Origin of the sequence: Methylothermaceae bacteria B42, assembly GCA_001566965.1 — a bacterium.
GTDB lineage: Bacteria > Pseudomonadota > Gammaproteobacteria > Methylococcales > Methylothermaceae > Methylohalobius.
Genome location: LSNW01000005.1, coordinates 57508 through 110156, shown reverse-complemented (window position 1 = coordinate 110156; position 52649 = coordinate 57508). Strand labels below are relative to the sequence as shown.

At 53.0% G+C, this 52649-nt stretch carries 39 protein-coding genes, 2 tRNA genes and 3 pseudogenes (1 of these 44 running past the window's edge); 25 read left to right on the top strand and 19 right to left on the bottom strand.

Annotated features, from left to right (window positions below):
- Positions 1-699, bottom strand: a 699-nt coding sequence (locus AXA67_03715) for a 5-methyltetrahydropteroyltriglutamate--homocysteine methyltransferase (protein ID KXJ41904.1), incomplete at its 3' end; no start/stop codon positions are given.
- Positions 700-842: 143 nt separating this feature from the next.
- Between AXA67_03715 and AXA67_03710 the strand changes: the two genes are divergently transcribed.
- Positions 843-1682, top strand: coding sequence for a hypothetical protein (locus AXA67_03710; GenBank protein KXJ41903.1), 840 nt, complete (start codon positions 843-845; stop codon positions 1680-1682).
- Positions 1683-1699: 17 nt separating this feature from the next.
- On the opposite strand, the gene AXA67_03705 is transcribed toward AXA67_03710, so the two are convergent.
- A complete protein-coding gene (locus tag AXA67_03705; GenBank protein KXJ41902.1) occupies positions 1700-3889 on the bottom strand; it encodes a hypothetical protein in 2190 nt (729 codons plus the stop codon).
- Between the two features lie 671 nt (positions 3890-4560).
- Between AXA67_03705 and AXA67_03700 the strand changes: the two genes are divergently transcribed.
- Positions 4561-4636: transfer RNA gene (locus AXA67_03700), tRNA-Gly, on the top strand.
- A 204-nt stretch (positions 4637-4840) separates the two neighbouring features.
- Positions 4841-4914: transfer RNA gene (locus AXA67_03695), tRNA-Cys, on the top strand.
- A 100-nt stretch (positions 4915-5014) separates the two neighbouring features.
- On the opposite strand, the gene glnA is transcribed toward AXA67_03695, so the two are convergent.
- The 5 genes from glnA to AXA67_03670 all read right to left on the bottom strand — a co-directional run bounded on the left by glnA (position 5015) and on the right by AXA67_03670 (position 10604).
- Positions 5015-6424 carry a glutamine synthetase gene (gene glnA, locus AXA67_03690; protein ID KXJ41901.1) on the bottom strand — a complete coding sequence of 470 codons (1410 nt, stop codon included), beginning with the start codon at positions 6422-6424 and terminating at the stop codon, positions 5015-5017.
- 103 nt (positions 6425-6527) lie between these two features.
- Positions 6528-7733, bottom strand: coding sequence for a hypothetical protein (locus tag AXA67_03685; protein ID KXJ41900.1), 1206 nt, complete (start codon positions 7731-7733; stop codon positions 6528-6530).
- Positions 7730-7957, bottom strand: coding sequence for a SirA family protein (locus tag AXA67_03680; GenBank protein ID KXJ41917.1), 228 nt, complete (start codon positions 7955-7957; stop codon positions 7730-7732). Before AXA67_03680 ends, AXA67_03685 begins: the two co-directional genes overlap by 4 nt.
- The gene (locus AXA67_03675; GenBank protein KXJ41899.1) at positions 7954-8997 is read right to left on the bottom strand and encodes a tRNA (5-methylaminomethyl-2-thiouridylate)-methyltransferase; all 1044 of its coding nucleotides are present in this window, start codon (positions 8995-8997) and stop codon (positions 7954-7956) included. The genes AXA67_03680 and AXA67_03675 overlap by 4 nt, the downstream gene beginning before the upstream one ends.
- A 59-nt stretch (positions 8998-9056) precedes the next feature.
- On the bottom strand, positions 9057-10604 hold the full coding sequence (locus AXA67_03670) for a hypothetical protein (GenBank protein KXJ41898.1): 1548 nt from the start codon (positions 10602-10604) through the stop codon (positions 9057-9059).
- A 418-nt stretch (positions 10605-11022) separates the two neighbouring features.
- Between AXA67_03670 and AXA67_03665 the strand changes: the two genes are divergently transcribed.
- The 4 genes from AXA67_03665 to AXA67_03650 all read left to right on the top strand — a co-directional run bounded on the left by AXA67_03665 (position 11023) and on the right by AXA67_03650 (position 13991).
- A complete protein-coding gene (locus AXA67_03665; GenBank protein KXJ41897.1) occupies positions 11023-12843 on the top strand; it encodes an ATP-dependent DNA helicase RecQ in 1821 nt (606 codons plus the stop codon).
- The gene (locus AXA67_03660) at positions 12840-13085 is read left to right on the top strand and encodes a hypothetical protein (protein KXJ41896.1); all 246 of its coding nucleotides are present in this window, start codon (positions 12840-12842) and stop codon (positions 13083-13085) included. Before AXA67_03665 ends, AXA67_03660 begins: the two co-directional genes overlap by 4 nt.
- A gap of 15 nt (positions 13086-13100) precedes the next feature.
- Complete coding sequence (locus AXA67_03655; GenBank protein ID KXJ41895.1) at positions 13101-13376, top strand: cupin domain-containing protein; 276 nt, start codon at positions 13101-13103, stop codon at positions 13374-13376.
- A gap of 135 nt (positions 13377-13511) precedes the next feature.
- Positions 13512-13991: a hypothetical protein gene (locus AXA67_03650; protein KXJ41894.1), complete on the top strand. Its 480-nt coding sequence runs from the start codon at positions 13512-13514 to the stop codon at positions 13989-13991.
- A 9-nt stretch (positions 13992-14000) separates the two neighbouring features.
- On the opposite strand, the gene AXA67_03645 is transcribed toward AXA67_03650, so the two are convergent.
- The 3 genes from AXA67_03645 to AXA67_03635 all read right to left on the bottom strand — a co-directional run bounded on the left by AXA67_03645 (position 14001) and on the right by AXA67_03635 (position 17305).
- The gene (locus tag AXA67_03645; GenBank protein KXJ41893.1) at positions 14001-14903 is read right to left on the bottom strand and encodes an epimerase; all 903 of its coding nucleotides are present in this window, start codon (positions 14901-14903) and stop codon (positions 14001-14003) included.
- A 151-nt stretch (positions 14904-15054) separates the two neighbouring features.
- Entirely contained in the window at positions 15055-15693 is a 639-nt protein-coding gene (locus tag AXA67_03640; GenBank protein KXJ41892.1) for a carbonic anhydrase, read from the bottom strand.
- A complete protein-coding gene (locus AXA67_03635; GenBank protein ID KXJ41891.1) occupies positions 15668-17305 on the bottom strand; it encodes a hypothetical protein in 1638 nt (545 codons plus the stop codon). The genes AXA67_03640 and AXA67_03635 overlap by 26 nt, the downstream gene beginning before the upstream one ends.
- A gap of 101 nt (positions 17306-17406) precedes the next feature.
- Between AXA67_03635 and AXA67_03630 the strand changes: the two genes are divergently transcribed.
- The 3 genes from AXA67_03630 to AXA67_03620 all read left to right on the top strand — a co-directional run bounded on the left by AXA67_03630 (position 17407) and on the right by AXA67_03620 (position 23221).
- The gene (locus AXA67_03630; protein KXJ41890.1) at positions 17407-18333 is read left to right on the top strand and encodes a LysR family transcriptional regulator; all 927 of its coding nucleotides are present in this window, start codon (positions 17407-17409) and stop codon (positions 18331-18333) included.
- Between the two features lie 95 nt (positions 18334-18428).
- A complete protein-coding gene (locus AXA67_03625) occupies positions 18429-18857 on the top strand; it encodes a hypothetical protein (protein KXJ41916.1) in 429 nt (142 codons plus the stop codon).
- Positions 18858-20524: 1667 nt separating this feature from the next.
- Positions 20525-23221: a metal-transporting ATPase gene (locus AXA67_03620; protein KXJ41915.1), complete on the top strand. Its 2697-nt coding sequence runs from the start codon at positions 20525-20527 to the stop codon at positions 23219-23221.
- Between the two features lie 149 nt (positions 23222-23370).
- On the opposite strand, the gene AXA67_03615 is transcribed toward AXA67_03620, so the two are convergent.
- The 3 genes from AXA67_03615 to AXA67_03605 are packed head-to-tail and all read right to left on the bottom strand — an operon-like array spanning position 23371 to position 25891.
- A complete protein-coding gene (locus AXA67_03615; protein ID KXJ41914.1) occupies positions 23371-24192 on the bottom strand; it encodes an oxidoreductase in 822 nt (273 codons plus the stop codon).
- A 39-nt stretch (positions 24193-24231) separates the two neighbouring features.
- The gene (dcd, locus tag AXA67_03610; GenBank protein ID KXJ41889.1) at positions 24232-24798 is read right to left on the bottom strand and encodes a dCTP deaminase; all 567 of its coding nucleotides are present in this window, start codon (positions 24796-24798) and stop codon (positions 24232-24234) included.
- Between the two features lies 1 nt (position 24799).
- The gene (locus tag AXA67_03605; GenBank protein KXJ41888.1) at positions 24800-25891 is read right to left on the bottom strand and encodes an ATPase; all 1092 of its coding nucleotides are present in this window, start codon (positions 25889-25891) and stop codon (positions 24800-24802) included.
- Positions 25892-26044: 153 nt separating this feature from the next.
- Here AXA67_03605 and AXA67_03600 point away from each other — a divergent pair, with 153 nt between their 5' ends.
- Together AXA67_03600 and AXA67_03595 are read left to right on the top strand one after the other, a co-directional pair.
- On the top strand, positions 26045-27031 hold the full coding sequence (locus AXA67_03600) for a hypothetical protein (GenBank protein ID KXJ41887.1): 987 nt from the start codon (positions 26045-26047) through the stop codon (positions 27029-27031).
- A 72-nt stretch (positions 27032-27103) separates the two neighbouring features.
- Positions 27104-27346: a hypothetical protein gene (locus AXA67_03595; GenBank protein KXJ41886.1), complete on the top strand. Its 243-nt coding sequence runs from the start codon at positions 27104-27106 to the stop codon at positions 27344-27346.
- 9 nt (positions 27347-27355) lie between these two features.
- Here AXA67_03595 and AXA67_03590 read toward each other — a convergent pair whose 3' ends face one another.
- Both AXA67_03590 and AXA67_03585 read right to left on the bottom strand, forming a co-directional pair.
- A complete protein-coding gene (locus AXA67_03590) occupies positions 27356-27877 on the bottom strand; it encodes a hypothetical protein (GenBank protein ID KXJ41885.1) in 522 nt (173 codons plus the stop codon).
- 319 nt (positions 27878-28196) lie between these two features.
- Complete coding sequence (locus tag AXA67_03585; protein ID KXJ41884.1) at positions 28197-29531, bottom strand: hypothetical protein; 1335 nt, start codon at positions 29529-29531, stop codon at positions 28197-28199.
- Positions 29532-29814: 283 nt separating this feature from the next.
- Here AXA67_03585 and AXA67_03580 point away from each other — a divergent pair, with 283 nt between their 5' ends.
- From AXA67_03580 to AXA67_03545, 8 genes are all read left to right on the top strand, one after another.
- Positions 29815-31176 carry a hypothetical protein gene (locus AXA67_03580; GenBank protein ID KXJ41883.1) on the top strand — a complete coding sequence of 454 codons (1362 nt, stop codon included), beginning with the start codon at positions 29815-29817 and terminating at the stop codon, positions 31174-31176.
- A gap of 14 nt (positions 31177-31190) precedes the next feature.
- Positions 31191-32204: a cyclic pyranopterin phosphate synthase MoaA gene (locus AXA67_03575; protein ID KXJ41882.1), complete on the top strand. Its 1014-nt coding sequence runs from the start codon at positions 31191-31193 to the stop codon at positions 32202-32204.
- A gap of 186 nt (positions 32205-32390) precedes the next feature.
- The gene (aceE, locus tag AXA67_03570; protein KXJ41913.1) at positions 32391-34997 is read left to right on the top strand and encodes a pyruvate dehydrogenase; all 2607 of its coding nucleotides are present in this window, start codon (positions 32391-32393) and stop codon (positions 34995-34997) included.
- 147 nt (positions 34998-35144) lie between these two features.
- Positions 35145-35417, top strand: coding sequence for a hypothetical protein (locus AXA67_03565; GenBank protein KXJ41881.1), 273 nt, complete (start codon positions 35145-35147; stop codon positions 35415-35417).
- Between the two features lie 40 nt (positions 35418-35457).
- A complete protein-coding gene (locus AXA67_03560) occupies positions 35458-36756 on the top strand; it encodes a branched-chain alpha-keto acid dehydrogenase subunit E2 (protein ID KXJ41880.1) in 1299 nt (432 codons plus the stop codon).
- 16 nt (positions 36757-36772) lie between these two features.
- Positions 36773-38179: a dihydrolipoamide dehydrogenase gene (locus AXA67_03555; protein ID KXJ41879.1), complete on the top strand. Its 1407-nt coding sequence runs from the start codon at positions 36773-36775 to the stop codon at positions 38177-38179.
- 48 nt (positions 38180-38227) lie between these two features.
- Positions 38228-39031 (top strand): hypothetical protein, encoded by an 804-nt coding sequence (locus AXA67_03550; protein ID KXJ41878.1) that lies wholly within the window; start codon positions 38228-38230, stop codon positions 39029-39031.
- 273 nt (positions 39032-39304) lie between these two features.
- On the top strand, positions 39305-40507 hold the full coding sequence (locus tag AXA67_03545; protein KXJ41877.1) for a hypothetical protein: 1203 nt from the start codon (positions 39305-39307) through the stop codon (positions 40505-40507).
- Here the strand turns inward: AXA67_03545 and AXA67_03540 are convergent.
- Together AXA67_03540 and AXA67_03535 are read right to left on the bottom strand one after the other, a co-directional pair.
- On the bottom strand, positions 40490-41278 hold the full coding sequence (locus AXA67_03540; protein KXJ41876.1) for a hypothetical protein: 789 nt from the start codon (positions 41276-41278) through the stop codon (positions 40490-40492). The two genes, AXA67_03545 and AXA67_03540, sit on opposite strands and share 18 nt — an antisense overlap.
- A gap of 10 nt (positions 41279-41288) precedes the next feature.
- Entirely contained in the window at positions 41289-42452 is a 1164-nt protein-coding gene (locus AXA67_03535) for a DNA-binding protein (protein ID KXJ41875.1), read from the bottom strand.
- A 369-nt stretch (positions 42453-42821) separates the two neighbouring features.
- Between AXA67_03535 and AXA67_03530 the strand changes: the two are divergent.
- From AXA67_03530 to AXA67_03510, 5 genes and pseudogenes are all read left to right on the top strand, one after another.
- Positions 42822-44525, top strand: a pseudogene (locus tag AXA67_03530) (acyl-CoA synthetase).
- Positions 44526-44592: 67 nt separating this feature from the next.
- Positions 44593-45531: a hypothetical protein gene (locus AXA67_03525; protein KXJ41874.1), complete on the top strand. Its 939-nt coding sequence runs from the start codon at positions 44593-44595 to the stop codon at positions 45529-45531.
- Positions 45532-45674: 143 nt separating this feature from the next.
- Positions 45675-45923: an acyl carrier protein gene (locus AXA67_03520; GenBank protein KXJ41912.1), complete on the top strand. Its 249-nt coding sequence runs from the start codon at positions 45675-45677 to the stop codon at positions 45921-45923.
- Positions 45920-47125 (top strand): 8-amino-7-oxononanoate synthase, encoded by a 1206-nt coding sequence (locus tag AXA67_03515; GenBank protein ID KXJ41873.1) that lies wholly within the window; start codon positions 45920-45922, stop codon positions 47123-47125. The genes AXA67_03520 and AXA67_03515 overlap by 4 nt, the downstream gene beginning before the upstream one ends.
- A 9-nt stretch (positions 47126-47134) precedes the next feature.
- Positions 47135-48811: pseudogene (locus tag AXA67_03510) on the top strand (hypothetical protein).
- A 70-nt stretch (positions 48812-48881) separates the two neighbouring features.
- On the opposite strand, the gene AXA67_03505 reads toward AXA67_03510, so the two are convergent.
- Both AXA67_03505 and AXA67_03500 read right to left on the bottom strand, forming a co-directional pair.
- Entirely contained in the window at positions 48882-51674 is a 2793-nt protein-coding gene (locus AXA67_03505; GenBank protein ID KXJ41872.1) for a molecular chaperone DnaK, read from the bottom strand.
- 335 nt (positions 51675-52009) lie between these two features.
- A pseudogene (locus AXA67_03500) lies at positions 52010-52649 on the bottom strand (molecular chaperone DnaK) (it continues 1202 nt past the right edge of the window).

Sequence of the window (52649 nt, the reverse complement as noted above, 5' to 3'; positions counted from 1 at the left end):
GTCGGCACTGTGGGTAGAGTCCTGATCGCCCCCCGGGCAGGTGTGGACGCCGATGCGGTGACGTTCCTCGGCAGAGAACCGGGCCAGCACCCGGTTGTTCAGATCAATGAATGCCCGCAGCAACTGCCCGGAGGGATCTAACTTGACCGCCAGCCGCCCCTCGGTGAAATCAAGCTGCACCCGGTGAGCCCCAGCCTGCAGACAGCCGCGGATGTCCTCCACAGCTTCCCGGACCAGATCTTCCAGAAAAGCCTCTCTCGGATAACCTTCGATGCCTTCCTCAGGATAGAGGAGGCTCAGGGCAGAGGGTGCAATAACCGCCTGCTTGACCGGTACGTGGGCGAATCGCTGGGCGGCGCGCAGATAATTTTCAGCGTGGGTTCCATAACGGAAAGGACCCTCGGTCAGGCGTGGCAAACGGCGGCTATGGCCGTCTGCAAAGACGATCTTCACCCCGTCTGGGGCGATGTTGTCGAGGCCGTCGAGAGGGTAAGTGGCGAAACTGGGCTTGGCCTGCTCACCGTCGCTGATCACCGGTGATCCGGTGGCCTCGAAGCGACGGATAGTATCTCGAAGCGCCTCGATCTGGATGCATTCCAGTTCCTCCCGAGACAGGTCGCCTGCACGAAAAGCCTGCAGGGCGTCCAGAAGCTGTGGTGGTCTTGGGATGCTGCCGATGGGTTCAGTGGGGATTTGCATGACGGGTTCTCTAGTGCTGTCAGATCAAAAAGCCTTGACTTCGTACCCTGCTACGGCCTTTAGCCTGTCAAAGTCGGAGAGATTGCATTATGCCCCTCATTACCATCTTCGACAATCCCAAATCATTACGAAAGGAGAGCGCCATGAATATACATACCCGTTTCATCAAAATTCTGGTGATAATCCTGTCACTGTGCCTACTATCGGTCCAGCCTGCCGTTTCCCATGAAAAGAACCTGCATCGCCTGGATACCAATCCCCACGTCAGAACTCCCATCACCCACGGGTTCTGGTTCCCCAAACTGGTCACCCTAGGTGAAGAATGGTATCGGGGACGACTGATCCAACAGGACGGACATGGCGAAACCGGGGAACTGCCAGACAAAAACGACACTGATGGCCATCTGGGGTTCACAGCGGTCAACGCCACCCGCTGGCTGATCACCCATCACTGGTTCAACGGCGACGATGTTCTGGCAGATGATCAGCTCTATTCCCGCAATCCTAACTGGTTCTTCAATGCTGCAGATCCTGCCGATTCGGTCATGGGGGTCTTCGCCTTGTTTCGCTGGGGAATCATTGATGAAATGACGGCCCGGCTGATGATCCACAGGATGATCAATCGTTATACGGACCAGACCTATTCCATTCTCGGCAATGGTGCCTGGCTTCAGGCGATGGCTGATCTGTCGCAAACAGACTTCACGGACAATAATGGTATAAGGGATGTACCCAATCCTTTGGATCTGCCTCCCGCAGAAGCCATCCGCAACGAAGTCGCCGTGATCATCACCCACCATTTCTTTGGCCGCAATCGCAACAACACCGACCGTGTCATGACCAGAATCTACCCTGATCTGGTTGAAATCCTCATGAAATTCAATAGTCATAAGATCAGTGAGCGGGAAGCAAGGTTGAAGATTGCTGTGCTGGCAACCCGGATGGGTCGAGGAAAACGCCATGGAGATGTAGACAATCGATAGAAAACTCAAGGGCCCAGTCAATCCACCGCTTCCAGCTCCCGCCGACGCTCGGCGGCCCAATGCAGGAACTCGGTTTCGGTCAAGGGAGGACTAAAAAAATAGCCTTGAAAATAATCACATCCCAGGGCGCTCAGAGTTGCATACTGCTCCGGCGTCTCCACTCCCTCGACCACCACTTTCAAACCCAGACCGTGCGCCATATCGACGATTGACCGGATCAAGGTGACGTGCGAATCAGCCAACGCCATGTTGGTCACGAAACTGCGGTCGATCTTGAGCACGTGCAGGGGGAACTGCTGCAGACGGGCCAGGGATGAATGGCCGGTGCCGAAATCGTCGATGGCGATCTTGAAACCACCGGCCGCCAGTTGGCGGACTTGTCGCACCATGAGATCGAAATAATGCTCCATGCTGGATTCGGTCACCTCCAACTCGATCGAATCGGCCGGTTCCCCGCACAGCCGGCAGGTCTCGATGAAGTGCCGGACCACATGCGGCGACATCAGTTGCAAGGGGGACAGATTGATCGCCACGCGCGGAAAGGCGTCATATGCGAAAACCTGTCTTTCGTGCCAGCAGTGCAGATGACGTAAGGTTTCCTCGAACACCCAGGTGCCGATTTCGATGATCTGGCCCCCTTCCTCCGCCAGAGGGATGAACAGATCCGGTGGCACGGCGCCATACTCGCCATTCTCCCAGCGCAGCAACACCTCCGCCCCGACCAGCCGGCCATGAACGTCCACCTGCGGTTGGAAACGCAACGACAGTTCCCGTCGTTCGACAGCGTGAATTAACAGGCCGGCCAGATGCTGTCGTTGGCGAACCTTTTCTCCTAGCGCTTCGCTGTAGATCAAATAACCAGAATCGCTCGTCTGCCGCTTACAAGCGGCCAGTGCCGTTGAAGCCTGCTTCAGCAGGATTTCGACATCCAAGTCCCCGCTCCGGCACCAACCCGCCCCCATGCGGCAGCGAAGGTCCAACGACTGATAGGCATGCTGGAAAGGCACCGCTAAACACCTTTCCAGCCGATGGATCTGCCGCAGAATCGCGGACTCGGGCGCATCCGAACCATGCCAGACCACCGCGAATTCATCGGTACCTGTGCGGACGATTTTTCCGCTCCTGACCGCCTCGCTCAGACGCCGGGTGATCTCCCGCAACACGGCATCCCCGACGTTGTGTCCCAAGACCCCGTTGATTTCCTGAAAATGCGTCGCACTCAACAACAACAGAAACAAATGTCCGCCGTCGCCAAGGCTCTCCAGCTGGCCCGGCAGCAACCCCTTGAGCCAGTTCAGGTTGGGCAGGCCAGTCACTTCGTCGAAGTAGGCCAGGTGATGGATTCTCTCCTGGGCAGCCTTGATCTCCGACAGATCCACGTACAGACCGGCATATTGCAGCGTTTTTCCATCCTGATCCTTGAGAGAAAGAACGCTCAGCCAGTGGGGATGGATGTCGCCGGCCCGGTTTCGGTTCCAGATCTCTCCTTCCCAACGGCCCTCAGCTTCGATCCGGTGCCACATCGCTTTGTAAAACGCCGAATCGTGGCGGCCGGAAGCGAAGATCCCTGGGGTCATGCCGACAAGCTCCTCGAGGCGATAGCCGGAGATGTGCTCCAGTGCCCGGTTGACCCATTGGATCCGCAACCGGTCATCGGTAATCAAAATGCCGTGGCTGCTGTGTATCAGGATCCGGTCTGCTAGTGCCATATCCTGACGGATCCGCCAAGTATGGATCAGCAGCCCGATTAGATCCGCAAAGTCCTCGAGAACCTTGACTTCGTCCTCATCGCAGGGATGATGAACCGCCACGTATAGAACCATGATGCCGACCACCTCGTCCTCCCAGCGGATCGGCACCACATAATGGCCATGATTGGACATCCCCTCATACTGGGTCTCGTGACGCTCGTCCACACAGTCCACATGCAGCAACCGCCCTGTCTGGGCGACCCGGCCGCACAGACAATGTCCATGACGGACCTGGCTGCAGGTGCCGGCGATGTAAGGCGTGAAATTGATTTGGGTCAGCAGCTCCAAACGCTTTTCCCGGGGATGATTGAGGAAGATCCCGCCGGCATCCATCGCCAACCAGGGTAATTGCAGAATGGTTTCCAGAATACTTCGCAGAACCTCCGCCAGACTGTGGTTCCCTAGCTGGGTGTCGATCCCGCCCAAACGCGGCCAGATTTCTTGTTCTGCTTTCATTTCAGACGCTACGCGTTCGCTGCCGGTGTTCCTGATAACGCGGAGCTGAGAGACTTCCGTTCTGGCGGCTCTGAACGGGCCGGCAGAACGGAGATTCGACTCCAGCGTCTTGATAGGCGGCGCCCCGTTTATTCCGTAGACGTTCGTAGATTGTCATGTTATCTAGCCTTCATACCCTTCGGTTAGCCTAAGCGCTGCCGGAATTGTGACTCATCTCTTGCCGGTCTGGCTTGGTTGCTTTCCTTCCCCGTCGCTCAGCTCCGCGATCTGTACCGTTTGTTGGACAAGCCTGGCCCGGATGGATTTGATTATAGACCACATTACCCGGAACGGAACTGTACAAAGGGATGCCATCGAGTATCAATTGACCCTGACCGGCGTTCACTCCGCGCAGCGCTAAGGCACTCAAGCCCCCTCGGATAATGCGCTGTGGACGGCCGTTCATTTTCGCAAGGCGGCCCCGGTCTCTTGTGAAAGGTTGCTGGTTTTTGGATCCTTAGACTGCTGCCTCGATGATCTGCCGCCAGTTCCTTTACCGGCTTCCACCCTATTCATGCTTTCTGGCATGGGTTTGACCGGGCTGCTGTTTGGACAGCATAAAAAAACAGACCGTTAGAAAAGCTTCTGCTTGACAGTAACGGGGAAATAGTTAAAATAACGGATCAATCAACGCGGGAATAGCTCAGTTGGTAGAGCACAACCTTGCCAAGGTTGGGGTCGCGGGTTCGAATCCCGTTTCCCGCTCCAAGTTTTCGATACCGGCCGCGTTGGATGCGGCTTTTTTCATCTTAGGAATCTCTTATTCATTACGAGATTCCTTCGGTACAGGGATGTGCCGACAAAATCATTTGCGCCAAGCAAATGATTTTGTATAAAAAACGAAAATCGCACTTTTTGTTTTTTATATTCTAAGAATTCATGGATGAATTTCTTAGATTCCAAAAAAGAAATGGCTGCGTGGCAGAGTGGTTATGCAGCGGCCTGCAAAGCCGTGTACGCCGGTTCGATTCCGACCGCAGCCTCCAATTCTTGCTCTCCTTTGTTTAAATCAAGAACTTTTGCTTCCAGGCATATGAAAAAGCCCCGGTTTCCCGGGGCTTTTTCTTGGTGATAGTCTTGAGAAAATTACAGGCTGTAGTACATATCTAATTCCACCGGATGGGTGCTCATCCGCAGACGGGTGATTTCTTCGTTGCGAAGGTCGATGTACGCATCAATCATGTCGTCGGTGAAGACGCCGCCGGCTTTGAGGAAGTCGCGGTCATCGCTCAAAGCCTGTAAGGCTTCATCGAAGGAAAAGCATACTTTGGGGATGGCCTTTTCTTCTTCCGGCGGCAGGTCGTAAAGGTCTTTGTCCATGGCGTCGCCCGGATGGATCTTGTTCTGAATGCCGTCCAGCCCCGCCATCAACATGGCTGCGAAAGCGAAATAAGGGTTGGCGGTGGAATCGGGGAAGCGGACTTCAATCCGACGCGCTTTGGGGTTGGCGATAAAGGGCACGCGGATGGAAGCGGAACGGTTCCGGGCTGAATAAGCCAGCATCACTGGTGCTTCAAAGCCGGGCACCAACCGCTTGTAACTGTTGGTGGAAGCATTGGTGAAAGCATTCAGGGCCTTGGCGTGCTTAAGGATGCCGCCGATATAAAAAAGCGCGGTTTCAGACAGGCCGCCGTACAAATCGCCAGTAAAGATATTGGTGCCGTCTTTGGACAGGGATTGATGGACGTGCATGCCGTTTCCGTTATCCCCCACCAGCGGTTTGGGCATGAAGGTGGCGGTTTTGCCGAAAGCGTGGGCCACGTTCATGACCACGTATTTTAGGATCAATACTTCGTCGGCCTTTTTGACCAGGGTATTGAATTTACAGCCGATCTCGCACTGACCTGCGGTGGCTACTTCGTGGTGGTGGACTTCAGTGGTGACGCCCATTTCTTGCAAGGTTTCGCACATGGCCGAACGCATGTCCTGCAAAGAATCAACCGGAGGCACCGGGAAATAACCGCCTTTCAGGCCGGGACGGTGACCGATGTTGCCTTCTTCATAGACTTTTTCGGTATTCCAGGTGGCTTCGGATGAATCCACTTCATAGAAGCAGCGGTGAATGTCAGCGGCCCAACGCACGTCGTCGAAGACGAAAAATTCGTTTTCCGGACCAAAATAAGCGGTATCGGCGATACCGGTGGATCGCATATAAGCTTCGGCGCGTTTGGCCAAGGAGCGTGGGCAGCGCTCGTAACCTTCCATGGTGGAGGGTTCGACGATGTCGCAGCGGATGATCAGGGTCGGCGCTTCGTAGAAGGGGTCCACCACGGCGGTTTCCGCCTCCGGCATCAAGATCATGTCCGATTCGTTGATGCTTTTCCAGCCGGCAATGGATGAACCATCGAACATTTTGCCGTTTTCAAAGAAGTCTTCGTCGATGGTGTGGGCCGGGACGGTGACATGTTGTTCTTTGCCCCGGGTGTCGGCAAAGCGTAAATCGACGAATTCGATTTCCTTGTCTTTTATTATTTCAAAAACTTTGTCAACGGACATAGGTTATCTCCTCATTGTTAAAGTCAATCGTTCCCATTATCGGGGTTTATAGCAATTATTGTGCCGCGGGCGGCTTGTCTTTTTCGATCGGTTCATGGGTGCTTTATTGAGTGCGAGCGAAAGTTTCCGGTGCATTCTGCACTTTTGTGGTGCGATTTTGCTCTTCAGCCATAAAGTAAACTTGAACCAAATCGATAAATTTATACTGTTTCACAGCGTCGCGCAATTGCCGGATGATTTCTGCCGCCGATCTTTCCGGGGTAATGACGGACAAAGGCAGATAAACCTCTACCCGAATGCGCCCTTCCAGATAATGTAAATTGATTTTTGAGATTTGTTTGACGTAAGGCAGATGTGACCAGGCCTGACAAAGTGCCTTAAGCACCTCGTTCCGTAAAGGCAGTTTGCTGGAAGGGCTTTGCTCCAGGTCAAGCTCGGCGTCGATGTGGACCGTCACATCGCTGATTTCTTCGAACTCTTCCAATAGTTTGTCCCGAACCCGGTCGGCAATGGCATGTCCCTCGGAGACGGAAATCTCCGGGGGCACCTGGATATGAACATCCACCAGAGCTTCCCCCGCCATTTGCCGGGTGCGCAGGGAATGCAAGGATTCCACGCCTTCCGATTCCAAGATAGCCTGGTGAATTTGCTTGACGCGGCGGGCGGGCAGGGCGGTATCCACCAATTCCCGGGCGCTTTCGATGACCAGGCCAAGACCGATTTTGGCAATCATCAATCCCACAATAATGGCAGCTACCGCATCAGCAAATTGATAACCATACAGCGTGCCCGCAACCCCAATGAGCACGACAATGGAAGAGACGGCATCGCTTCGATGATGCCAGGCATTGGCGCGCAGTAATTTAGAGCGGGTCCGGTGGGCGATATGAACGGTGTAATGATACAGTCCTTCCTTAATCAAAATGGAAACGCCAGCGGCAATCAAGGCCCAGGGATGAGGATGCCAGAGGGGCGCTTCTCCCTGGAGCCGCCTGGCGGCATCCCAAATAATGCCTCCCGCCAGTGCGGCGAGAAAAAGACCGAGAATGACGGTGGCAATGGTTTCGAAGCGGCCGTGGCCATAAGGGTGAGACTCATCGGCGCTTTGGCCGGAGATTTTGAAGGTGATCAGTATCAAAGCGTCGGTGGCCAGATCGGAAAAAGAGTGAATGCCATCGACAATCAAGGATTGGGAATGGCCGTAATAGCCCGCGATGATTTTTCCTACGGCCAAAAACAGATTAGCGATACCGCCGATCAGGGTAACGCGTTGTTTGGCTTTGAGTAATTCGGCCCGGTTGTTGCTCATTCGCCTAGTTTCAGCAGGATATGAAATTCGCCGTTTTCCTCGCGGCTTTCGAGTATCTGGTGGCCACTGATTCTGCACCAGGCCGGCACATCATTCAAAATCCCGGGATCGGTGCCAATCAGTTCCACCAAAGTATCGGGCGGCAGGCTTTTGGCGGCATCCTGGAGGCGGATGACCGGCAAAGGGCAGAGCAGTCCGCGGGCATCAATCCGATGGGGAGTTATAGCATCCATTCCGCGGGAATTTCGTGGGGTTTCATGGGAGGGACTCTGAAGGAGCGGGTCTGGCCGGCTTGGGTGGCTGCCACTTCCACCATGTCTGCATCGCGCCCTTGGCTGTAGCGGGCGAGAATACGGGCGGCCAATTCCAAATCCTGGTCCGAAGGATTGCCGTCAATCAAAGTCAAAGGACCGCCATGGCTAATGGGTTGCAGATGGGTAAAGCGGTTTTTGTAGCCTTGCAGAAATCGGCCTTCCCCTTCTTCCCGGGCGACAATCAGCTTGAAGTGCGGCGCCGGGCGGATATGGCGGCCGACTTTCAAGAGCATGATATCGTCCAGTTCGTATTGCTTGTTACCGCGTGCTTGCCACAGATCGGACAATTTGCGGGAATAGTTTTCATCGGTTAAAAAGCAGCAGCCGCCGGCGGGCTGGGCATAATCCACAAAGCCGAATTGCTTGGCCAGTTCCATTTGTGGCTTGCGGGTGCGGCCGGAAAAACCGTAGAGCTTTTCCCGATCCACCCAGCCTTCCCGCTCCGGCAGTGTGGGCGGCAGATTTTTTGCGCAAAGCGGCCGGAGCAGCCGGTCGTCGGCCCCCGATTCCCGGGCCACGATGGGCATGGTTTCCTTGCGTTGGGATTTGGGGCGTTGGCCAATGACCTCGCCGGTGATGATGAAGTCAAAGCCATTTTCTTGAATCCATTGTTTGGCTTTGCCCACCATGAAAATCTTGCAGTCCAGGCAGGGATTCAGGTTGGCGCCGTAACCGTGCTTGGGGTTGGTCAATACGTCTTTGTATTCTTCAATGACATCGACGATATGAAGCTTGATGCCCAGTTGCTCCGCTACCCACAGGGCGTTGTTGCGTTTGGGCTTGGTCCGGTCTTTTTTGCGGATGGCGTGGGTATGGCCCTCGACGCAAAAGCCGGTGAAAAAATTAATGCCTTCCACGTGAACGCCCTGTTCCATCACTACCTTGGCTGCCAGCATGGAATCCAGGCCGCCAGAGATCAGCGCCACCGCTTTGGGTTGGGGTTTGGTCATGGGATCAACTGCTGCTGGGTAAATTGATGAAATTATATCGGAAAAAGAGGAAGGCGGTTTTACAAAACTTTGGCCGCACCGCCCCGGCGCGGATCCCCAAAACCATGAAAGCCATCGGTTTGGGTTTGCACGGCATGGACGCCGCCGAAGAACAGGTTTTTACCCGGCCAAATTTTATAGTTGGGAAAATGCTGGGTAAGTTCCTGAAGAGATGCTTCGGAAAAGCCGTTTTCTAGATTCAGCAGGCCATTTTCAAAATGAAGCCGCGGAGCCTGGATGGCATGATCGAGGGGCATTTCGAAGTCGATGAGGTTGATGAGCGTTTGCAAAATGGCAGTGCGCAAGCGGTTGGAACCACCCGAACCCAAAGCGATGGTGCTGTTTGGCAATAAAGCCAAGGTGGGTGCCATCATGGAAGTCATCCGGCAATTCGGTTGCCACTGATGAAAACCATGGGGGTTGAGATCCTCCTCCCCCAGCATATTATTGAGAATCACCCCGGTGCCCGGGATCATGTAGCCACAGCCTTCGCCATTGCTGGTGGTCAAGCTGGCGATATTGCCCTCTTTATCCATAATGCTAATGTGCGTAGTACCTCGGCGGCATAAAGGGTGTGAGCTTAAGGGTGCCAGATATTGGGCAATTGTATTCGGGTTGAGCAGAGGCGGGCCAGCAGCCTCGGCGTGGGTCTCGTCCAGGTCATAATCGCGACGCGCCCTTTGAGTGACGTCTTGTACCCGGGTCAACAGGTCGAGATAGCGGTATTCGCCAAATTGGCTGCGATTCACATCAAAGTGTTCCAATAACTTCAAGGCAAAAGCGATTAATATTCCGCCGGAACTGGGGGGCGGGTTGGTCAAAATCCGGGCATGGCGATAACAAAATTCCAAAGGCTGCCGCTTGACCACTTCATAGGCGGCCAAATCTTGGCGAGCGGGCCATCCGCCTTTCTGTTGGCAAAGGTTGACGATTCTGTCGGCAATTTCGCCCTGGTAAAACCAGTTATCCCCTTCTTTGGCCAATTGTTCCATAAAATCCGCCAATTGAGGCAGCGCCAATACATCCCCTTCCTGGACAAGTTTTGATGGATGGCGCGGGCTTTGGAAAGCAGCGAAGGTTTTCGGGCAGACCTGATAAATGGGCGCGACGACTTCGAAAATGTAGGCATGAAAAGCATTGATGACAACGCCTTGGCGCGCCAGCGAAATTGCCGGCTCGGCGACCACGGTCATGGGCAGCTTTCCCAGTTCCCTTTGAATGGTAAACAACCCCTTCACCACGCCAGGGACGGCGATGGAAGCCGCGCCGATATGAAATTCCTGATGGGTAGTGCCGAAGTCGGCGGTTATCGGGAAAAAATCCAGAGGATCAGGCGGGTTGGCTCGCTTTGGGGTTTGGACGAAGAAATCATAAAGCGTGGTATTTTCGCCTCTGCGCGCCAGTAAATATCCCCCGCCGCCTAAGGAGGCCAAAACCGGCTCACTCACACAGGCGGCCAGATGAGCGGCGACCACCGCATCAAAAGCATTGCCGCCTGCTTCCAAAATAATTGCCGCGGCTTCGACCGTTTGAGGATGGCCGGCAGCGATGACGCCTGTGTGAATCATGTGTTGTTGTTTGCTCTTCTAGGTTAAAAATTAAAAAGCTTAGAATGTAGCGGACATGGTAAAACGTGAAAAGTCGGAGTGCTCACCATCTATCAATTTGCTTTTTCGGAGGTGGGGAAGGGGTTGCCGGACCGAAATACGTCCATGAATTTGGGGCCGGAGCGGCCATCCATGGCCGCCCCCACCCCCTTCTCCGCCAACTGATAGGTGGTAAGGCTTGGAGTGTTTCTGGCTTGATAAATTAAGCGAGCCTCCATTGTTGATGGGCAAGATAAAAACTCTATATACTCCATGTTTCTAAAGCTGCTTCGCAAAAATGTTTTCATTCTATTGGTTTCCCGACGTCTAATAAACCAATTCCATCATTGTTACTGACACTGTCAAGAAATTTTTAGGCTCGAATCATATTTCCCTGGTTATGGTAGAAAGCGCCGAAAATCATCACACAATCCTCCAATCGGTCTTCGGTTATGAAAATTACCGGGGTCAGCAGCAAGCGATCATTGAACACCTGATCTCGGGTGGGGATGCGTTGGTGTTGATGCCAACGGGGGGTGGGAAAAGCCTTTGTTATCAAATTCCGGCACTGCAGAGGCCGGGCACTGGCGTGGTGGTGTCTCCCCTGATTGCGTTGATGCAAGACCAAGTCAGTGCCTTGCGTCAAGCAGGGATAGCGGCGGCGTTCATCAATTCCAGCTTGCCGGTGGAGGAAATCCGGCAGCGGGAAGCGGCATTGGCGCGCGGTGAATATCAATTGGTGTATGTGGCGCCGGAACGCTTGTGCCAGGAAGGGTTTTTGAGCCTGCTGGAGCAGGCGCCTCTGTCTTTGTTCGCGATTGACGAAGCCCACTGCGTTTCCCAATGGGGACACGACTTCCGCCCCGAATACCAGCGGCTTTCTGTCATTGCCGAAAGATTTCCCGGCGTGCCCCGGGTGGCGTTGACGGCCACTGCCGATGTGCCGACCCGCCAGGATATACTTAAGCACCTGAAGCTTGAGACCGCCAAAGTCTTTATTGCCAGTTTCGACCGTCCCAATATCCGCTACCAGGTGACGCCCAAGAATAATGTCCGCCGTCAATTGCTGGCGTTTATCCAAAACCAGCACGCCAATCATGCCGGCATCGTCTATTGCATGTCCCGGCGCAAGGTGGAATCAACCGCCGCTTTTTTGATGCAGCAAGGTATTCCGGCCCTGGCCTATCATGCCGGTTTGCCCCCTGAAGAGCGCGCGGCCAATCAGGAGCGGTTTCTGCGGGAAGACGCCATCGTGATGGTGGCTACCATCGCCTTCGGCATGGGAATCGACAAGCCCGATGTGCGTTTCGTGGCCCATCTGGACCTGCCCAAAAGCATGGAAGCCTATTATCAGGAGACTGGCCGGGCGGGTCGTGATGGCTTGCCGGCAGACGCCTGGATGGCCTATGGCCTTGGTGATGTGGTCAGCATGCGCCAACTGCTGGACCAATCCGAGGCTGATGAACGGATTAAGCGCATCGAGCGACACAAGCTGGAAGCCCTGCTCGGTTACTGTGAAACCATCCGGTGCCGCCGTCAGGTTTTGCTGGGGTATTTTGGCGAGGTGTTATCCCAACCGTGTGGTAACTGTGATAACTGCCTGTCGCCAGTGGATACCTGGGATGGCACCCGCGAGGCGCAAATGGCGCTCTCCTGTGTTTACCGCAGCGGTCAGCGTTTTGGGGTGAATTACCTGGTGGATTTGCTGCGGGGTAAGAATAATGCGCGGATTGAATCCTTTGGCCATCAGCAGTTGACAACTTTTGGCATCGGGGCCCATTTAAACGAACAACAATGGAAATCAGTGTACAGACAATTGATTGCCGCCGGTTACTTATATGTAGACATGGAAGGCTATGGTGGATTACGGCTGACACAGAAATGCCGCCCCTTGCTGCGGGGAGAGGAAACCATTGCATTCCGCAAGGAAGTGGCAATGGCACAGACCAAGGCCAAACGAGTCCCGGCTGGCACGCCGGAAGAACCGGCCGATCAGCGTTTGTGGGAATCTTTGCGGCACATGCGAAGGCGGCTGGCGGATGAGCAAAATGTTCCCCCATATATTATTTTCAACGATGCGACCTTGGCGGAAATCGTTGCCCATAAACCCAGGGATATGGAGGAGCTGGCGCAAATTCATGGCATTGGCAGCGCCAAGCTTGCCCGTTACGGAGAAAAGATTCTTGCTAAACTGTGGGATCTGCCGGAGTCGGCCGCATGACCTGTCAATGGCAACTGTATGGCACTTACGCCTGCCACTTATGTGAACAGGCGCAGGCGATCTTGCAACAACTGGGGCTTCGTTATGAAGCGATTGATATTGCGTTGGATGATCTTTTGAATGAACAATATGGCGTGCGCATCCCGGTGCTTCGGTGCCGGTATTGCGGTTGGGAATTGGATTGGCCTTTTGATGAGGCCGGCGTGCGCAGCCAAATAAATAAATGCCTGCAAGAGGGTTGAAGGAAGGAACGAACGATGCAAGAAATCGATCAAGTTACCCAGGATTGGCACGAACGGGGGTTTAGCTGTAGTTTGTGGACGGATCCCCCGGGCCAGCGATGGGAAGATTTTGTTCACGGTGTGGATGAGTTGGTAATGGTTCTGGAAGGGGATATGGAATTTGAGGTGGACGGCAAGGTTTATCATCCCAAGCCGGGGGAAGAATTGTTTATCCCCGCCGGGGCCGTGCATTCGGCCAGAAATATTGGCGCCACCACTGCCAGATGGCTGTATGGCTATCGCAGGAATTAGAATGAACCCCAAAATAGATTGCTATTTAGTAAAGGAACCTGGATTGGCTTTTGGGAATGTTGGCGGCCTGGATGGCCGCGTTTACGCGTTCCCCAAAAGCCGATTCAGGTCCCTTGCGAGACGGGATTTTAAAGGGTGAGTGTTCCTCCAGTACCTGCCATTGGCGTCAGCGCCTTGGTGTTTGATGCCCACAATCGGGTGCTTTTGATCCGCCGCGCCCGTCCCCCCGCGCAGGGAAAATGGCATGCGCCTGGTGGGCGTTTGGAACCGGGAGAATCGCTGTGTCATGCCGTGGTGCGGGAAGTGAAGGAGGAAACAGGCATAGAAAATATCCAGTTGGGTCCTGTGATTGCCGTGGTTGAAAGGAGAATAGAAGGTTTTCACTATTTGATTGTGGATTTTCTTGCCGTTTTGGCACACGGCCCGGCGCCTTTGCCCATCCCAGGCGATGATGCGCTGGAAGCTGAATGGGTGGCAGAATCCGAATGGAAAAGCTACGCCCTGGCGGAAGGGTTATTGCCTATTTTGAATGCCGCCGTTAACCTGCGGCGCAGCGGCAAGGGCGGACTGCTCGACGTTGATGGGCGGGGAACAGACTTTGTCGCTGCGGTTTAAGCGGTTTTCTTATTTTGCCAACACGTCGCTAAGCGCCGATTCCAGCGTATCAAAGTGGAATTTGAAATGAATTTCCTGAAACCGCCTTGGAATCACCCGCTGACTGCCAAGCAATAATGCCGCCATTTCTCCCATTAACAGCTTCAAAACCGGCGCGGGCACCGGCAGCAAAGCGGTCCGCCGCAGCAAACGCGCCAAGGTGGCGGTGAATTCGGCATTGGTGACTGGATTGGGCGCCGTCAGGTTAAAAGGTCCAGTGAGGGTGGCGTCATTGAGCAGCCGATCCATCATGCGAATATGATCCTCGATATGTATCCACGACATCCACTGGCGGCCGTCGCCAATTCTGCCCCCCAGTCCCAGGCGGAAGGCCGGCAGCATTCTGGCCAGGAATCCGCCGTCCTTGCCAATCACCAAACCGGTGCGAATCCGGCAAACCCGCACGCCGTATTTCTCGCTTTTTTGGGCGGCTTCTTCCCAAGCAGCGCATAGACGCTGGCCAAACCCCTCTGCAACCGGCTGCGAGTCTTCGTCGAGAATTTTATCGCCTTGATCACCGTAATAGCCAACGGCCGAGCCCGAAACCAGCGCTTCCGGTTTTACATTGGCTTTTTCGATCCATGCCACCAGCTTTTCCGTCAGGGTGACCCGGCTATCCCACAAAACCTGCTTGCGTTTTTCCGTCCATCTGGGCCCGATAATCGGCTCGCCCGCAAGATTAACAATAGCGTCAAAACGATGTTCGGGCGTTAAATCCTCAAGCTGGTGCAGTACTGCCACATCTCCGCAAATCGCCTGGACTTTTGCATCTTGCTGGCGGCTTAACACCGTTAACTTGTGATTGTTTTCCAGCAATAAACGACACAAATGTCTGCCGATAAAGCCCGTCCCGCCGGTGATAAAAACATGCATGTTCCTCCTCCCCCACAAGGTGATTCTGTCAACCTATAACTACTTGAAAGGAGGAGATTTTGTCAATCTTGAATATTCACTTGTCAAATTGTGAATTTAATGTTCCAGACACCCCCGGTGCTCGAATCACTGGCAAAATTTAGGTTGGAGCTCAATCTATCCGCGCATCCATGCGATAAACTTCATTCAATTGTTCCGGCGCGCTGATGCAGACGTTCAGATCCCGCAATTTGCCGTCTTTGATATCATAAATCCAACCGTGGACGGCAAGATTCTGTCCTCGCTGCCAGGCGTCTTGGACAATGGTGGTATGGACAAGATTGGCTACCTGTTGAATCACATTGAGTTCACAAAGCCGGTCCGCCCTTTGCTGTTCGTGCATGGAATCTAGTATTTCTTCGTTGCGGTGGTATATGTCCTTGATGAAACGGAGCCAGTTGTCAATCAATCCTAACGATTCACCCTTCATCGCCCCAATCACGCCACCGCAGCCATAATGGCCACAGACGATCACGTGTTTTACTTGCAGTACTTCCACCGCATACTGGAGTACCGAAAGCAGGCTCATATCCGTATGAATGACCAGGTTGGCCACATTCCGATGAACGAATAGCTCCCCCGGCATGAGTCCAACAACTTCATTGGCGGGAATACGGCTGTCCGAACAACCAATCCACAAATATTCCGGCGATTGGCCCTTGGCAAGACGGTGAAAGAAACCCGGGTTTTCCTTTTCAACTTCCTCGACCCAGCGGCGATTGTTTTCAAACAGATGTTGTAATAGCTTCATGACGGTCTTTCTCCTGAGATTGATACATAACAGCGTAGCTACCAGCAGGCAGGCTTCCTTCAATAGGAAGTCCAATAAGTGTTAATTTAATATGTTTCGCGGCCGCCTCGGCCCGGAAGTTATCGATGATTTCCAAGACGTCGTGATCGATGTAGCGGGTCTGAGAGCCGTCAATGATTACCTCCGAGTGGGGCGGAATACGATCGAGGGTTCGCAGCAGGTTGGCCTTGTTCAAAAAAGTCACTTGTTCCGCCAAGCGTAGAATGAGCTTGTTGTCTTCATGAGATTCGTGCAGATAAAGGCCGTTTTTGTAATGTTCCAGCAGAATAAAAAACAGAGCGACCGCCATGCCGATGGCGACACCGGTTAAAAGATCGGTAAGAACCAAGCCAATTATGGTCACCATGAAGGGAATAAATTGATACCAGCCTTGCCGGTACATGCGCACAAACAGCTCCGGCTTGGCCAGTTTGTAGCCCACCACAAACAAAATGGCTGCCAGGGTGGCCAACGGAATCATGTTGAGTAAATGGGGAAACAGTAACGCGGCAATTAGCAGCAATAACCCATGGATAAACGCCGAGGCTTTGGTGCGGCCGCCCGCAAGTATATTGGTGGAGCTGCGTACGATGACTTGGGTAATGGGCAATCCACCAATTAAGCCAGAAACCGAATTGGCTACGCCTTGAGCAATCAATTCCCGATTGGTGGGCGTGACCCGCTTAAAAGGATCGAGTTTGTCAGTCGCCTCGACACACAACAAAGTTTCCAGACTGGCGACGATGGCAATGGTCAGCGCCACAGTGTAGATGGCCTTGTTGGAATATGCGGAAAAATCTGGCAAGGTAAAAAATTCCCGTAAGCCATTCAAACCGTCCGCCAAGGGGAGTTGAACCAGATGGTCTACAGTCAGTGCCAGGTTGGGAAAAAACTGCTGGAAACCAAGATTTAGAAGCGCGCCCGTCAGCACGGCTACCAATGGCCCCTGGACTAGCTGGAAGATCCGCTGCCGTTTCATGACAGGCTGTTCCCAGAAGATCAGTATGGCCAACGAAACAGCAGCAATCACAATCGCCCCGGGGTGGAGGGCATTCAGCATGTCGAGCAAGGCCGAGAAAGTCGTTTCATCGCCCGGTTCGCGGAAGGCTAAATCCCCCTCCCAGTCGGCGTCATAGCCTACGGCATGGGGGATTTGTTTGAGGAAGATAATAATCCCAATACCCGACAGCATCCCGGTGATGACCGCCGAAGGAAAGTAATAGGCGATAATCCCGGCGCGCAAATAGCCCAGCGCGACTTGAAACAGCCCGGCAAATACTACCGCCAGAAGAAATGGCTGAAACCCCAGTTGCTGAATAGCTTCATAGACGATGACCGCCAGTCCCGCCGCGGGCCCGGAAACCCCCAAAGGGGAGCGGCTGATTAGCGGAACAAGCAATCCCCCCACAATGCCGGCGATGATCCCCGATGACAATGGCGCGCCCGAGGCCAAGGCAATCCCTAAACATAGGGGGACGGCTACCAGGAAAACCACTATCCCGGCTGGGATATCAAATTTAAGATTCTTCCAGATGCTCAACGCATCATCACTGTGATGCCTGCCAGAGTTCATGACGATTATCCTTTGTTTTTGCAATACCTATAAAGATAATGGATTGTTGGTCAGATGTTATTCGAATTATAATCAACTAATTTTCGGAAAAACGGAAAATTATGGCGAGCTTACTCAATTACAAACACCTGTACTACTTTTGGGTGGTTTCCCAAGAGTCGAGTCTGACCCGCGCCGCGGAACGGCTCCATTTAACCCCGCAGACCATCTGTGGGCAAATCCAATGCTTGGAGGAGCGATTGGGCATCAAATTACTCCAGCGCGAAGGCCGGGGTATGAGGCTCACAGAACCGGGCAAGACGGTATTCGATTATGCCGACAGGATTTTCGCCTTGGGGGAAGAACTGACCGAAGCCATACACCGGCAGACCGAGGGGCACTTTAGAAGATTTGCGGTGGGGGTAACAGATTGCCTTCCCAAACTGATAGCCTATCGCCTCCTCCAACCCGCATTGACTTTGCCGGACAAATTTAGAATTCAATGCCGGGAAGATCGTTTGGATAATCTCATTACTGGTCTTGCCGCCCACAAGCTAGACTTGATTCTGAGTGACCGTCCGCTACCCACCGATATGCCAGTAAAAGCATTTAACCATCTTTTGGGTGAAAGCGGTGTGAGTTTTTTTGCAGTGCCGTCGATGGTGGGTGCTTATTTCACGCGGTTTCCCCACAGTATGAATAACGCCCCCATGCTCATGGCGACCGCCGATTCGGCCTTGCGGGAAAGGCTATGGCGCTGGTTCGAGGATCTTAATATACATCCCAGGCTGGTGGGCGAATTCGCCGATAGCGCGCTGATGAAAGCCTTTGGCCAAGCGGGGGCGGGAATCTTTTATGCGCCCACGGTGATTGAAAATGAGGTCATCCATCAGTATCAAGTGGAAGTGATTGGCCGGACGGAAGATGTGCGCGAGCACTTTTATGTCATTTCCCTGGAAAAACGCCTCAAGCATCCTGCCGTGACCGCCATTCATAATACTGCCCGGCATTCATTGTTTGCCCGTTCAAGCAGTCAACACAAAGAGTAGAATGGAGGAAATAACATCAAGGAGATCTACCCATGAGCGGAGCTTATTTCAAGATAGCACTTGGAGCCGGCATCGGTATTTTGGTGCTTGTCAGTGTGGTTTTCTGGTGGCTTGCCCAACGGAGTAGTACGGCCCGCCCAACCCTGGGACTAAAATACGGATGGCTGCTTCCTTGTCCGGATTCTCCCAATTGTGTTTCCAGCCACGCCAACCCCAACGATAAAACCCATTATTTACCACCCATCGCTTTTACCGACGAGCCGGAAAAGGTCTGGGAAAGGCTTCAGAAACTACTGAAGTCTTTCCCAGATGCCACCATCGTCGAGTCCAAGAACAATTATCTGCGCGCTGAATTTCGTTCCAAGCTGTTTGGCTTTGTTGACGATGTGGAATTTCTTCTCGACCGTGATGATAAAGTCATCCATTTCCGCTCTGCTTCCCGGGTGGGCCATAGCGATTTGGGCGCAAACCGGAAGCGGATTGAAATGATCCGCGCCACGCTTAGCCAAAGTGATGATTTCTGATTATTAACCACCGCCGCCATTCAACTGACGTTGCCCTGAATGAAGGTCATTAAATGACTGATATCTTCACGGAAATCGCTGCTATCCTCGTGATGGCCGCTGTTTTTGGCGCATTGGGGGCGTTTCTTCGCCAACCTCTGATTATTGCCTACATTGCCGTTGGCGTGGTGGCGGGACCGGCGGTATTGGGTTGGGTACAAGCCCAGGATCAAGTGGATCTAATGGCCCGCTTGGGGATCACCTTGCTATTGTTCGTCGTCGGCTTAAAGCTGGATGTTCATTTGCTGAAGGTCTTGGGCTGGCGAATTCTCATTATCGGATTGATTCAAGTGGCGGTCACCGGTGGGTTGGGATATGGCCTGGCGCTGATCCTGAATTTTACGCCGCTGCACGCCGCTTATCTTGGTCTGGCTTTGGCATTCTCTAGTACCGTGGTGATTGTCAAACTGCTTTCTGACCGTGGCGAGATCGACGCTCTCCACGGCCGTGCCGCCCTGGGAATCCTGTTGGTGCAGGATTTAGTGGTGGTATTGGCGATGGTGGCCCTGACCACCATGGAGGGTGAACTTGTCGGTTTGGATCTACTGTGGTTGCCAGTGAGGGGGGCGGTGTTGCTGATTGGTATCGCCTTGTTGAGCCAGACTGTCCTGCCCAAGCTGTTTCAATGGTTTGCCCGCTACCGGGAACTGTTAATGTTGACCGCATTGGCCTGGGCTTTGTTGGTGGCGGTAGTCAGTCATGTTCTAGGGTTCAGTCATGAGGTGGGCGCCTTTGTTGCTGGTGTGGCGCTTGCTTCAACGCCTTATCGTGAAGCGGTCGGCGCGAAGCTGACAGCCCTGCGGGATTTTCTCCTGTTATTTTTCTTTGTCGATCTTGGCGCCCGTCTACTGCCGGAGCAATTGATTGATTTGTGGCCTGCGGCACTGGCATTGATCGCCTTTAGCTTGCTCGTTAAACCAGTGATTATCATGGCGTTGCTGGGATTGGCCGGATTTCGCCGCCGCACTTTGGGATTGGCTGGGTTGGTGATGGGGCAGATTAGCGAATTTTCTTTAATTCTCGCGGCCATGGGGGCGCAATTGGGACATCTTGGTGGTGATGTGGTTGCTTTATTGACTTTAGTAGCACTCATCACCATTACCCTGTCCGGCTATGTCATCGATCGGGTCCATGGGTTATATGAAACCCTGAAACCCTGGCTGGCGGTTTTTGAGCGCCAGCTTCCCGAATCCGGCGAGTTTGAATTGAACCATGTGTCGGTGGATACCATCGTCTTCGGTCTGGGGCGGTATGGCGGGCGTATCGCCTTGGGATTGCAGGCGCAGGGTTGGCAGGTTTTGGGTGTTGATTTTGATCCCGATCAGGTGGCTTTGGCGCGGCAGCGGGGTCTGGACGCACGCTATCTGGATGCTGAAGATCCTGAAATGATAGCTCATTTACCTCTCAAGCGAGTGCGCTGGGTGGTGAGCGCTATTCGAGATTTAAGCATTAACCGGGCTTTGCTCCAAAGCCTGCGTCAACAGGGATTCCAGGGGAGTGTGGCAGTAGCTGCCGACCGTTTGGAGGATTCTCGTCAACTGGAGGTTATGGGCGTGGATCTGGTGTTATTGCCCTACCAGGATGCCGCTGACAGGGCGGTTGATTTACTTACCGGCCACGAGCGCCGTCTGCTTGCTCTCGACGATGGCCGCGAAATCCCTCTCCAGGAAGTTCCCTGGCACGCCTTGCCCGTGGAAGAAGTCCTGCAGCGGTTGCAGGTGGACCCAGCCCAAGGGTTGAGCGAGCAAGAGGCAGCCGTGCGCTGCCAGCATTTTGGTCCCAACCGCTTGCTGGAAAAACCACCTGCCTCTGTTTGGCAAATCCTGCTCCGCCAATTTAAAAGTTTGTTGATCTTGATTCTCATCGGCGCCGCCGGCCTGGCATGGGCCATTGGTGAACTCACCGATGCTCTGGTTATTTTGGTTGTGGTTTTCATCAATGCTTTGTTGGGTTTTTATCAGGAATACCGGGCCGAGCAGTCCCTGGCCGTACTCAAAAAAATGTTGGTGCCAGAGGCGGAAGTGCGCCGCAGCGGCAAAGAACGCATGATACCCGCGACTGAAATCGTACCGGGCGATATTGTTATTTTTGATGCTGGTGACCGGGTGCCGGCTGATGGCAGGTTAATCCAGGCCCATAATCTACAAGTGGATGAATCTTCTCTCACGGGGGAGTCCCACCCCGCCACCAAAATAGTTGAGCCGCTGCCGGAGGAACTACCCCTGGCGGACCGCCGCAATATGCTCTATATGAATACCAGCATTACCCGCGGCCGGGCTGAAATGGTGGTGACCGCCATTGGCATGGAAACCGAGATTGGCCAGTTGGCGGCGATGTTGGCGCAGGCCGAAGAAGCACAAACCCCTTTGCAGATTCAGTTGGATGGATTGGGTAAGCGGTTGGCCGCCCTTGCGGGTATGGTCGTGGTGTTGATGCTGTCGGGAGGGTGGTTGCGCGGACAACCCTGGACTGATCTGATTTTTACTGCCGTGGCGCTGGCAGTGGCATCGATTCCCGAGGGTCTGCCAGCGGTGGTCACCGTTACCTTGGCCATGGGTCTGCACCGGATGGCACGCAAACGCGCAATTGTCAAACGGCTGGCAGCCGTGGAAACGTTGGGATGCACCTCGGTGATTTGTTCTGACAAGACCGGTACCTTGACCCTCAATCAAATGACCGCACGCGCCTTGTATGCATTAGGACGCACCTGGCGCGTCAGTGGGGAAGGTTACGATTTTAAAGGGAAAATCCACCCGGAAAGCGGCGAGAATGCCGATTTATCCGAGATCATCTTACCCTTTGCGGTTTGTAACGACGCTAAATTGGCCGACGGGCGTGTGGTCGGCGATCCCATGGAAGGGGCGTTGCTGGTGCTGGCGGCCAAAGCCGGTCTGGCGCTTGAAACCGTGCGCCAGGCGTGGCAGCGGGTGGCCGAGATCCCATTCGATACTGCACATAAATTCATGGCCACTTTCCACCGGCGGGGAGAGCGTATCGTTATTCTGGTCAAGGGCGCGCCGGAAGTATTGATTGAGCACAGCACTCAAGTCTTGGGCGCCAAAGGAATTGTGCCCTTGACGCCAGAACGCCGTCAACAATGGCTGGAGGTCAACCGCACGTTGGCATCCCGAGGCTTGCGTATTCTGGCCTCAGCCAGGCGCGAAATGACGGTCGCTGATTTCGATTCCAACGGGGAACTATTATCTTACATCCGCGACCTGACCCTATTGGGATTGGTTGGATTGATGGACCCTCCCCGGCCTGAAGCCAAAGATGCCATAGATTTGTGCAAACGGGCCGGTATTGGCGTCAAGATGATTACCGGCGACCAACCTGTCACCGCCGCCGCCATTGGCCAAGAATTGGGATTGACCGGAGAACTGCTGGTAGGTACCGATCTGGATCATCTCAGTGACGCCCAACTGACGGAACAGATTGAAAATACCGCCATATTCGCCCGCACCACGCCGCAGCAAAAAGTGCGCATCGTTAAAGCTTTAAAGGCTCACCAACACATCGTGGCTATGACCGGGGATGGCGTGAATGATGCCCCCGCCTTGAAAAGCGCCGATATTGGCATTGCTATGGGGATTACCGGTACTGATGTGGCCAAAGAAGCCGCCACCATGATTCTCACCGATGATAATTTCGCCACTATCGTCGGCGCAGTCAAAGAAGGGCGGACCATTTACGACAATATTCTCAAGTTCGTGCGTTTTCAATTGTCCACCAACATTGGCGCCATCCTCAGCCTGCTAATTGCTCCATTCCTTGGCTTGCCACTGCCCCTCAACCCGATCCAAATTCTTTGGATCAACATTATCATGGATGGGCCGCCGGCGATGGCGTTGGGCATCGATCCCCCGCGCCCCAGCATCATGGATGAACCTCCCCGCTCTCCCAAGGCCCAAATTCTCAATATGCCCCGGTTACTGCGGCTGCTTTTTTTTGGACTCATTATGACCGCAGGAACCTTGGGTATTCTTTGGTGGGGACTGGAAAACCGAAATCAAGCAACTGCTTTGACCATGGCCTTTACCACCTTCGTCTGGTTCCAGCTTTTCAATGTCTTCAATGCCCGGATGGAGCATAGGAGCGTGTTCAACCGCCATAGCCTTCGCAACCGCTGGTTGTGGCTGTCTTTGTTTGGTGTGGTGTTATTGCAGTGGTTTGCCCTGGAGTCAGGCACCGGCCGGGATATCTTCCATACTGTGCACTTGTCTACCAAGGATTGGGGGTTGGCGGTAATAGTAGCTTCCAGCGTGTTGGTGGCGGAGGAGTTGCGCAAGGCATTTTATTTCTTTTTCTTGATCCGCCATTTTTGACCGGTGCCGTCCGAGGTTGCACTGAGCAAATTTTTGATTCTGCGGGTTTCCCAAATCCAAATGGGTTCCTGATTGGCCCCGGTTATGATTGAAACCGGGGCATGGAGTGGGCAGGGTATTTTGTGGCTACTGTATTCTCGAAGGCCAATTCAAACTTTGCGCAACACCCAATCCAGTAATCGGAAAGGCAAAATCCGCCGCAGGAAGGCGAATAGATAGGTCGGAAAGGTGACGTAGTATCGGATTTTGGGGCGGGGGGACTCCAAGGCGTAAATGACTTTTTGCAGCACGGCTTCAGCAGGAAGGGTAAAGGGCACAACGGGGCCTTCGGTGGCCAGGCGTTGTTCCATTTTTTTATAGAGTTCCCGGTAGGGGCTGTGCTGGGCGTCGATGTTTTGTTTGAACTTGTGGTAGGCGTTTTCCCGGAATTTGGATAGGATGGGGCCGGGTTCGATCAACACCGGATAGATTTTGGTTTTGTAAAGTTCCAGGCGCAGCGTGTCCACCAATCCTTCGAGGGCGAATTTACTGGCGTTGTAGGCGCCGCGGAAGGGGAGGGCGACGAATCCAAGGACCGAGCTATTATATAAAATCCGGCCGTAACCTTGTTTGCGCATGACCGGCAAAATCAAATTGGTGAGTTCGTGGGTGCCGAAGAAGTTGGTTTCAAATTGGGCTTTGAGTACTTCCCGGCTCAGGTCTTCCACCGCGCCGATTTGGCCCCAGGCGCCGTTGTTGAACAGGGCGTCCAGGGTGCCGCCGGTCCATTCTAATACTTGATTAACGGCTTTTTGGATGCTTTCACTGTCGTCCAAATCCAGTTGCACGGCTTCAAAGCCTTCTTGTTTTAAGCGTTCTACATCTTCGGCCTTTCTGGCCGAGGCGAAGACCCGGTAGCCCCGCTCTTTCAGCCCTTTAGCCGTGACATAGCCAATGCCGCTGGAGCAGCCGGTGATAAGAATGGTATTGATGGGACGTTGACTCACGGAAAATCCTCTTTTTGATTGTTGTCAGGCTTTGGGAAGGGTCACGCCGGTTTGTCCCTGGTATTTCCCGCCCCGGTCGCGGTATGAGGTTTCGCAGACTTCATCCGCTCCCAGAAACAGCACTTGGGCAACCCCTTCATTGGCGTAAATTTTCGCCGGCAGCGGGGTAGTGTTGGAAAATTCCAGGGTGACGTGGCCTTCCCACTCCGGCTCCAAGGGGGTGACGTTGACGATAATTCCACAGCGGGCATAGGTGGATTTGCCCAGGCAGATGGTCAATACGTCCCTGGGAATGCGGAAGAATTCCACCGTGCGCGCCAGGGCGAAGGAATTGGGAGGAATGATGCAGACGTCGGATTTGACATCCACAAAGCTGTCGGCGTCAAAGTTTTTGGGATCTACAATCGCCGAATTGATGTTGGTGAAGATTTTAAATTCATCGCTACAGCGGATATCGTAACCGTAACTGGAGGTGCCAAAGGAAATTACCCGCTCGCCGTTGACTTCTGCGATTTGACGGGCTTCGAAAGGTTCGATCATGCCGTGTTCTTCCGCCATTTGGCGGATCCAGCGGTCGGATTTGATGGCCATGTCAGTCGTTCTCCACCACGATTTTCGGGAATTTGGCGGCAAAGTCCTTGGGACGCCGCGCCAGTTTCGCGGCCGCTTTGCGGGCGATTTCTTTATAGATTTGCGCAATCCGGCTGTCGGGCTCATAAATAACGCTGGGATGGCCGCTATCGGCATTCTCACGGATGCTGATGTCCAAAGGCAGGGAGCCCAGCAGAGGAACGTCGTATTTTTCAGCCAGCTTTCCCCCCCCGCCGCTGCCAAAGATGGGTTCTTCGTGACCGCACTGGCTGCAAATATGCAGGCTCATATTTTCGACGATGCCCAGAACCGGGACGTTGACCTTCTCGAACATTTTCAACCCTTTCATCGCGTCCAGCAAGGCGATGTCCTGGGGGGTGGTGACAATCAAGGCGCCGGAGACAGGAATCTGCTGGGTGAGGGTGAGCTGGATGTCGCCGGTGCCGGGAGGCAGATCGACAATCAGGTAATCCACATCCTGCCAATGGGTCTGGGTCAGCAATTGCTGTAGGGCGCTGGTGGCCATGGGGCCGCGCCAAATCATGGGGGTATCTTCTTCCACCAGGAAGCCGATGGACATGATTTGCAGATCGTAGGATTGTTTGGGTTCGATAAGCTGGCCGTCCTTGGTTTCCGGTTGACCGCTGACTCCCAGCATCCGCGGAATACTGGGGCCATAGATATCGGCATCAAGCACGCCCACCTGGGCACCTTCCTGAGACAACGCCAGAGCGAGATTGGCGGCGACGGTGGATTTTCCCACCCCGCCTTTGCCTGAAGCGACGGCGATGATATTTTTGATGCCGGGTAGCGGTTTTTGGCCTTGCTGTACGGCACGGGCAGTGATTTCCGTTCGAACCTGAATATCCACCGCTTCCAGCCCGGAAACAGCGCGGAGTTTCTCTGTTAGTGTGGTAACCAGCTGGGGAATATAGCCTCGAGCGGGAAAACCCAGGATGATTTCGATGGACGCCCGGCCATCCTCGATTTGGATTGACTGGACTGCACCCGCGCTCACCAGGTCCGAATCCAAGTGAGGATCACAATAGGTTTTGAGCGCATTTTCGATGCTTTCTCGGGAAAGAGATGTCATGAAAGCTCCTGTCTTGAAACTTGTGGTTTTGTGGGTAATAAAATACCCTGACGCTGGTTGTTAGTCGTGGCGGTTGCCTTGTTTTCCAGTAGACCGTCTCGTCTAAGGAAAAATCCGCTGTTTATTCTACACGACCCGCTTGCCTGACTCACGATGAGGTCTAGTATGTCCTTGCGTTACCGAATCTATCAATTGCTCGATCACCGCCATCCAGGAGTTGCCAGTAGAACGGTGGATATTTCCATCATGCTACTGATTTTTTTGAATGTGCTGGCGGTGATTTTGGAATCGGTGGATGAATATTACCTCACTTATCAATCTTGGTTTGATGGGTTTGAGGCGCTTTCGGTGTTTGCTTTTACCATCGAGTATCTCCTGCGGGTGTGGTGTTGCGTGGAAAACCCCAGATTCCAGGATCCGGTTCGGGGGCGTGTGCGGTACATGCTGACACCAATGGCGATTATCGATTTATTGGCATTCTTGCCGTTTTATTCAACTTACTTTTTCAATCTGGATGGGCGTTTTCTGCGAGTATTGCGGTTGGTGCGAATGTTCAAGTTGACCCGTTATTCCAGCGCCCTGGATTTGTTGTTCGCGGTGATTCAACGGGAAGCTTCGGCCTTCATTTCCGCGATTTTTGTGATGGTAATAATTATTATCATTGCCTCCAGCGGCATCTATTTGTTGGAGCACGAAACCCAGCCCGAAGCCTTTGGCAGTATTCCCAAGGCCATTTGGTGGGCGACGGTGACGTTGACTACCGTTGGCTACGGGGATGTGGTGCCTATGACGCCGTTGGGAAAAGCGTTTGGGGTTTTGATTACCATTGCCGGGGTCGGGATGGCGGCCATGCCGGCCGGGATTTTGGCCTCGGGTTTCTCCATGGAGATTCAAAAGCGGCGTGAACTTTACCGGCTTAAATTGCGGGAAGCCCTGGCCGATGGCGTGATTTCCCGGGCGGAATACGAAGCCTTGAAATTATCCCAACAAGAGCTAGGGCTAGAAGAGGAGGAGGCGGAGGCCATTATGGACTGTGAAAAAATTATGTTCCGGAAAACCGGAGAGTATCCTTCCCGTTGTCCTCATTGTGGAGAATCGCTAGTTGCTGGGCAGAATGATTCTATCCATGCGGATTCGTGAGTGTTGTGCGGTTTGCTGGCGATAGGCGTAGAATCGAATACAGCCTTTTTTGTATTGCTGTAGGTGTTTGTGATGAAAAAAACCATCCTTTTGATTTTGCTACTGATGGTAGTGGCCGGATTGTTTTGGGGCAGGATAGCGCCAGTGACTGGCGCTTATGCCGTGTCTGGGTGTTGTAAAGTGCGGAAATCTGAACGAGATCCGTGGCGTAAACACGGGACCGATCTGGCTGCGTGCAAATCCATGAACCGGGCGCAGGACGGAGACAACATTTTCAAGCCCAATGGAGCAGTCTGGTGGGATATGAATTGTTGAACCAACCGATTAATAATACTTGGCGCGTATATCCCGTACTCGATGTTCCAACGTTTGTGCCACGCGGCTGATTTGGCTCAATAACTTATCGTAACGTTCCTTGAGCTGGCGGTATTCCTGTTCCAGTTCCCATTCCTTGCTAAGCAGGGTGGTTTCTTGATCAATCAGTTGATCGTAGTGCTTCCGGAGTTGTTCGAGTTCGTGGACGATTTGACCAATCTGCGCCTCAAACTCGTCGCGTTCTTCACTGATACGGCGATATTCTCTAGGCGCGGCGTCAGGATCGATTTCTTCCAGTAATTTATTGTGCTTTTTGACTTTATGGCGCAGTTCATTCAGTTCGTGACGTTTTTGACGGATGTCGCGCGCGACATCCAGCGCTTTTAGCTCAATCTCGGTGAGCTGTTTACGAACGCCATCCAGTTCTTGCTCTAGCTGCTCCAAGGATTGGTTGATTTTCACAAGCTCCTTCTCTAAAGGGTTAATGTGCTCTTGGATCTTGTCCAGGGCTGATTCTGCTGATGCGACCATTGTTTTCACCTCCTTGCGATTTTTTTCGTTGTTTCTAAATGTGGGGGCGGTGGATTAAAAAGCAAGTCATTTTGAGTTTGGTACTTTTACCGCCAAGGCAAATTTTTATGGTGGTGTCCGTGTATGGGAGATGAAACAAACAGTTTACTTACCTCCTTCTAAACTGTCATTGCTTTCACTTATCCTCCTCCCCTTTGATGCGCCGGCTTTCTAGCCGGCGTTTTTTTGTCTGCGGCGTGAAGTTGAAATGAAATATCCGGGCTAGATGGTTTTTGAATAAATAGTTGATTAGGTAGCGGTAATCCAATGCTACCCAGATCTATGGAATCATGTTCCAAGTGACTTCGACTTGCTTTAGTGTCTTTTCTGGCGCTTCGCTTAGCAGTTCCCTCATGACCCAAATCCCAAAATTTCTTTTTAAAGTCGCTTTAACCGGATTTGGATTTTCTGTCAGGTAATTTTTGAGGTCTTGTTGTATGTTGGCATAGAGAATAGGTGCGGCACTGGTTTCAGAGGCAATCTTGTCATCATTTATGGCTAACGCTGTAAGTAACAGGTAATAGGAGAGAACTTGCTGTCGATGATTATGAGTCAGGCCTTCCCGGATGGCACGGATAAGAACGTTGGCATGCCTTTGTCTGCTTTGTTCGTCACTTAGAAGGTTACTCAAGACGGACAAAAACAAAGTATCTTCAATTTCGGCGCCGTCCAAATTCAAAATAGTTTCGAAGATTTCCATGGCTTTCTCGGTATCTTTATCCACGCTGTCATAAAAGCGCGGCAGCAGCACTTTATCGAAAAAGTTTTGTTGAAATGCCTGGATCTGGTTATCCACTTTTCCAAGCCGGGTCAGCGTGTTGTCGATTTTTGGGGCGATGGTTTGAATTTGGTTTTCGATATTTTTGGCGCTATCCAAACGGGCCGCTAATTCGGTGTGAATTTGAGTGATTTCTTTTTTCAGTTTTTTGACGTCTTGCAGTTCGGAAAGGCCAATCAGCCCAAAAACAGCGACAATGGTGCTTAATCCAGCGCCTATCAGGGAGGCGACAATGGTCATGCGCGAGCGGCTCCGCTCGACGCTTTCAATAAGCTCCTTGGCCCGGCTACTGGTATGGTCGAAGACGGTTTGAGCGGCTTTCAGCGAAGCGTCGATGACTTTGAGCTCGGCATCGAGCCGGGTACTGATCATTTGAATCTTTTCATCCACCTCCTGGACTTTAACCGCCATGACGTGATCCCCCACATCCCGCAGGCGCGTACTCAAATGCATGAGGAATTTGAACTCCATTTCCGGATGTTCGCGGGCGAGATTGAGGAGTTCTTTGCCCCTGATTTCTAACAGCTTAGAGGCTTCCGTAGTGATAGCGGTGGCGGATCTGGGTTTTTGATCGAATACGGCGATTTCACCGAAAAATTCTCCCTTGCGGAGCAATGTCAGCGGAATCATCTTGCGGTCGGCGCCCAGCAAGGAAATTTCCACGGAACCCGAGCCAATCAGGAAAATTGAATTGCCCGGTTCCCCGATGCGGAAAATCATTTGGTTCGCTTCGAAGGATTGTTGCTCGGACATGGCGGGGGAAAGAATGTGGTCAATTTCCTTCTCGGAAAGGTTGGCGAAAACCGGGTGATTCTGGAGAAATATTTTCCAATCCATATCACGAACTCCACTGAGGGTAGCGAGTCAAAATCAAACAGTTAATGTCCATCATAGGCTCATGCTCCCCCAGAAACAACAAAGGTATTCTCATGCTCCCTTTGTTGGGTGAGTTCTTGGCATACGGATTGTGTGAATAGAGGGCGCGGCGGGGCTTCATTCTCATTCCCAGTCTGGCATAATGATAAGATTCAACAGACGGGCCGGAAACCAATTTTTGTTGATCGAGTAATTTTATCCCTGCAAAAGTAGGGATACGGTAACCCACAGGTAACATAAAACGATGTTTGATACGCTTTCTGAACGATTAACCCACACCTTCAAAAAAATCCGCGGCCAAGCCCGCTTGACTGAAGACAATATCAAAGACACCCTGCGTGAAGTGCGGATGGCGCTGCTGGAGGCCGATGTGGCCTTGCCGGTGGTCAAGGCTTTCACCGACCAAGTCAAGCAAAGGGCGATGGGGCAGGAAGTCCAGACCAGCCTGACCCCTGGCCAGGCATTCGTCAAAGTTGTCCAACAGGAATTGATTGATGTGATGGGGGGCGCCAGCGAGGGCCTGAATCTGGCCACCCAGCCACCGGCGGTGATTTTGATGGCGGGTCTACAGGGGGCGGGGAAGACGACCACCGTTGCCAAATTGGCCCGCTGGCTCAAAGAGCGGCAAAAAAAGAAAGTCGCGGTGGTGAGCGCCGACGTTTACCGGCCCGCCGCTATTGCCCAGCTTAAAACCCTGGCCGATGAGGTGGGGGTGGAATTCATTCCCTCTTCTCCCGAGGAATCGCCGGTGGAGATTGCCAAGAAAGCGGTCGAACACGCCAAAAAGCACCTGCTGGATGCAGTGATTATCGATACCGCCGGCCGTCTTCACATTGACGAAGCAATGATGCAGGAAATCAAACAGGTGCACGAGGCGGTGCAACCCATCGAAACCCTGTTTGTAGTTGATAGCATGACCGGCCAGGATGCCGCCAATACCGCCAAGGCTTTCCACGATGCCTTGCCCTTGACCGGGGTAGTGCTGACCAAAGCCGACGGCGATGCCCGGGGCGGGGCGGCGCTGTCCATTCGCCATATCACCGGCAAGCCGATCAAGTTTATCGGTCTCGGGGAAAAAACCGATGCCTTGGAGTTATTCCACCCGGATCGAATCGCTTCCCGCATTTTGGGCATGGGGGATGTACTCAGTCTGATTGAGGAAGTCGAGCGCAAGATCGATAAGAAAAAGGCCGAGAAGTTTGTCAAAAAAGTCCAAAAAGGCAAGGGCTTCGATCTGGACGACATGCGCGATCAATTGGCCCAGCTAACCAAGATGGGCGGCATTACCGCAATGCTGGATAAGCTGCCGGGGATGGGGGACCTTCCCAAAAACGTCAAGGAAAACATCAATGACAAGGATATCACCCGGCAAATTGCCATCATCAATTCCATGACCCCCCACGAACGCCGTTTTCCCGCGGTCATTAACAACTCCCGCAAGCGCCGGATTGCCAAAGGTTCAGGGATGCAGGTCCAGGATGTCAACCGGCTGTTGAAGCAATACAGCCAGATGCAAAAAATGATGAAAAAGATGAAAAAGATGAAAGGTTTTGGCAAAGGTGGATTGCCGGGAATGCCAGGCGGCATGCCTAAAATGCCGTTCTAGCCGGTAAAGCGTTTTTGCATGAGGTTGATGTTTTGAATCCCACCGGCGCACTGATCGACCGCTTCGGCCGCAAGATTACTTATTTGCGGATTTCAATCACCGACCGCTGCGATTTGCGTTGTCTGTATTGCATGGATGAGAAGATGACGTTTCTCCGCCGGGCGCAAATCCTGTCTCTGGAAGAAATCCACTGGATTGCCAAGGCTTTTGTCGATCTCGGCGTGGAGAAAATCCGTATCACCGGCGGCGAGCCTTTGGTGCGGCGCGGTGCTTTGGGCTTGATTGAGCAATTGGGGAAATTACCACTGAAGGAGTTGGTGATGACCACCAATGGCACCCGTTTGGCGGAATGTGCCGGTCGTTTGAAGGCAGCGGGCGTTTCCCGCTTAAACATCAGCCTGGACAGCTTGCAACCGGCGCGCTTTCGGGAAATGACCCGGGTAGGACGGCTGGAACGAGTGCTGGAGGGTATCGAGGCGGCCCGTGGCGAAGGTTTTGAGCGTATCAAACTGAATACCGTGATTCTCAAGGGATTCAATCACGATGAAGCGGTAGATTTAGTCCATTTTGCCATAGACCGGCAACTGGATATCAGCTTTATTGAAGAAATGCCGTTGGGCGCTGTGGCCAGTCACGACCGCGCTCATGCCTACTATTCTTCCGATCAGATCAAGCAGGATTTGGAGCAAGTATTCACTCTGCTGCCAAGCCCAGTCCGCACGGGTGGCCCTTCCCGTTATTTCAGTGTTGCAGGTTCAGAAACCAAAGTGGGTTTTATTTCACCCCATAGCCATAATTTCTGCGGTGACTGCAACCGGGTGCGGCTGACCGTGGAGGGCCGGCTACTGTTATGCCTTGGCAATGAACATTCCGTGGACCTCAAGCAAGTCATTCGGCGTTATCCGGGGGATGAAGGCAAATTGCGCCAAGCCATTGTGGCGGCAATGGCAATCAAGCCGGAAAAACATTATTTCGATTTACAAGAAAAGCCGGTAATCTTGCGGCATATGAACATGACCGGAGGATGAGTAGCTTGGGTAACTTGCTGACGCTGTTATACTATACGACTCATTTTTAATATAGCCCTTGCGTACCAATTGATTCGAACCGTTTAGCAAGTTTTTGGAGGATGTGTGACACAAAATCTTGATCCCCGCTGGCTCTCCGGCGCTTCCCTGTTTCAGGATCCTGACCCGGAAGAGACCCGGGAGTGGATGGATGCATTGCAATCGGTAATCCAGGCCCAAGGCCCCGAGCGTGCCCACTATTTGATTGAGCGCTTGATTGACAAAGCCCGGCGTTCCGGAATTAATATTCCCTATTCCGCCAATACCGCTTACATCAACACCATTCCTCCCCATCTCGAGAAACGCTGTCCCGGTGACAGCGCGATTGAACGCAAAATCCGTTCCTATATACGCTGGAACGCCATGGCCATGGTGGTGCAAGCCAACCGCAGATCCACCGAATATGGCGGGCATATTGCCACCTTTGCTTCCGCGGCGACTCTGTACGAGGTGGGGTTCAATCATTTTTTTCGCGCGCCCAATAAAGACTTTGGCGGCGATTTGGTGTTTTTCCAGGGCCATGCTTCCCCTGGCATGTATGCCCGCGCCTTTCTTGAAGGCCGGTTGACAGAAGAGCATCTGCAAAATTTCCGTCGTGAAGTAGCGGGCAAGGGATTGTCATCCTATCCTCACCCCTGGTTGATGCCGGATTTCTGGCAATTTCCCACGGTTTCCATGGGGCTGGGGCCGTTAATGGCCATTTATCAAGCGCGTTTCATGCGCTATCTCCACGACCGAGGTTTGGCGGATACCGAGGGCCGCAAGGTCTGGTGTTTCTGCGGCGACGGGGAAATGGATGAACCAGAGTCGGTGGGCGCATTGTCCCTGGCAGGCCGGGAACGGTTGGATAACCTGATTTTTGTGATTAATTGCAATCTCCAGCGACTTGATGGCCCTGTGCGGGGGGATGGCAAAATCATTCAGGAACTGGAAGGACTGTTCCGCGGGGCGGGCTGGAATGTGATCAAAGTTATCTGGGGTTCCCGCTGGGATCCCTTGCTGGCCCAGGACAGCAAAGGTTTGCTTAAAAAGCGCATGGAAGAAGTCGTCGATGGCGAATACCAAACCTACAAAGCCAAAGACGGTGCTTACGTACGCAAGCACTTTTTCGGTAAATATCCGGAACTTCTGGAAATGGTGGCCAATATGTCGGACGAGGAGATTTTCCGCTTGGACAGGGGTGGCCACGATCCTCACAAAGTTCATGCCGCCTATGCCGCGGCGGTGGAGCACACCGGGCAGCCGACCGTCATTCTGGCCAAAACCATTAAGGGTTACGGCATGGCCGAAGCGGGTGAAGGCAGAATGGGCGCCCATCAGCAGAAAAAACTGGAAGAGAAAGCCCTGCGCAAATTCCGCGACCGCTTTGATATTCCCATTCCCGATGACAAACTGGCCGAAGCGCCTTTTTACAAACCGGCGGATGACAGTCCCGAAATTGAATATCTGCACGAGCGCCGCCGTGCCCTGGGGGGATATCTGCCCCAGCGGCGGCGCCAGTCCAAACCGTTGCCGAAGCCTGAACCCAAGGCATTCGACTTTGCCTTCCAAGGGACCGGGGAGCGGGAGATGTCCACCACCATGGTATTCGTCCGGATTTTGGCGGGGTTGATGCGGGATAAAAAATTGGGCAAACACGTGGTTCCCATTGTTCCGGACGAGGCCCGGACATTCGGCATGGAAGGGCTGTTCCGCCAATACGGAATTTATTCCCATGTGGGGCAACTGTACGAGCCGGAAGATGCTGGCCAGATCAATTACTACCGCGAAGACAAGCAGGGGCAGATTTTGGAGGAAGGCATCTGCGAAGCCGGCGCCATGAGTGACTGGATCGCCGCCAGTACAGCTTACAGCAATCATGATCTGGCGATGGTGCCTTTCTATATCTACTACTCCATGTTCGGATATCAGCGTGTGGGTGACTTATGCTGGGCGGCAGGGGATATGCAGGCGCGGGGGTTTCTCATGGGCGGCACCGCTGGGCGGACGACATTGGCCGGAGAAGGCTTGCAACACCAAGATGGCCACAACCTGTTGTTTTTTTCAGCGGTGCCTAACTGCGTCACCTACGATCCCTGTTTTGGTTACGAACTGGCTGTGATTATCCGCGACGGCATGCGGCGGATGATGGAGGAAGGGGAAAATGTTTACTATTACCTGACCGTCATGAATGAAAATTACACCCATCCGGCCATGCCGGATGGCGTGGAAGAGGGGATTTTGCGGGGAATTTACCGGTTTTCGAGTGAAGGCAAAAAGTCCCAAATCCAACTGTTGGGAAGCGGTACTATCCTGCGGGAAGTGATTGCCGCCGCGGATCTTTTGAAGACGGATTTCAACGTGTCGGCGGATGTGTGGAGTGTTACCAGTTTTAGCGAGCTGCACCGCGATGGCATGGAATGTGCTCGTTGGAATGGGCTTCATCCTGAGGAAAAGCCAAAGCAAAACTATGTCTCTTCGGTACTGGATTCAACCCAAGGGCCAATCGTGGCGGCGACGGATTATGTCCGCACCCACGCGGATCAGATAAGGCCTTATATTTCCAAGCCTTATTACGTCCTGGGGACCGATGGCTATGGACGCAGCGACGTGCGGAAAGAGCTCAGACGCTTTTTTGAAGTGGACCGCTATTCCATTGCCGTGGCCGCGCTTAAAGCCTTGGCGGATGAGGGAACGGTGAAACCAAAGCAGGTCAATGAGGCAATTGCCAAATACGGCATTAATCCGGAAAAGCCTTTTCCGCCAACGGTTTAAATTCTACATCATTCGGTATAATGGCCGGCGTTATGGCATTGCTGTAATGCCGGCCGATTTATTTTTTAATATCATCGGCGTTGGAAGATTTAGCCAGTAAAAGGGTGCCCCCTCCCCAACCCTCCCCCGCAAGCGGTGGAGGGAGCGATGGACCATGCCTGGAATCCCCTCTCCCTTTGGGAGGGTGTTGTAAAAGTCCATCCTTGGACTTTTACGACTCGGAATCGGAAAAACGTGATTTTCCAATTCCTCCATTTTCAATGGCTTATGGCCATCGAAAATGGCGATGCATCCCTGTATCGCAGAGGGTGTCGGCTTTTGCGACACCCTCTTTGGGAGAGGGGTTGGGGAGAGGGGTTGGGGAGAGGGTGTGACGGCGCTGTCCTTGCCATAAGTTGCGTAACATCAGGTAATAAATGAAAATCGATTATTTAATATGCATTCTAAGGGGTAAATAAGGGTGAGCCAGGAGAAGGAAATAGTCGTTCCGCCATTGGGGGATATCGATGAGGTGGATGTCATCGAGGTTTTGGTGCAACCGGGGGATAAGGTCGAAAAAGACGCGCCTCTGATTACGTTGGAGAGCGACAAGGCAACCATGGAAGTGCCATCGCCTGACGCCGGAACTGTGACAGCAGTTTTGGTTAAAGTGGGAGACAAGGTCAAAGAAGGCTCGCCCATTGCCAAGCTTGAAGTGGCAGAAGGATCCGCCGAGGCTGAAGCCCGGGCGCCTGCGAAAGAAACGCCACCGCTGGTGGAAGAGAAAGCGCCGCAACCAGAACAACCTCCAGCATCCGCTTCCCCATCGGTTCCTGCATCAGAAGCAGCCCCTTCACCTCCGGTGGCGGAAGAGGCCACGGGCCAATTACCCTATGCCAGTCCCTCGGTGAGGAAATTAGCCCGAAAATTAGGCGTGGATTTACATCAAGTCAAAGGCAGAGGGCCCAAAGGCCGGATTCTGCGGGAAGATGTGGAAGCGTTTGTCAAAGCCCGACTGCAGGGCGCGCCGGCAGGTGGCGGGGTTTCGCTGCCCCCGATTCCGGAAATCGATTTTTCCAAATTCGGGCCGGTGGAAACCCAGCCCTTGTCGCGGATCAAGCGCCGCTCCGGGCCGCATTTGCTCAGAGCATGGCAAAGTGCGCCTCAGGTTACCCAGCATCACGAAGTGGATATCACTGATCTGGAAGAATTCAGAAAAAGCCTGAAAGCCGAGTCCGAGCGGCGCAGCGTCAAGATTACCCCTTTGGCGTTCGTGCTCAAGGTTTTACCAGCATTGCTGCGGCAATTCCCTTCCTTTAACGCTTCTTTGGCGCCCGACGGGGAGTCTTTGATCCTGAAACAATATTTTCATATCGGCGTGGCGGTGGCGACGCCGGATGGGTTGGTGGTGCCGGTTATCCGGGATGTGGACAAGAAAGGTGTGTGGCAATTGGCCGAGGAGTTGGCTGAAGTCAGCGCCCGGGCCCGGGCGGGTAAACTCAAACCGGATGATCTCCAAGGCGGATGTTTTTCCGTGTCCAGTCTGGGCGGTATTGGTGGCAGCTTTTTTACTCCTATTGTCAATGTGCCAGAGGTGGCCATTCTCGGCCTGTCCCGGGCCAAGATGCAGCCCCACTGGAATGGCAATGAATTTATTCCGCGATTGATCTTGCCCATTTCGCTTTCCTACGATCACCGGGTGATAGATGGCGCGGAAGGGGCCCAGTTTGTGGTCAGATTCGGAGAATTGTTGGGCGATTTGCGGCGCTTGGTGTTGTAATAAGGAGGGTGGACGGATGACGGTACAGACTGAAGTTTTAGTGTTGGGGGGTGGCCCCGGCGGTTATACGGCGGCCTTCAGAGCGGCGGATTTGGGTAAAAAGGTGACATTGGTAGAGCGCTATCCGGTCTTGGGGGGCGTTTGTTTGAATGTGGGATGTATTCCTTCCAAGGCGTTGTTGCACATGGCGCAAGTCATTTACGATGCCCGTGAGAGCGCTGGTAAGGGCATTGTTTTTTCCGAACCTGACATCGATCTGGCCAAGCTCCGTCAATGGAAAGAGCGGGTGATCAAAACCTTGAATAAAGGCCTGGCGGGGCTGGCCCAGCAACGTAATGTGGCAGTGATTTATGGCACTGGCCGCTTTACTTCCAGCAACACGCTTGAGGTAGGTGGCGACAACGGCAGTCAAACCATTCAATTTGAACAGGCGATCATTGCCGCCGGTTCCCGGCCGGTGAAGCTGCCAGGATGGCCGGAGGATCCCAGGATTATGGATTCCACCGGAGCGCTGGCGTTGGAAGAGATCCCGCAGTCGCTGTTGGTGGTCGGCGGCGGCGTCATTGGCATGGAGATGGCCTGTGTCTATCATGCCCTTGGCGCCAAAATCAGCGTCGTGGAATTGACCGATCAGCTTTTGCCCGGCGCGGATCCCGATTTGGTCAAGCCGTTGCATCAAACCGTTTCCAAGCGTTACGAATCCATTTGGCTTGGCACCAAAGTGACCGAACTGGAGTTTCAGAAGAAGGGAGTCAAAGTCAGCCTGGAAGGCAAAGACGCTCCGCAGTCGCAAGTGTTTGACCGGGTATTGGTAGCGGTGGGCAGACGTCCCAATAGCGACCAGTTGAATCTTGAAGCGGCAGGTGTGACTACGGATGAGCGCGGCTTCATCACCGTTGATGACAAGCAGCGTACCAACATACCCCATATCTATGCCATTGGCGATATTGTCGGTAATCCCATGTTGGCCCACAAGGCCAGTTATGAGGGGAAAATCGCGGCGGAAGTTATTTGCGGGGAGCCTGCCGCATTTCAGGCGCTGGCAATCCCGGCGGTGGCTTATACCGATCCCGAGGTGGCCTGGATGGGCAAAACTGAAACAGAGCTAAAACAAGAAGGTATCGAATACGATAAGGGCGTGTTCCCTTGGGCTGCCAGCGGCAGGGCTTTAACCTTGGGCCGCCGCGATGGTATGACGAAACTGCTGAGCGACAAGAAAACCGGCCGGATCTTGGGTGCGGGTATCGTCGGTCCCCACGCTGGTGAATTAATTGCAGAGACGGTATTGGCTCTGGAAATGGGAGCCGATGCGGAGGATATCGCTTTGACCATCCATCCTCACCCAAGCCTGTCTGAAACAATCATGTTTGCGGCGGAAATCATTGACGGTTCCATTACCGACCTTTATCTTGGTAAAAGTTAAAGGGTGGAAATCTCAAAATACGATGGGGCCAAAGCCAGGAGTTAAGGTTTGCAAACCGTTGAACTGAGCTATCAGCAATTTGGCAGTGACGGCCCGCCTTTAGTGATCCTGCACGGCCTGTTTGGATCAGGACGTAATTGGTATTCCTTTGCCCGGAATTTGGCGCAAGAATATAAGGTATTTGTGCCTGATCTTCGCGGTCATGGCGACTCCCCAAAAGTTCCGCCCTTGGATTATCCCCACATGGCGGCGGATGTCGCCCAATTATTGGCGTGCGAGGGGCTGGCCAGCGCCCATTTATTAGGCCATAGCATGGGCGGCAAGGTGGCCATGTATTTGGCCCTGACCCGCCCGGCGCTGGTGGATCGGTTGGTCGTGGTGGATATCGCTCCGGTGCAATATAGTCATAATTTTTACGACATCATTGAAACCTTAAAGCAATTGCCATTGGATCAAATCACCAGCCGCAGCGAGGCGGATGCGTTGCTGGAAAGCCGGATAGAAATTGCCGCTGTCCGCCAATTCTTGCTGCAAAATCTGGTAGCGGAAAACGATCACTATCATTGGCGTATTGATTTTGAAATTTTGGAACAAGCTCTGCCTGCCATTGCCGGGTTTCCCCAGGATTCGGAACTGCAACCGTTTGAGGGTCCCACATTATTCATTGCCGGTGGTCATTCCGAATACATTAAGACCCAATACCATCCTGCCATACGTTCTCTATTTCCCAGCGCGCTTATCAAAACCATCGAAGACGCAGGTCACTGGCTGCATCAAGATCAACCGGAACGCTTCCTCGAGATCGTTCGCTGTTTTCTGCGCAAAGCATCTTCTCATTTGACAAGCTCTTAATTAAAGCCTGCTTCCCGCCCGCCGATATCTTTACTGATATTACGCAACTTATGGCAAGGAGAGCGCTGTCACACCCTCTCCCAAAGGGAGGGGATTCAAGGCAGGGTCCGTCGCTCCCTCCACCGCTTGCGGGGGAGGGTTGGGGAGGGGGTAGCCTGTCTTGCCCGCGGGCCAATGACAGGATTCCTTGCCAGACCGCTCGCTTCGCTTGAGGGCTGCTTTGGAATGACCGTGTGTAACATCAGATCTTTAAATGGCGGTTTGGGGAATTAGGTGAAAAATCTTTTTTGGTTGTTATTTTTTGCTGCGGTGAATGCGTGGGGGGATTTTTATCAAGCCCCACTTTTGGATGCCAAGTGGCAGGTGAAGACCGCAAAACTCGCCTGCCAACTCACCCATCACATCCCTAATAGCGGACGCGCTGTTTTTATTCATGAAGCTGGAGAGCCCCTCCGATTTCAGCTTGTTCTGGAAAATGAAAACTCGGTCACCGAGGCATCGGTCAAGGTGAGCCCTGCGCCTTGGCAGCATGATGGTGGCGGAGGACGTCTATTTCCTGTCTCTGCCGTTGAAAAACAGGGTCTGGTTGGTCAACGATTAAGCGTCCAAGGGCAAACGGCGGAGATTATGTTGGCTGGACTGGTCAAGGGACGTTTTCCTAAATTTATTTACCACAGCCAGCGAAGCGATTTGGTGGATGAGTCCCGGGTGCTGGTGTCATCGGTCAGGTTTCAGGAGGTTTATGGACGGTTTCAATCGTGCCGTTTGAAACTTCCTCCGTTTGGATTAAAAGACTTTCAAGGACTGCGGTTTTATTTCCACAAGCATCAGGCGCATTTGCCAACCCGGCTTCATCGGATACTTCCCAATTTGGCGGCCTATTTGACAGCTCTGGGCAAGGGCCAAGTCGTTATAGTGGATCCGGCTGCCGGGGTGAATGGCAAGGAGGGCAGGCAGTGGTTCCAGAAAAGATGGCAAAAAATACGTCAAGCTTTAAAAAGCAGCGGATTGCCAAAAAAGCGACTGGTTGCCAATAGTCAGTCCAAAGCAAAAGCCAAGCCTAAAATACAAATTGAAATACTGGGTCCGGAAGGATTGCAGCTTTATCATTATGGACGCCGTCAGCGGGGCTTGACGCCGGTACAAAAAAAACGTCTGTATTTTCTTGCCCGCTATGTGAAAGAATTTTTTCCCGGGCGATTGGTGGTGCACGGGCACAGTGATTCCGCCCGCTGGCGCAGTGAGCATCAAAGCCGACGGCTATCCCGGCAATGGGCGGAAAGAGTCAGGGATTATTTGGTAAGTTTAGGCGTGGAAAAAGCACGGATCGCGATTAAAGCCTGGGGCTCGCGCAAGCGGGTTGCCAGCAACCGCAGCAAAACCGGACAGGCGAAGAACCGCCGGGTTTGGGTGGAGTTTGTGGAAAAACCGGCTTTGCCAACAAGGTATTCGCAAGCGTCATTTAGAACTTATTAATTGTTGCGCAAGTTTCCAGTCTTCGACGCTGTCCACATCAACGGCGGCTTCAGGAAAGGGAAGAATCAGGAACTTTACTCGGATGCCGAGCTTCTTTTTGACTTGTGCTGTTACGTCATCGGTACTGAGCCGCCCCAATAAATAAAGTAACAGCGCAAAAGGTCCCAAGGCGCGTATCAAACGCCATGGATGCTTGCGTTCTTGTTCCAATCGGCGCCAAAAGCTGACTATCTGTCGCCCTTTTGGAGTAAGAAATGCAAATAAGTTGCAACTGCAAAAAGGGCCGTCGGAGAACTTCAAGGTCGTTCGCTTGGCTCGGGGAATCCGGGTAATGACATCTTGATAACGAACCAGGCCGACAACCACATCGCAGTCACATGCCAAGGCTTTACTGCAAAAAAAATTGACGATTTCGGGCGAAAGCAAAGCACTATCAGCGGTCGTGAGAAGCGCTGGACGGCTTTCATCGATAGCCGCAAAACTCGAAAGGACACTCAAGCTGGGCGAAGGTTGTGGCGCTATCCATTCTACCTGACCTTGGGTCAGAAGGGTTTCTATATCCGTATTGGCAAGCATTTCTTTTGGTGGGCCGCACAATAGGCGCCTGTTGATATAAGGACTTTGCCCTAAGGTGTCCAGTACTCTGGCCAGCATTGGCTTTCCGCCGACCTTTGCCAAGGCTTTGCAAGGCACGCCCGCGGTTTTGGCGACGAGGTTTTCTTGTTCGCGGTCAGCGGCGAGGACAATGGCATCGAATTGGGTTTTGGGCATGACGTCCTTCTCAGGTTAAGGATTTTTGGTAGATCCGATAGCGTTTATAACAGCGCCCGCCCAAGCTTTCTATAACGCCCCGGATGCGTTGATTATCTTCCAGAATCCAGGATAACTCCATTTGTTTAATGCCTTTACGGACAACCGGCTGGCGCAGGGACTCAATTAACAGGTAAGCGATGGCAGCTCCTATGAGATTGTTGCGATAGCGGCTTCGAACGCCCATCAATGGAACCCGGCCCATATTAGGGTAAGCGGTTTTCCAGCGCCACAACAGCTTGAGCCATCCAAGCGGGAAGAGCTTGCCGTTCAAATCCCGGATCAGCTGATTCAGGTCAGGCATGGCTATGATCATCCCCACAGCCTCCCCTTGGTATTCGGCAATCTGGACAAAATCGTCGTCAATTACAAACCGCAAAGTTGAACCAATCTCCTGAAATTCCTCTTTCGTAAAAGGCACGAACCCCCAATTATCCGCCCAGGCATCGTTGAAGATGTCCCTAAGTAATTCAAACTCTTCCTTTAACCGGGATCGCTTCAAGGGCCGGACATGCATCTCTTGTGCTGCTTTGCGGCTGAGATTGACCCCAGCTTCTGGAGGAGGTATTTGTGCGTCAATGAGAAAGGCGAGCAAGTCTTTGGCCTTGCTATAGTTTAATGCTTCTAATTGGCGGGCATAATAGGGCGGGTTATGCGGCATCATAAACACAGGCGGTTTGTCGAAGCCTTCTATTAATAACCCGCATTCCTGATTAATGGATAAATTAAAAGGGCCTTGAATGGTTTCAATACCCTGATCCCGTAGCCAGGATTCTGCTGCCTCCAATAACAAAGAGAAAACCGATGGGTCATCAATGGATTCCAGCAGGCCAAAAAATCCAGTGGGTTGGTCGTATCGTTGCAAATATAAATCATCAATCTGGGCGCTGATTCTACCGACAGGTCGATCACCTAGATAAGCAATCCATGCCTGCCAGCGGGCATGAGCGAAATAGGGATTTTTGGGGGATAAATGGAGGCGCCGTTCTGATTTTAGCGGTGGTACCCATAGATCATCATTCTGATAGATAGACCAGGGTACCTCTATAAAACGATTCAAGTCCTTGGGGTTTTGGACTGGCTGGATTTTTATAGCGTTAGTAGAGGGGGTGGCCACGTGTTGTTTTTTTGTCAAAAAAATCCGGAAAGCCTATTCTAATAGAAATGATGTTGGTTTTTGGCGGAATGTTGTTTAGTTGTTTGTCAGATACTATTGATTGTTTTCTCGCAACAGGCTATCATTTTAATAACTGGTTAAAACGGGATCACGAGCTTTCGGAAGGTTAGCCGTGCGCTTGTTTCTGAATCTGTGACAATGCTATGATGTTTAGGATTCAGTAGATAGCCTGGCTTTCGCAAGAAAGCAACTAAATATTTTAGCAACAGGGAATCGCAGGGAAAGCGTTTTTCAGGTCAATGGAGGGTTTTGGGGATGGATTAGCCATCGCCTGTTGCTTTGGTCACAGCAATTGTTCGATATATTTAAGAATAAGGGGAGAGGCTCTTGGGTGCTCAAGCTACGCCAACTGAAAATACTCTGCCTTTGCGACCTGCCGATTTTTCCACACTCGCGGAAGCTTTGGATTATGCCGCATTAGGCCAAACGGGATGTAATTTCTACAACGGCAGGGGAGAGTTCTACGAGGCATTGCCCTACGCCAAACTAAGGGAAGAAGCGCTCATTCTGGCGCGGCGGTTGGCCGGGCTGAATCTGGAGCGGCAGTCCCGAGTGGCACTCGTTGCCGAGACCAATCCTGATTTCATGCGTTTTTTCTTTGCCTGTCAATATGCAGGGTTAATCCCTGTGCCATTACCGATTCCTTTCAGTTTGGGCAGTCACCAGGCATACGTTCGCCAATTGCGGGCGATGCTGGAGAGCTGTAAGCCAAGTATTGCCATGGCCCCGGAAGGTTTTGCTTCGTTTTTGAATGAAGCAACGGAGGGGCTTGAAATTAAGTATTTCGGTACGCCTGAGGACTTTGACGAATTGTCTGAGTCGGAAACCGAGCTGCAGCCGCTACAATCGAATGAGCTGGCCTATTTGCAATATACCTCTGGAAGTACCCGCTTTCCCCGGGGCGTGATGATTAAGCAAGCGGCGGTGATGGATAATTTGGCGGGTATCGCTCAGCACGGCGTGAAGTTACGTCCTGGCGACCGGGCGGTTTCCTGGCTGCCCTTTTATCACGACATGGGACTGGTTGGCTTGATGCTGACGCCGGTAGCTTCTCAGGTTTCCGTGGATTATTTGGGTACCCGGGAATTTGCCATGCGCCCCCGCCAATGGTTGGCGTTAATGTCCAAGAATAAAGCGACCATCTCCTTCGGTCCTCCATTTGGCTATGAATTGTGTCAGCGGCGGTTGCGCCCTGGCGAGGCGGAAAAATTTGATCTCAGCGCTTGGCGAGTGGCGGGCGTGGGCGCTGAAATGATCCGTACCGAAGCGCTGGATCGTTTTGCTGATGCTTTGGCGCCTGCGGGATTTGATAAGGGTGCCTTTTTACCTTGCTATGGTATGGCCGAGTGTTCACTTGCAGTCACCTTTGCGCCATTGGGTCAAGGCCTGAAAACAGATGCCGTGGATGCCGAGAAACTGGCGTATGATAGCGTTGCCGTTCCTTCTACATCGACGGTTGCAAAAGAAGTGAGGCGGTTTGTCGATTGCGGCCAATTGCTTCCCGGTTTTGAGCTTATGATTAAAGACGAGCAAGGTAACGAGTTGCCAGACCGCCAAATTGGCACTGTTTTTCTACGTGGCCCCAGTGTGATGTCAGGTTATTTTGAAGAGCCCCAAATTACCCAAGAAGTCTTGAGTGAAGACGGCTGGCTCAATACCGGCGATTTGGGCTATTTGGTGGGTGATCGTTTGTATTTGACCGGCCGCGAAAAAGATTTGATTATCGTCAATGGCCGTAATATCTGGCCCCAGGATCTGGAATACCTGGCGGAGCAGCAACCTGAAGTTCGTCCCGGTGACGCGCTTGCATTTGGCGTGCCTGGCCCCAATGGCGGTGATTTGACAGTTTTGGTTGTTCAATGCCGGGAAACAGATGATACAAAGCGTAAGGATTTGCTTGACCGCATCCGCAACCGGGTCCGTTCGGAAGTGGGCGTGGATTGTATGATTGAGCTGGTGCCGCTGCATACCTTGCCGCGGACTTCCTCGGGTAAATTGTCCCGCTCCAAAGCGCGGCAAAATTTTATCGCCACCCATGACTTTTCCATGATTGGGATGTGTCATAACGAGGAGCAGACTCGGCCCAAAGCCGACCGCCGTGCCGTCTGATCGGAATATAAAACCCACGGTTGCCATTACCGGAGCCACAGGTTTTATTGGCGCTGCCGTTGCACGGAAATTGGAGGAAGAAGGCTGGCGGGTAAAAACCCTGGTTCGGCCAGGGTCAGAAAAGAAGCTTCCCAGTCAGCACAGTTACGAAGTTTGCACTGGCACCCTGGAGGATACTTCCGCGCTGGAAGAATTGGTATCTAATGCGGATGCCGTGGTTCACTGCGCGGGGTTAGTGCGGGGGATTTCTCAGGCGGAATTCGATAGCGTCAATGTAGACGGCGTTGAGCGTTTGGCCGAAATCACCGCCGCTTGCCCCCGTCCTCCCAAATTCGTTTTATTTTCTTCCCTTGCTGCCCGCCAGCCCCACCTTTCACCCTATGCTTTGAGTAAATGCCGGGGGGAAGCAGTTCTAACCGGCAGCCAGGATTTGCCCTGGGTGATTTTACGTCCTCCCGCTGTTTACGGTCCTGGAGATCAAGAACTCTTACCCCTGCTCAAATCTATGGCTCTAGGGTTTGCGCCCATTTTAGGCCCAAGAGAGGCCAGGTTTTCATTGTTATATGTGGGAGATTTGGCGGCTGCTGTTTCCAGCGTATTGCAAAAATTCCCCAAGGGCGAGATTTTGGAATTAGATGACAACAAAGAAGGCGGGTATGATTGGCAGGAAGTGGTAACCATTGCCAGACGAGTGCGCGGAAGACCCGTTGTGTCTGTGCCAGTACCGGGGTGGCTACTTCAATCTATTGCGTTGGTTGCCGCTGGATCGGCAAAGGTTTTGGGTTTTCCTCCCATGTTGACGCCGGGAAAGGTCAAAGAGTTGCGGCATGAGAATTGGGTTTGTGATAACGCCAAAATTAATCGCCTGTTACCCTGGGAACCCAAGGTACAGTTTGAGCAAGGGTTCCAACTAGCGCTTGCTGGTTGAGGTAGCGATCCTTACCACCTATCCGTTTGCATCTCCGCCACCAGAGCGGATAAATAGTGAGGTGGCGATTTTGTTTGGTTGACAATCCATGGCAACGTGCCACTATAAATTCCAATGGTTATTTCACTCGATTCAATGAAATTATGAAATCTTACGAAGAAATTCTGAATGAACTATTTGATTTGATTCGCCCCATGGTGCCCAACGCCAAGGAACTTTCTCCCGAGATGGAATTGGTGGATAATTTGGGGCTGGATTCCATGAAGGTTATGAACTTGCTCCAGGAAATCGAAGATCAGTTCGATGTATCCATCCCGCTTAATGTGTTGCCGGATGTTCGGACCGTTGGAGATCTGGCGCAAAAAATCCATCAAATTCTCGAGTCCGAATGAGCCTGTTTGATAAATTCAAGCCCCTTTTGGCCGCAAGGGCTGAACTGAGCGATATCGGTGTTGATCCCTTCAATGTGAAGGTAGAGAAGATCCTTTCACCCACGGAAGCGGTTGTCAATGGTCACCGGGTGATTTTGGCGGGCACCAATAATTATTTGGGGCTGACGTTTCATCCCGAGTGTATCGCCGCCGCGGAAAAAGCTTTGCGGGAACAAGGTTGCGGTACTACGGGCTCGCGAATGGCCAATGGTAATTATGCCGATCATCTGGCCTTGGAGCGCGAATTCGCCGAATTTTACGACAAGCCCTACGCCATGGTGTTTTCCACCGGCTATCTGGCCAACCTGGCGATCCTTTCCACTGTACCTGGCGCTGATGATGTCATTTTGATTGATTCCGATAGTCACGCCAGTATTTATGACGGTTGCCGCATGAGCAATGCGGAAGTGATCCGCTTTCGCCATAACGATGCTGACGATTTGGCCAAGCGTTTGCGGCGGTTAAAAGACAGGGCTTCCCGGACCTTGGTGGTCGTGGAGGGCATTTACAGCATGCTGGGCGATGTTGCCCCCCTGAAAGAGATTGCCGCGGTCAAGCAGGAATATGGCGCTTACTTGATGGTGGATGAGGCGCATTCCTTAGGGGTACTTGGCGAAACCGGCCGAGGTGCCTCCCAGGCGGAACAAGTGGAAGATCAAGTCGATTTCATTGTTGGGACTTTCAGTAAAAGTCTAGGGTCTATCGGGGGCTATTGCGTGAGTCACCACCCGGAACTGGAAATTCTTCGCTATGCCGCCCGGCCTTATATTTTTACCGCGTCATCATCTCCGTCCCTGATTGCCTCAACCCGCGTGGCTTTGCGACTGTTACGGGAAGGGGCGGAATTACGGGAAAAATTATGGAACAATGCGTCCCGTTTTTATGAGGGATTGAAGCAAATGGGTTGCCGGCTCGGCCCTCAACTAAGTCCTGTGATTCCCATCATGCTGGGCGAATCTCGGCCCGAAGCCATAGCCATCTGGCATGACCTCTTGCACAGTGGCGTGTATGTCAATTTGGTGATGCCCCCGGCATCTCCCGATACAAGATGCATGCTGCGATGCAGTATGAGCGCCGCCCATGCGCCTGGACAAATTGATACATTGCTCGATGTCTTTGCCAAAGTATTATCCGCCCATGGTATGAAAAGCGGTGATTCTTAGGGTGACAAAGTGCAGCTTCTGATCCGTTTCCTCAAAGCCTATCCCAAGCAAAGCATCATTGTTTTGCTTGCCTTGATTGTTGCCGGGCTAGTGGAGGGCATCAGCCTGACCGCGTTACTCCCCATGCTCAGTGTGGCGGTGGAACAAAGCGGGCAAGGCGGCATCTCTCTGGGTGACGAGCAAAAAAATCACTACCTGGTGCAAGCCATAGAATGGATTGGATTGACGCCCAGCCTGGGGTTGTTAATAGCCGTTTTAGTCGCAGGCATTGTGCTGCGAAGCGGTTTTATTCTGATTGCCAAGAAATACGTGGGTTATACCATCGCCCGGGTGGCGACAGATCTTCGCCTCTCTCTCTTAAAAGCCCTGTTGTCCGCGCGCTGGCTGTTTTATTTGAAACAACCCATTGGCATGCTTGCCAATGCCATGTCCAGCGAACCCGATAGAGCCTCCAAGGCCTATTTGCATGGCACGACCATGCTGGCGGCGATGATTCAGCTCATGGCCTATATTGGGGTGGCATTGACCATTTCCTGGAAAGCGACCTTGGCTTATATGACCGCTTCGATGGCCATCTTGTTCGTATTGCGTTATTTCGTGCGCATGGCAAGGAAGGCGGGGAAGCGCCAAACCAAAGTGCTCAAGGCGCTGCTCAGGCAATTGACGGATATATTGCAATCAGTTAAACCGCTGAAAGCCATGGGGCGGGAAGATTTGGCCGATCGGGTCATCAGCACCGAAACTATCCGCTTGAACAAGGCTTTGGAGCGGCAAGTCTTGAGTAAGGAAGCCTTAAAGGCAATCCAGACGCCTGCGTTTATGGGTTTGGTGGGCCTGGGTTTTTATATCGGGCTGGTGCAATGGCGAATGCCGGCGGCGGAAGTCATGGTGTTGCTGTTGTTGCTGAGCCGGGTCATGACCAGTTTGGGCAAGGTTCAAAGCTTGTACCAAAACATGGTGGTCTGCGAAAGCGCCTATTGGTCTCTGCAGGCGACTATCGAGGAAGCCGAGCGCAATGTCGAACCATTGGGTGGACAGTTGAAACCCACTTTGAATCACGGGATCGAGCTGGAAAACGTTTCCTTCGCTTATGACCGCAAGCCAATCCTTAAATCGATCAGTCTTGAAATCCCCGCCGGAAAATTGACCACATTGATTGGTTTTTCCGGCGCTGGGAAGACCACCGTGGTGGATTTGATTATTGGTTTGCTGAGCCCTCAGAGCGGGAAAATCCTGGTGGATGGGATCGATTTGAGCCAGATGAATCTCCGTGCCTGGCGGCGGATGATTGGTTATGTGCCCCAGGACAATCTGCTTCTGCACGATACCGTGCTCTACAATGTCACCTTTGGTGATCCCTCCCTTTCCCGCGCCGACGCCGAGTGGGCGTTAAAGGCCGCGGGCGCCTGGGAATTCATTACCGCCTTGCCTCAAGGGATCGAGACGGTTGTGGGAGAGCGGGGCGCCAGACTCTCCGGTGGACAAAGACAGCGGATCATGATTGCCCGGGCATTGGTGCACCGGCCTAAACTGTTGATTTTGGACGAGGCCACCAGCGCATTGGATCCCAAAAATCAACGGGCAATTTGCCGCACTTTGGCGGGATTGAAACATGAAGTCACCATCCTCGCCATTTCCCATCAGCCAGCCATGGTGGAAATCGCCGACCGGGTGTACCAACTGGAAGGCGGCCGGGCAGTGCTTTCTTCATCCAATTGGGCTGAAAAGCGCTTTGTGGAAGCTATCTAGATCTGGTTCAGGCGATTAACTTCAACCCCGGTGGCAAGGATTCCCCAAACATCCTCTTTTCATCTTCCTGGGACAATTCGCTCACAGGTTGGCTGACCATATCAATCCAGGAGGCAGGCGCTTTTGACTGTCGCAGTTTCTTAATGACGGCTTGTCTTAAAGATTCATCAATATCCCGTACCCGGTCGCCGCTCATGCGGGCCAACAGGGCGGCGGCAAAGCCCAGGGCTGGTTTCTTTTTGAAGTCCAGTTGCAATAGTTTTTCCAGCCAAGCCTGGCTGGCTTCCTTGGGAACCACATGGTGGCTGCTGGCATAAAAGGGGATGCGGCAGCCGATTCTACCCAAAGCCCAGGCACTTTGCTCCGGTTCCTTGGGATTCTTTTGCAGGCGGGTAAGCAGCCAATTGCCTGATTGGATTTTGTCTTCGACCGGCAGTAACTCCAGCACCGCTGCCAGGCGAACGATATTCTCATAACTGTGTTGCTTGGCCAGACTAGCCATTTTACCTTTGCGGGCCTTGACGGGATCGATGTAATCCTTGATATCTTGATAGATCTGAAGTTGTTGTTCTGGATTCAGCCCCCCCGCAATACGGCGCCAGAATGTCCACCATTCCGCCCAATTCTGAATCACGTTGACGAATTGCAACCCCGGTTGGTAAAGATTCCAGGATTGCTCCAGGCGCCAGTCATCCAATGGATAACCAAAGCCCGGACGCAGGCAGAAGCCGGTCAGGCTGAACCAGGTTCTTTCGTGCTGCGGACTGCGGCGGCGGTATTTGAGGCCATCCAGTAAATGATCCGCCAGTTCGCGTAACAAGTTGATGTCCCAGCCGTCCCGGGATCCCAGGCATTTTTCCAATTCGCCCCGGAGAGTTTTGACCAGTTTGGGTGAGACTGACTTGGATTTCTTGCCAAAAACTTCGCCAATCAAAGTCTTGGCTTCGTTAATGTTAGGGTGGCTTGATTCGGTGGATAGGAAATCCTGGGGCGCCGGGCTGGATTTTCTCAGTTGAAATTCCAATTGCCAACGTTGCTTGGGGTTGTCTGCCGCAATGCAGTGCAGTTGCAGGGTGCCGATTTCCGTCAATTGTGCGGCGAGCTTGACGTTGATTTCCGATTCTCCATCGCTGGATTGAGGGTCTAATGCCACGGCCGAAGGTGGCAGATTGGCATAGTCTTCATTCTCGAGACTGATGATTTCGCCGGGTTGGTAGTTGGTATCCTCATTGGAGGTGACCAGATTAAAGCGTACCGCCTTTCCCAAACGGAGAGCAAAAATCCGGTTTTCCAGGATGACTTCCGTCTCTTCAGGGGTGCCTTTGGGGAGTAGGCAAATACCTCGGGTGTCTCCCCGTTCGTCTTCCACCACCAAAAAGTAGCTGCGTGCGGCCCCTCCCTGGATTTTAAGCTGCAGACCTTGCCGCGCCATGGCGTAGGCGACCGCGCCCGCGGCCACGGCGAAATCGGGCCGGGGATTGTCCAAATGCAGCAGCCCTTGGCTGCTCCAGGAAGAGACGATATCCAGCAATCGTTGGCTGATGATGTGACTGCGGAACACGCCGCCATTGAGAAGAATGGCGTCGGGTACCGGCGGGGCGGAGGCATCGCCCAAGGCTTCCCGCGCCGCCTGGGTATGAAGGCAAAGGAATGCGGCAATATGTTTGGTGATGGCCGGATCAGAGACATAAGGCAAGCCGAATTCCACCAGGCCCAGACGTTTGCCGTGGGGATGATCGGAAAGGGTGGCTTCGGGGAAGAAGCCGTCCAAAACGATATGCCTGACCTCTTCCCGTGTCAATTCCACAGACCGGGCGCCGCCGATAAGTTTCGAGCCGCTTCCCAAAACAGTGACGGTGGCGGACTCCGGACTATCTTCTGTCAATAACCGTTCTTTGGCGGACCGGCATTGCTCGATCAATTGATAGAAATCCGCAGGGGAAAGTTTCTGTCCTTGATCGATCAGGTGTTCTTCGGCCAAATGGGCCAGCATTAAATCAATGTTGTCTCCGCCCAGCAGCAAGTGATTACCCACGCCCACCCGGGTCAGTTTGGGTTGTTTTTTTCCTTGCTCGACTTGAATTAGGGTAAGATCGGTGGTGCCGCCGCCCAAGTCAACCACTAACAATAAACGCACATTATTGAGCAAGCGCAGGTTGTTTTGATGGCGGTTGAGCCAGTCGTAGCAAACCGCTTGGGGCTCCTCGAGCAGATGGATTTGGGGTAATCCGGCCTGGCGGGCGGCCCCCAGGGTTAAGGCGCGGGCGGCGTCATCGAAGGAAGCAGGGACGGTAATAACGACTTCCTGATCTTCCATGGGATAATCAGGTAAACGATAATTCCATGCGCCGCGCACATGGGCAAGAAAGCTGGCGGATGCCGTTAAGGGAGACACTTTGGGCACTTCCTTGGGCGCGCCCCAGGGCAGAATTTCCGCCATTCTGTCCACATTGGAGTTACACAGCCAGCTTTTGGCGCTGGTAACCATCCGCCCTTGAGACTTGACACCCAATTGCCGGGCAAATTCGCCCAGGATGGCGCTGGGAACCGGGTCGTTGATATCCGGTTGCGGCCAGGGGAGGCTGTGGGATTCTGGGGCAATTTCCCCTTCAATGGGATGATAGCGTACCGAGGGGAGTAGCGGTCGTTCGGCAACCTCGCCAGGCGCGATTAATTGGGGAATGGCAAAACGCTCGATGGGCGCGTTTTTTCCCAGCTTGCGATCGGCATAGGCCACGACGGTGTGGGTGGTGCCGAGATCAATGCCAATCCAGTAACGAGGTTGCTTGGGTTGAGTCATCCTTTGAAGCTATCTCAATGAGCCTGGGGAACGGTTTTCGGGAAATGCCATTAACTTCCTGGCATCATCCTGGCCACCAGCCTTCCCAAGAGCCGTTCCCCTCCCTCCTTGACATTACCTATAAGAGGGTATTTTAAGGGTTATCACTTTTTGAAAGGCCAAAAGGCCGGTTTTTTCTCATCGCCTTGTCCTGGCGTTTCTTCGGGAGCGGGGTTTTCATCCGTGGCTGCAGCAGGTTGTTCAATGGGTTCTTGTTGGACGTTATTTTCAAGCGCCTGTTCCAGCTCAGGTTCAGTCTGAGTTGTGGTTTCAGTGCTTGTGGAAGCAGCGGCAGCGGGCGTCTCCTTTTCCCGAACTTCAAACTCAATCTTCCAGCGTTCTCCTGTGTCTTTGGCGACAGCTTCCAGGCGCAATGTGCCTACTTCAGTAACGGCCGCGGCGAGCTTGACCGGGACGACTTCTCCCGGTTTATGATTTTCCGGTGGCAGTGTGATTTCAATTTCATCCAGTTCTTCGATTTCGTCCTCACGCCATTGATCCAGTAAGGTGCCCACTTGATCTTCCCGGCGGATGGTGGAAGCAAAAAAGCGGAAGCGCACGGGCTCTCCCACCACAACGCCAAACTCATAGGGGGGGAGTGGTGCTTCGGTACCTTCTTCCATGCCGAATGGCGCGACGCAAAGCAGTCGTATGGGTGGCGGAAAACCCGGAATGGCCGGCATGGCGCTTTCCACGCCTACATAATAGGCCGCGGCGGTACCGCCACGAATTCTCACGCCGCCGCCAAGACGGACATAACCATAGTAGGCGGCGCCTCTGGAGACGGCCAGGTCCAGGTCAGCGCCTTCCAGCAAGCGGGCGGGCTCGGCGTTATCCCGGGTCAGCCAATGGTTGACCACTTCCAATAACCGTTCCGATAGTAACTTTGCCTTGAACACCCCGCCATTAAGAAGCACAGCCGAAGGGTGGATAAAC

Bases quoted from the DNA above. Each gene is read 5' to 3' on its own strand.
- AXA67_03710 (KXJ41903.1), top strand. From the start codon at position 843: ATGAATATACATACCCGTTTCATCAAAATTCTGGTGATAATCCTGTCA.
- AXA67_03705 (KXJ41902.1), bottom strand. From the start codon at position 3,889: ATGAAAGCAGAACAAGAAATCTGGCCGCGTTTGGGCGGGATCGACACC.
- glnA (KXJ41901.1), bottom strand. From the start codon at position 6,424: ATGTCCGTTGACAAAGTTTTTGAAATAATAAAAGACAAGGAAATCGAA.
- AXA67_03685 (KXJ41900.1), bottom strand. From the start codon at position 7,733: ATGAGCAACAACCGGGCCGAATTACTCAAAGCCAAACAACGCGTTACC.
- AXA67_03675 (KXJ41899.1), bottom strand. From the start codon at position 8,997: ATGACCAAACCCCAACCCAAAGCGGTGGCGCTGATCTCTGGCGGCCTG.
- AXA67_03670 (KXJ41898.1), bottom strand. From the start codon at position 10,604: ATGATTCACACAGGCGTCATCGCTGCCGGCCATCCTCAAACGGTCGAA.
- AXA67_03665 (KXJ41897.1), top strand. From the start codon at position 11,023: ATGGTAGAAAGCGCCGAAAATCATCACACAATCCTCCAATCGGTCTTC.
- AXA67_03660 (KXJ41896.1), top strand. From the start codon at position 12,840: ATGACCTGTCAATGGCAACTGTATGGCACTTACGCCTGCCACTTATGT.
- AXA67_03655 (KXJ41895.1), top strand. From the start codon at position 13,101: ATGCAAGAAATCGATCAAGTTACCCAGGATTGGCACGAACGGGGGTTT.
- AXA67_03645 (KXJ41893.1), bottom strand. From the start codon at position 14,903: ATGCATGTTTTTATCACCGGCGGGACGGGCTTTATCGGCAGACATTTG.
- AXA67_03640 (KXJ41892.1), bottom strand. From the start codon at position 15,693: ATGAAGCTATTACAACATCTGTTTGAAAACAATCGCCGCTGGGTCGAG.
- AXA67_03635 (KXJ41891.1), bottom strand. From the start codon at position 17,305: ATGAACTCTGGCAGGCATCACAGTGATGATGCGTTGAGCATCTGGAAG.
- AXA67_03630 (KXJ41890.1), top strand. From the start codon at position 17,407: ATGGCGAGCTTACTCAATTACAAACACCTGTACTACTTTTGGGTGGTT.
- dcd (KXJ41889.1), bottom strand. From the start codon at position 24,798: ATGGCCATCAAATCCGACCGCTGGATCCGCCAAATGGCGGAAGAACAC.
- AXA67_03605 (KXJ41888.1), bottom strand. From the start codon at position 25,891: ATGACATCTCTTTCCCGAGAAAGCATCGAAAATGCGCTCAAAACCTAT.
- AXA67_03600 (KXJ41887.1), top strand. From the start codon at position 26,045: ATGAGGTCTAGTATGTCCTTGCGTTACCGAATCTATCAATTGCTCGAT.
- AXA67_03595 (KXJ41886.1), top strand. From the start codon at position 27,104: ATGAAAAAAACCATCCTTTTGATTTTGCTACTGATGGTAGTGGCCGGA.
- AXA67_03590 (KXJ41885.1), bottom strand. From the start codon at position 27,877: ATGGTCGCATCAGCAGAATCAGCCCTGGACAAGATCCAAGAGCACATT.
- AXA67_03585 (KXJ41884.1), bottom strand. From the start codon at position 29,531: ATGGATTGGAAAATATTTCTCCAGAATCACCCGGTTTTCGCCAACCTT.
- AXA67_03580 (KXJ41883.1), top strand. From the start codon at position 29,815: ATGTTTGATACGCTTTCTGAACGATTAACCCACACCTTCAAAAAAATC.
- aceE (KXJ41913.1), top strand. From the start codon at position 32,391: ATGGATGCATTGCAATCGGTAATCCAGGCCCAAGGCCCCGAGCGTGCC.
- AXA67_03565 (KXJ41881.1), top strand. From the start codon at position 35,145: ATGGACCATGCCTGGAATCCCCTCTCCCTTTGGGAGGGTGTTGTAAAA.
- AXA67_03555 (KXJ41879.1), top strand. From the start codon at position 36,773: ATGACGGTACAGACTGAAGTTTTAGTGTTGGGGGGTGGCCCCGGCGGT.
- AXA67_03540 (KXJ41876.1), bottom strand. From the start codon at position 41,278: ATGCCCAAAACCCAATTCGATGCCATTGTCCTCGCCGCTGACCGCGAA.
- AXA67_03520 (KXJ41912.1), top strand. From the start codon at position 45,675: ATGAAATCTTACGAAGAAATTCTGAATGAACTATTTGATTTGATTCGC.
- AXA67_03515 (KXJ41873.1), top strand. From the start codon at position 45,920: ATGAGCCTGTTTGATAAATTCAAGCCCCTTTTGGCCGCAAGGGCTGAA.
- AXA67_03505 (KXJ41872.1), bottom strand. From the start codon at position 51,674: ATGACTCAACCCAAGCAACCTCGTTACTGGATTGGCATTGATCTCGGC.